This window comes from Anaerococcus tetradius ATCC 35098, assembly GCF_000159095.1.
Taxonomy (GTDB): Bacteria; Bacillota; Clostridia; order Tissierellales; family Peptoniphilaceae; genus Anaerococcus; species Anaerococcus tetradius.
The window spans coordinates 340592-390916 of sequence record NZ_GG666295.1 but is presented as its reverse complement, the minus strand read 5'-3'; the positions used below and the strand labels follow the sequence as shown (position 1 = coordinate 390916).

Annotated in this window: 45 protein-coding genes, 1 tRNA gene, 1 other RNA gene and 1 riboswitch; of the genes, 39 read left to right on the top strand and 8 right to left on the bottom strand. The window is 33.7% G+C overall.

Annotated features, from left to right (window positions below):
* Positions 1-191: 191 nt before the first annotated feature.
* From HMPREF0077_RS01970 to HMPREF0077_RS01960, 3 genes are read right to left on the bottom strand one after another with little or no spacing between them, the layout of a single operon-like run.
* Positions 192-3518: a DEAD/DEAH box helicase gene (locus HMPREF0077_RS01970; RefSeq protein WP_004836213.1), complete on the bottom strand. Its 3327-nt coding sequence runs from the start codon at positions 3516-3518 to the stop codon at positions 192-194.
* Entirely contained in the window at positions 3518-4543 is a 1026-nt protein-coding gene (locus HMPREF0077_RS01965; RefSeq protein ID WP_004836211.1) for an Eco57I restriction-modification methylase domain-containing protein, read from the bottom strand. The genes HMPREF0077_RS01970 and HMPREF0077_RS01965 overlap by 1 nt, the downstream gene beginning before the upstream one ends.
* Positions 4540-5460 carry a hypothetical protein gene (locus HMPREF0077_RS01960; RefSeq protein ID WP_004836210.1) on the bottom strand — a complete coding sequence of 307 codons (921 nt, stop codon included), beginning with the start codon at positions 5458-5460 and terminating at the stop codon, positions 4540-4542. Before HMPREF0077_RS01960 ends, HMPREF0077_RS01965 begins: the two co-directional genes overlap by 4 nt.
* A 222-nt stretch (positions 5461-5682) precedes the next feature.
* On the opposite strand from HMPREF0077_RS01960, the gene HMPREF0077_RS01955 reads away from it, so the two are divergent.
* The 3 genes from HMPREF0077_RS01955 (at position 5683) to HMPREF0077_RS01945 (ending at position 8702) form a co-directional block, all read left to right on the top strand.
* Positions 5683-6381, top strand: coding sequence for a DUF5986 family protein (locus HMPREF0077_RS01955; RefSeq protein WP_040349239.1), 699 nt, complete (start codon positions 5683-5685; stop codon positions 6379-6381).
* 14 nt (positions 6382-6395) lie between these two features.
* Complete coding sequence (locus tag HMPREF0077_RS01950; protein ID WP_004836208.1) at positions 6396-7562, top strand: helix-turn-helix domain-containing protein; 1167 nt, start codon at positions 6396-6398, stop codon at positions 7560-7562.
* A gap of 315 nt (positions 7563-7877) precedes the next feature.
* A complete protein-coding gene (locus HMPREF0077_RS01945; RefSeq protein ID WP_004836207.1) occupies positions 7878-8702 on the top strand; it encodes a hypothetical protein in 825 nt (274 codons plus the stop codon).
* A gap of 412 nt (positions 8703-9114) precedes the next feature.
* Here HMPREF0077_RS01945 and HMPREF0077_RS01940 read toward each other — a convergent pair whose 3' ends face one another.
* Positions 9115-9438 carry a hypothetical protein gene (locus HMPREF0077_RS01940; protein WP_040349237.1) on the bottom strand — a complete coding sequence of 108 codons (324 nt, stop codon included), beginning with the start codon at positions 9436-9438 and terminating at the stop codon, positions 9115-9117.
* A 29-nt stretch (positions 9439-9467) separates the two neighbouring features.
* Positions 9468-9579: riboswitch (SAM riboswitch) on the bottom strand.
* A gap of 250 nt (positions 9580-9829) precedes the next feature.
* On the opposite strand from HMPREF0077_RS01940, the gene HMPREF0077_RS01935 reads away from it, so the two are divergent.
* On the top strand, positions 9830-12076 hold the full coding sequence (locus HMPREF0077_RS01935) for a restriction endonuclease PLD domain-containing protein (RefSeq protein WP_004836203.1): 2247 nt from the start codon (positions 9830-9832) through the stop codon (positions 12074-12076).
* The gene (locus HMPREF0077_RS10620) at positions 12058-12207 is read left to right on the top strand and encodes a phosphoribosyltransferase (protein WP_004836200.1); all 150 of its coding nucleotides are present in this window, start codon (positions 12058-12060) and stop codon (positions 12205-12207) included. The genes HMPREF0077_RS01935 and HMPREF0077_RS10620 overlap by 19 nt, the downstream gene beginning before the upstream one ends.
* A 44-nt stretch (positions 12208-12251) precedes the next feature.
* Here HMPREF0077_RS10620 and rodA read toward each other — a convergent pair whose 3' ends face one another.
* Positions 12252-13406, bottom strand: coding sequence for a rod shape-determining protein RodA (rodA, locus tag HMPREF0077_RS01930; RefSeq protein WP_004836199.1), 1155 nt, complete (start codon positions 13404-13406; stop codon positions 12252-12254).
* A gap of 103 nt (positions 13407-13509) precedes the next feature.
* On the opposite strand from rodA, the gene nth reads away from it, so the two are divergent.
* The 29 genes from nth to HMPREF0077_RS01785 all read left to right on the top strand — a co-directional run bounded on the left by nth (position 13510) and on the right by HMPREF0077_RS01785 (position 43509).
* Positions 13510-14151 (top strand): endonuclease III, encoded by a 642-nt coding sequence (nth, locus tag HMPREF0077_RS01925; protein ID WP_040349234.1) that lies wholly within the window; start codon positions 13510-13512, stop codon positions 14149-14151.
* Positions 14144-14983 (top strand): Cof-type HAD-IIB family hydrolase, encoded by an 840-nt coding sequence (locus HMPREF0077_RS01920; RefSeq protein WP_004836195.1) that lies wholly within the window; start codon positions 14144-14146, stop codon positions 14981-14983. Before nth ends, HMPREF0077_RS01920 begins: the two co-directional genes overlap by 8 nt.
* Complete coding sequence (locus tag HMPREF0077_RS01915) at positions 14976-15434, top strand: tRNA (cytidine(34)-2'-O)-methyltransferase (protein WP_004836194.1); 459 nt, start codon at positions 14976-14978, stop codon at positions 15432-15434. Before HMPREF0077_RS01920 ends, HMPREF0077_RS01915 begins: the two co-directional genes overlap by 8 nt.
* A gap of 9 nt (positions 15435-15443) precedes the next feature.
* The gene (trxB, locus tag HMPREF0077_RS01910) at positions 15444-16370 is read left to right on the top strand and encodes a thioredoxin-disulfide reductase (RefSeq protein ID WP_004836193.1); all 927 of its coding nucleotides are present in this window, start codon (positions 15444-15446) and stop codon (positions 16368-16370) included.
* A gap of 66 nt (positions 16371-16436) precedes the next feature.
* Positions 16437-17444: a type I glyceraldehyde-3-phosphate dehydrogenase gene (gene gap, locus HMPREF0077_RS01905; protein ID WP_004836191.1), complete on the top strand. Its 1008-nt coding sequence runs from the start codon at positions 16437-16439 to the stop codon at positions 17442-17444.
* Between the two features lie 58 nt (positions 17445-17502).
* Complete coding sequence (locus tag HMPREF0077_RS01900) at positions 17503-18699, top strand: phosphoglycerate kinase (protein WP_004836190.1); 1197 nt, start codon at positions 17503-17505, stop codon at positions 18697-18699.
* A gap of 9 nt (positions 18700-18708) precedes the next feature.
* Positions 18709-19461 carry a triose-phosphate isomerase gene (tpiA, locus tag HMPREF0077_RS01895; RefSeq protein ID WP_004836189.1) on the top strand — a complete coding sequence of 251 codons (753 nt, stop codon included), beginning with the start codon at positions 18709-18711 and terminating at the stop codon, positions 19459-19461.
* 10 nt (positions 19462-19471) lie between these two features.
* Entirely contained in the window at positions 19472-20767 is a 1296-nt protein-coding gene (eno, locus tag HMPREF0077_RS01890; protein WP_004836187.1) for a phosphopyruvate hydratase, read from the top strand.
* Between the two features lie 101 nt (positions 20768-20868).
* On the top strand, positions 20869-22692 hold the full coding sequence (gene uidA / locus HMPREF0077_RS01885; RefSeq protein WP_004836186.1) for a beta-glucuronidase: 1824 nt from the start codon (positions 20869-20871) through the stop codon (positions 22690-22692).
* 143 nt (positions 22693-22835) lie between these two features.
* Positions 22836-23063 (top strand): preprotein translocase subunit SecG, encoded by a 228-nt coding sequence (secG, locus tag HMPREF0077_RS01880; protein WP_004836185.1) that lies wholly within the window; start codon positions 22836-22838, stop codon positions 23061-23063.
* Between the two features lie 61 nt (positions 23064-23124).
* Positions 23125-25251, top strand: a complete 2127-nt coding sequence (rnr, locus tag HMPREF0077_RS01875) for a ribonuclease R (protein ID WP_004836183.1) — start codon at positions 23125-23127, stop codon at positions 25249-25251.
* Complete coding sequence (gene smpB / locus HMPREF0077_RS01870) at positions 25229-25672, top strand: SsrA-binding protein SmpB (RefSeq protein WP_040349233.1); 444 nt, start codon at positions 25229-25231, stop codon at positions 25670-25672. The genes rnr and smpB overlap by 23 nt, the downstream gene beginning before the upstream one ends.
* Before the next feature lie 19 nt (positions 25673-25691).
* Positions 25692-26468 carry an FAD-dependent thymidylate synthase gene (thyX, locus tag HMPREF0077_RS01865; protein WP_004836181.1) on the top strand — a complete coding sequence of 259 codons (777 nt, stop codon included), beginning with the start codon at positions 25692-25694 and terminating at the stop codon, positions 26466-26468.
* A 35-nt stretch (positions 26469-26503) separates the two neighbouring features.
* Positions 26504-27205 (top strand): ABC transporter ATP-binding protein, encoded by a 702-nt coding sequence (locus HMPREF0077_RS01860; RefSeq protein WP_040349232.1) that lies wholly within the window; start codon positions 26504-26506, stop codon positions 27203-27205.
* A gap of 1 nt (position 27206) precedes the next feature.
* A complete protein-coding gene (locus tag HMPREF0077_RS01855) occupies positions 27207-30638 on the top strand; it encodes an ABC transporter permease (RefSeq protein ID WP_004836179.1) in 3432 nt (1143 codons plus the stop codon).
* A 131-nt stretch (positions 30639-30769) separates the two neighbouring features.
* Positions 30770-31342, top strand: coding sequence for a histidine phosphatase family protein (locus HMPREF0077_RS01850; RefSeq protein ID WP_004836178.1), 573 nt, complete (start codon positions 30770-30772; stop codon positions 31340-31342).
* Positions 31343-31368: 26 nt separating this feature from the next.
* Complete coding sequence (locus tag HMPREF0077_RS01845; RefSeq protein WP_231723844.1) at positions 31369-32355, top strand: metallophosphoesterase family protein; 987 nt, start codon at positions 31369-31371, stop codon at positions 32353-32355.
* Positions 32348-34201, top strand: a complete 1854-nt coding sequence (locus HMPREF0077_RS01840; RefSeq protein ID WP_004836176.1) for an ATP-binding protein — start codon at positions 32348-32350, stop codon at positions 34199-34201. The genes HMPREF0077_RS01845 and HMPREF0077_RS01840 overlap by 8 nt, the downstream gene beginning before the upstream one ends.
* Entirely contained in the window at positions 34198-34875 is a 678-nt protein-coding gene (locus HMPREF0077_RS01835) for a metallophosphoesterase (RefSeq protein ID WP_004836175.1), read from the top strand. The genes HMPREF0077_RS01840 and HMPREF0077_RS01835 overlap by 4 nt, the downstream gene beginning before the upstream one ends.
* A complete protein-coding gene (locus HMPREF0077_RS01830) occupies positions 34875-35405 on the top strand; it encodes a class IV adenylate cyclase (protein WP_004836174.1) in 531 nt (176 codons plus the stop codon). The genes HMPREF0077_RS01835 and HMPREF0077_RS01830 overlap by 1 nt, the downstream gene beginning before the upstream one ends.
* Before the next feature lie 58 nt (positions 35406-35463).
* Positions 35464-36402, top strand: coding sequence for an aspartate carbamoyltransferase (pyrB, locus tag HMPREF0077_RS01825; RefSeq protein WP_004836172.1), 939 nt, complete (start codon positions 35464-35466; stop codon positions 36400-36402).
* Entirely contained in the window at positions 36386-36814 is a 429-nt protein-coding gene (locus tag HMPREF0077_RS01820; RefSeq protein ID WP_004836170.1) for an aspartate carbamoyltransferase regulatory subunit, read from the top strand. Before pyrB ends, HMPREF0077_RS01820 begins: the two co-directional genes overlap by 17 nt.
* Entirely contained in the window at positions 36815-38008 is a 1194-nt protein-coding gene (locus HMPREF0077_RS01815) for a dihydroorotase (RefSeq protein WP_004836168.1), read from the top strand. It abuts the gene before it with no gap.
* Entirely contained in the window at positions 37992-38855 is an 864-nt protein-coding gene (pyrF, locus tag HMPREF0077_RS01810) for an orotidine-5'-phosphate decarboxylase (RefSeq protein ID WP_004836167.1), read from the top strand. Before HMPREF0077_RS01815 ends, pyrF begins: the two co-directional genes overlap by 17 nt.
* Entirely contained in the window at positions 38842-39561 is a 720-nt protein-coding gene (locus HMPREF0077_RS01805; protein ID WP_004836165.1) for a dihydroorotate dehydrogenase electron transfer subunit, read from the top strand. Before pyrF ends, HMPREF0077_RS01805 begins: the two co-directional genes overlap by 14 nt.
* Positions 39558-40457: a dihydroorotate dehydrogenase gene (locus HMPREF0077_RS01800; RefSeq protein WP_004836164.1), complete on the top strand. Its 900-nt coding sequence runs from the start codon at positions 39558-39560 to the stop codon at positions 40455-40457. Before HMPREF0077_RS01805 ends, HMPREF0077_RS01800 begins: the two co-directional genes overlap by 4 nt.
* An 8-nt stretch (positions 40458-40465) precedes the next feature.
* Complete coding sequence (gene pyrE / locus HMPREF0077_RS01795; RefSeq protein WP_004836163.1) at positions 40466-41041, top strand: orotate phosphoribosyltransferase; 576 nt, start codon at positions 40466-40468, stop codon at positions 41039-41041.
* A gap of 60 nt (positions 41042-41101) precedes the next feature.
* A complete protein-coding gene (locus tag HMPREF0077_RS01790) occupies positions 41102-41806 on the top strand; it encodes a glucosaminidase domain-containing protein (protein ID WP_004836162.1) in 705 nt (234 codons plus the stop codon).
* A gap of 47 nt (positions 41807-41853) precedes the next feature.
* Positions 41854-43509: a glycogen-branching protein gene (locus HMPREF0077_RS01785; protein ID WP_004836161.1), complete on the top strand. Its 1656-nt coding sequence runs from the start codon at positions 41854-41856 to the stop codon at positions 43507-43509.
* Between the two features lie 103 nt (positions 43510-43612).
* Here the strand turns inward: HMPREF0077_RS01785 and cbpB are convergent, their stop codons facing one another.
* From cbpB to HMPREF0077_RS01775, 3 genes are all read right to left on the bottom strand, one after another.
* A complete protein-coding gene (cbpB, locus tag HMPREF0077_RS01780; protein ID WP_004836160.1) occupies positions 43613-44092 on the bottom strand; it encodes a cyclic-di-AMP-binding protein CbpB in 480 nt (159 codons plus the stop codon).
* 123 nt (positions 44093-44215) lie between these two features.
* An RNA gene (ffs, locus tag HMPREF0077_RS10425) (signal recognition particle sRNA large type) lies at positions 44216-44482 on the bottom strand.
* Positions 44482-44574, bottom strand: a tRNA-Ser gene (locus HMPREF0077_RS01775). Before HMPREF0077_RS01775 ends, ffs begins: the two co-directional genes overlap by 1 nt.
* Before the next feature lie 119 nt (positions 44575-44693).
* Between HMPREF0077_RS01775 and dnaX the strand changes: the two genes are divergently transcribed.
* The 5 genes from dnaX to HMPREF0077_RS01750 are packed head-to-tail and all read left to right on the top strand — an operon-like array spanning position 44694 to position 49860.
* Entirely contained in the window at positions 44694-46511 is a 1818-nt protein-coding gene (gene dnaX, locus HMPREF0077_RS01770) for a DNA polymerase III subunit gamma/tau (protein ID WP_004836158.1), read from the top strand.
* Positions 46512-46526: 15 nt separating this feature from the next.
* Positions 46527-46865 carry a YbaB/EbfC family nucleoid-associated protein gene (locus HMPREF0077_RS01765; protein ID WP_004836157.1) on the top strand — a complete coding sequence of 113 codons (339 nt, stop codon included), beginning with the start codon at positions 46527-46529 and terminating at the stop codon, positions 46863-46865.
* Positions 46865-47470, top strand: a complete 606-nt coding sequence (recR, locus tag HMPREF0077_RS01760; RefSeq protein ID WP_004836156.1) for a recombination mediator RecR — start codon at positions 46865-46867, stop codon at positions 47468-47470. The genes HMPREF0077_RS01765 and recR overlap by 1 nt, the downstream gene beginning before the upstream one ends.
* Positions 47463-48446: a substrate-binding domain-containing protein gene (locus HMPREF0077_RS01755; RefSeq protein ID WP_004836155.1), complete on the top strand. Its 984-nt coding sequence runs from the start codon at positions 47463-47465 to the stop codon at positions 48444-48446. Before recR ends, HMPREF0077_RS01755 begins: the two co-directional genes overlap by 8 nt.
* A gap of 16 nt (positions 48447-48462) precedes the next feature.
* Complete coding sequence (locus HMPREF0077_RS01750; protein ID WP_004836154.1) at positions 48463-49860, top strand: glycoside hydrolase family 32 protein; 1398 nt, start codon at positions 48463-48465, stop codon at positions 49858-49860.
* Positions 49861-50325 lie beyond the last annotated feature (465 nt).

Here is a 50325-nt window from a genome sequence, read left to right as displayed (position 1 = left end):
AAAAGATTAACTCAAAAGAAAATACCAAAAATGAACTAACAAAAGAATAGCTGAGAGGGGCTATATATCCCTAGTCAGCTATTACAATAAAGTTCAAATTAAACTGTAGAACCGCCGTATACGTAACCGTACGTACAGTGGTGTGAGAGGACGGTGAATGAAATAATCATTTACAGACCCGTATTTATCAATCAATCCTTAAGTTCTGGATATAATTTTACCAAATCTTCCTCAAACCTATCTTCTTGGATGCTTGCTAGAGAATCTAAAAGTTTAAGCTTATGTTTTTCAATTTCTATTTCTTCACTAAAACCTAGGATGAAGTTTTTTGCAATCCTGTAAATTATCTCTGTTGGGGCAAGACCATAGACTTGCTTTCCAAAGATATGGTTTAGCCTTTCCTTATTATCTGGTAAGGCTTCTTTGATTTTTTCACTTCTGTATAACCTTTTCACGATTTCTGCCACATAGAGTCCTGATTTCATGTATGGGTCTATGAAGGTAAAGTCTTTGTTATCAAAACAACCAGGATTTTCCTTTTCAAGGAGGTCTAGCATTTGGTTTACAACCTTCCTTGGCGTAAAGATTTGGTTGGTTTTTTGGGCTGGAATATAATCAAAAATATCCCTTTTGACTTCTTCGTCGAAATAATTGGCAAGTTTTACTTTTTTATCCAAAAATTCCTTAACAGAGTCATCAAAGACACGTTCATTGAAAAGATGACCTTCATAGTGCTTCATTTCACCAGTTTCTTCGTCTAGATAATTATAGCCATCTCTTAGCATCTTAAACTCATCTATACTTATAGATGTCACCTCAAGGAAAACATCATTAGGAATAATCTTATCAAAATTATCTAGTCTAGTCTCATCGTCACCATAGGCCATGAGGAAAGATGGAATAGTCCTAGAAAAGCCCCTGAGCTTATCTCTCATTGTATCTTCTTCGGTCTTCTTTTCCTTTTCTCTCTTATCTGTTTCTATGGTTGCTATAGCAATACTTTTAGAATCCTCAATTATATTATAATTAGCAAGCGATTCTTGGACTTTTTTGCTAAACTCGTCGTATTTTTCCCTACTTAAATCATCGTATTTTTTCTCTATCTCACTTGATTCTTTTGATGATTTGGAAGTGGCAAGTTCTTCATTTTTATAATGCTCTATTTTGTTTTTCTCAATTTCATATCCTTCGTATTCTTTTCTTACAATAGAATCAACCTTATCTTCAATATTTTTTTGGATTTTCTTTTCTGTAGACCTAGTCATGTCTTCTTTGTAAACTTCCTTGGTAGCATTAACAATAATACTACTTATTGGTTTACTATAAGTATCTATAAAATCTTCAAGCTCTGTCTTTTGAGGAGTTTTTTTGATAATTAAGTCAGACTCAGCCTGGCTTATACTATCTTCAATTTCTTCATAGATTTTCTTTCCAAAGACTTCCTGAGCTTTTCCTATGATTTTCTCTTCTGGAATATCTACTTGGCCATTTTCATCGAGGTCTAATTCGTCAGCTGTATCGTCATCAACTTCAATAGGTCTTTTTTTGCCTTCCTTGTATGAATTTAACTTATTTAGGGTGTCTCTGATTGCTTGTGGAGCCCTAAAAATATTGGAAATATTTGCAAATAGGAAGTTTGACATAAAGCCACGGTTAACAACTTCTACAGCCTTAATCTTTCTTGGAATAGAAAGGACTTTTTCGGCGTCAAGCTCTATCATAACCCCATTTTCGTCCTCACCATAAACAGGGAAGAAGTTAAGAAGTTCTCTGACATGCTTTTTCCTAGTCTCATCATCTCCGCCACCACCACTAGTGGTAGGAGAAAGGTCGTTTGCAAATTGCTCAAAAATATCAAGAGTCCTTGCAGGATCAAAGTCGAAAACATAGGCGTTTTTCTTCCTAAAATGTTTACCACCATTAGAAAATAGGCAAGGATTTTGTGCCCTAAAGGCCGCTTGCATATAAAGAGAAGGTGATTTCATATTGGCAAGCATTAGGACTGCTGTCCACTCAGGCACAGTTATACCTGTAGTAAGCTGTCCAACAGAAAGGGTAATGGTCTTATCGTAATTTTTTATAGCATCTCTTACACGGTCCAAAGACTCTTCTGTAATTATCTCATCATCAATCTTGCCATCACCTGCAGCAAGGACAATCTTATAGTCTTTAAAAACTGGATTTAACTCAAGCTTTCTCTTAAGAGCCTTGGCAGAATCAACCCTATTTAGAATCCAAAAAGAGTGTTTTATCTCATCTCTAAGCTCTGGTGTAGAAAAAGGAAACTTAGTCCTCTTTTCATCAGTCAAGGCATCTAGGAACTTGTCCACATCATCATTATAGAGAAAGGCACCCCTCTCATCTGTTGAGAAAAACTCATTAAGGTCAAAGGCATATTCCACATTTTCTCCGTCAAGATCAATCCCGTCATCAAGCTCATCTCTGATAATATCTGAGATTTGATAGGTGAAAAGATTTAGTTTAGGCAAGCTTGCGTAAGGATTTTCTTCTAAATCTTCACCCACAAAATCTCTCTTCGCCCTTTGTTCGTCTGCATAGGTCCAATTATAAATTGCATCGTCTTCAAATTTGAAATTGGCAAGGGCCTTAAAAGGTGTTCCGGAAAGGTGAAGGGTATTAGCCCTTTTTATTTGATTAAAGGCTTGGTCGGTCTTGTAGGTATCCACACCCTCGTGGGCTTCGTCAATTATTAGTATATCCCAATTAGTGTTGGCGACTTCCTCAAGTTTTGGCATGTCACCACCAAAGTGAATTGAACCTTTAAGGTCTTGGAGACTTACAAATTCTATATAACCCTTGGTTTTATCAGGGTCCACCTTGTCCTTATACTCTTCTCTAGTCAAGACAAACTTCTTGTCCTTAAGGGCATCCACACGGCTAATAAAGAAATAACCGCTAGCAGGCCCGATAAATTTAACAAAATCATCATACCAAGAATTAGCAATGGCAGGTCTATTTGTAACAATCAAGATTTTTTCAAAACCCATCTTCATACAAAGGTCATAACAAGCAAGGGTCTTGCCAAAACGTGGCTTGGCATTCCAAAGAAATTCGCCCTTGTCATGAGACTTGAAATAATCCATGGTCATAGCAATAGCTTTTTCCTGTTCGTTTCTTAGCTTATAAAAAGCTGGCTTTTCATCGGCTTCTATAAGACCACGGTTTTTTCTAAATTTGAAAAAATTAAACTCAGCAAGGTCTGGTTCAATCTCAAACCACTCCTTACCTTCTTTTCGCTTAACACCAAGATTAATCAAATATTTATGAAAATCTGAATCACCAAAGGTTTCATTAGAACCTTCATAAACGGCATTATTTGCCCATTCCAACTTATAATCAACATCAGAAGTAGACACCTGTTCCCTAATCCTCACATCAGCATCCCTTTCGGTAAAACCAATCTTGGTCCAACCGTCATGCTTTCTAAGTTCTGGAGTAGTGTAGGCATAACAGACAGGTATAACTTCCTTGGTGGTAGAAATCTTTGCTTCAGTCATTATTCCATCTCCTGTACTTTTTCTTCAATAAAGTCAATCTCTTCAGGACTCAAGCCATATTTTTTGTATAATTGCTGGTCAATCTCAGCAATAGACTTGGTCCAGTCAATGTCGGAATTTTCTGTGAAATCTTGGTTAGGTACATTTTCCCAAACTTTAGAATTTTTATTACCCTGAGTAACTTTTTTAGAATTTAACATAGCTCTAGCAAATTTGGTTTTAATATACTTCAAACTATTATTTGCCTCGTCAAAACTACCAAAATTACCAAAAGTTACAAAAGTTTCGGTATAACCTTCTTTAGGATTTCCGACAAATGGCTCACTTAATATTTCCCCAAAATCACCACTACCATTTGAACTAGGAAGTACTAATTTGTAGAACATGAAGTTGCTAGGTGGATTCAAATAATCTTTGTTAAAAAATTTGGTTGCTCTTTTATAATTCTCCCTACCAACTATCTTCACATTATCCTCATCTAGTTTTTCATCTGTAAAGACTTCAGGAAATTTTTTAAAACAAGTTGATGATAAATATCTTTTTGAACCTCCAGATACTCTATTTTTAAAGTCAGGATTTTCCTCATAGAATAATTTATCGTATTTATAACTAGTATTAGAAAATATAATTTTATCGAAGAAAACTTTTTCAATACTTCTTACCTTTTTAACTATATCTTCAATCTCAGAGTGAGGGTAAAAAATCTTAATTGGTTCATGAACTTTAGTATTATCCCAAGAAGTAATGGCAACCCCACCCTTAATATCAGTAGTAGGAAAAACTTTGGAACCAACCGGTTCATATTCTAAAATTTTAAAATGAGGACTATTTAACATTTTTTTATTCCATTTAGATGGAGTTTTTCCAGTGTCAAATAGAAATCTAGATGGTGTAATAAAAGATACAAATTTTCCAACATTTATTGATGCATCATAAAAGAAATGATAAATAGGTGGATCTTCGCTTCGACCTTCTACGGTTTCATTATAAGGTGGATTACCCACTACAAAATCAAATTTTTTCATATATTCTCCTTCATTGATATAAAGGTCTGGGACTTGTTGGCCTTCCAGTCAAAAATCCTACAGGCCACAGGTTGGCCTTCCTCTTTTTCACTTATTTCCAAAAAACTTATCTGACTAGGCTCGCCTGCTGGTGCTCCAAAAGGCACAGTATCTGTTAGCCCATCCATTTGCCAGAGATTCCAAGAAATGATATTGGCGAGCTTTTCAAGGATTTTCTTATCCACATCCTCATCCCATCGCCTTTCATAATAGTCCACAAAGGTCAATAAGACATTTATCCTAGCTATCAAAAGGCTATCGCCTTGGTATTCATAACCATAAGAGGCTTGGACGGCACGAATGGCCCATTCTATCCAATCTTCCTTGCTTGTCGTGTTTTCATTAACTATCCTAAGCTTCCTATCGAGGATCCCTATCCTATTAATAGTGTGTCTGATAAGCTCACTAGTCGCTACATCATACCTAGAAACAAGATAAGGCCCCTCTCCGCAGGCTATCTCAAGTCTTGGAGAATCAACATAGGCCTGCCAGGTTTTGCCTTCAGGAAAGGAAATTTTTTCCCTAACAGGCTCCCAACTCTCTCCATTTTGGACATTGAAGACATCCTTTCTCCCAAACCAGACTTGGTCACAATAATTATTCATAAAATTAACCACCCAGCTAGGAGTGTAGACCTCAGCCTTCTTTCTAGTACGTTCAAGCTGGGTCTCAGCCGACTTGCTAGTCCTAGGCTCAAGGGCAAAACCATGAGCAAAAACAGCCTCAGAAATCTGAGCCCTATCATCAAAACTATCCCCAAAATCCTCATAGGTATTAGTCGCCCATATAATATTCTTTTTAGTAGCCTTATCCTTAAGTAAACGCTTTAGTGCAATTTTTAAAGGATAAGAGTTAAAATCAATCAACGGTTGTTCCATAATAACCTCAAATCTTATAAAGTAAAGAATTAAATTGTTACTATTATTATATCAGTTTTTGGTTAAATTTTAAAAATAATTACATAAATTGAATTTTGTCCTACGATTAAAGAAGAAATAAGCGTTGGACAAAATTTTAAAAAAATGAAAATATATTGACAAAAACTGAGTTCGGAATAAAATATAAGTAAATACTAAAATTAATAAAATATGGAGGTAAATTTGGAATCTTTAAAAGAGTTAATTGCAACTGGAATAGTTAGAGCGTTAGAGCAAGAATTTGTCTATAAAAAACAAAACCTTGGTTTAAAAACCGCAAACTGCTATAGGGACTTAAAATTAGATACAATATATTCAATATTAGAAGAAATGTTTACTTCTGATGATTACTTTATACACAACTTTAGGAGAAGCTATTGGAAAGGGCAGATTTTAGTAGATTTAAATTCTAAAGCTTTAGTAAGTATTACTAGCACAAAGAATTTAAAAAGATTGTCAAAAGATAAGTCTCGTAAAGTTCCCCACTATATGAAAACAATTATTAACTCTTTAAATAGTGAATTTAAACCTCACAAGCAATTGTCATTTGATTCTTCAAATACTGATGGTGATGAGATATATAATAAAGAATTTAATGATATTTTTTCTGATATAGGTATTAGTTTAAAGAGATTTACTTATTATATAGTTGCCTATGACTATAAATCTAATAAAGTGACCGACATTAACTGGTACTTATTTGGTAGAGATTTCTACATAGAAGATGAAGAATCATTGATGAAATATATTAAACCAGATGTTCTTGAATTAACAAGTTTAGAAAATGAAACAGATGATGCTAATACAAATTCGGAAGGTCATGAACCTAATGAAGGAATTAAACTTGGGTTAAAAAAGAAAAAATCGAAAAAACATAGTTAAGAGGTGTATATGATATGGGTTTTAAATTTAATGGAGAGAAACTTAAAACAGCAAGAACATATAGGAGTATGACATTAGCTGAATTAGGTAAATTAATTGATTTAAGTAAGCAAACTCTTTCGTTATATGAGAACAATAAAGGAAATCCTGATTTTGAAACTATTATAAAATTATCTAAGGTATTAAAATTTCCTACAAATTATTTCACTCAAGAATCTAATAATAATATAAAATCAGGATCAACTTATTTTAGAGCTTTAAGTACAACTACTAAGAAAAGTAGAGCTTCAGAAATTACAAGAGTTGAATTTATTGGTTCATTATATGAGGCGTTATATAATTATATTGATTTTCCTGAGTTGAATTTACCTACTATTTATCATGATAATGAGGATTTAACTGATGATTATATTGAAAAAATAGCATTGGAATTAAGAAATTGTTGGAATCTAGGATTAGAGCCTATTAAAAACCTACAACACGTTCTAGAATCAAATGGTCTAATTGTTGTAGGTGTCAATGTTCCTGATAGAAAGATTGATGCATACAGTCAAATTATTAATATAGATGATTATGAAACTTACATAATTGTTCTAGCTACTGGAAAAAAAGGCAAAGCGAGAATTAATTTTGACATGGCTCATGAATTAGGACATATTCTTTTGCACCCTTGGACAGAAGACATTGAGACGTTGTCAAATGAGGAGTTTAAAGAAAGAGAGAGACAGGCAAATAAGTTTGCCAGTTCATTTCTTTTACCAAGAGATACATTCTTAGCAGATTGCAGGAAATATCCAACAGAATTAGAATATTATAGAATGTTAAAAAATAAATGGGAAACTTCTATTCAAGCTATGTTATTTAGAGCCAACGAATTAGATGTTATAACCAATAATCAGTTTCAATATTTAATGAGACAAGTAAGTTCTAGAGGGTGGAGAAAAAAAGAACCAGGCGATTATCCATACACTCTAAATGAAAATATATTTAAAATGGCTATAAAATTACTTTTAGATAATGATTATTCGAAAGAAGATATTATTAACTTATTTAATGAATCTTCGGTGAATTTGTTTAGTGACGAAATTGAAGGGTTATTAAACTTACCAGAGGGATATTTGAAAATAGAAAATAAATGTGAAGATAATATTATAAAATTAAAGCTTAACGAGAAATCGTAAGAATTTTATTTGGTTAAGGTAATAAAACTAATAATAGACCAAGCTTGATATTTTGATGAGGCTTATGTGCTATAAAGTAATAATTAAGGGAAAATCTTGAAAACTAAGATAGTGATTGTATTGTCCATAATAAATTAGCCATGATATATATCAAAAATATATGTCCCTGGCATTTTGCTAATTTATTCAATGATAAAATAGATAAATTATTTTTTGATCATGATAGGATATAGATAAGCTAGGAATTAATAAAGAAAAATTTGTAATAAATTAATTGAAATAAAGAAAGTTTAAAAAACGGAAAATGGTGTCGTTATGAAGATTGAAGACTTTATCAAAGAGAGAAAAAAGCGAGATAATATAGACGAGTTTGATGTAAGTAAAAAAATAGATAATATTCATCAATTCATAAATTATGTATTTGAATATTTTAATTTATACATTGATATTGATGAATTAGAAAAAGAAAAAATAGAATTAAATGAAAAGGCCTTAAAATATAGGAAAGAATTATCTGATTATAGTATTGAAACTCAAGAATGGTTAGTAAAAATATTTATAGATGAAAATCTTAAATTTGTAAGGACATTAAGGAATAGACTGCATGAGGATATCGCATTTGGCCTTTATTATGATACAAAAGGCTGGCAAAAAGCGTCATTTAACTTATATGCAAAATTGATAAAAAAATATCCATTCTTAGATAGGTATATTGATGAACTAAATAGGTTTACTATAGATGAAAGTAACAGAACAAATATGAACTATTTAGATCAACTAAGTAATGAAGCTAAGGGAATACTCCCTGAAAAAGTTAAAGATTGGGTTTGTAAGACTGGAAAAAAATATCATGTTGATTTAATGGAATGGGCATTTGGATATGCCGAGTATTTTTGTGATAATTCAGAAGCCTGGCCTATATCTAGGAGAATAAAAGGCGAATATATCGACACTTACAACGTAAAACCAAAGAAAAATAGATTCGATATTGATGGACTATATAACCAGTTAGGAGATATTGAATATATTAGGGGTAAAAAGAAATATCTTGAAGTTATCATAATGTTTCAATGGGTAAATTTGATAGATGACCAATTTTTCGATTTCTACGAAGAGTTTTTGAAGGAAAAAGGATTTTAATGAGAAAATTATTTACTTTGTAGCATTAAGAAAGTTCTATTACAAAGTAAGAAAATAATTATTATTAAATCCTAGCATTTAAAGTGCTAAGGCTTTCCCATACCTTGTTTAATAAAAATGGGCGAAACCAGCCAATACCAGTAGACAAGTTCTGCTTTATTAGATAAAATATAGGGAGATAATTTCTTGTTTTAAATTAATAAAATATTTTGATGAGGCCTATGGTCTATAATAAATATGAAATTTTATAGTATTGACAAATAAGAATTATTTTATATAATATTTTTACAATGCTGGGGTGGTAATTAGGCTACCCATCACAAAAAAGCCAGGATATGTATCAGACATACATATTACTGGCTTTTTTTGGTAGTTTTGTTTTCAATCTCATAATGAATATTGGGAGTATTTACTAATCATTATAGTCAAATCTTTCTTTTTTGAAGGTGAAAAGGTCTTTGCCTTCGTATTGTTTGTATATTTTGTAGATGGTGTAGAACTCTTCTTCTCTGATGGCGTGGTCGCCTATTATGGTTCCAAATTTTACTCCGATCATGGCTCTTCCGTAGAGTTTTTGGTTGAGGTCTACAAAAATCCATGGACATATAGGGCTATAGCCTATAGGGTTATGCTCGCTGAAGCCATCTTTTTCTAAGAATTCTACTAATTTAGCGTCCCCATTTTTTAGGTCATCATCTGCTACTAAGAAACTTACTTTTACTGTTCTTTTTTCCATAATTTCCTCCTTTTTAGAGAAGAAAAAAACACCCATCGACGATGGATGCGATCTGCCCCATCATTCAAGCTTTAGCACCTTAGATTTTTCCAGGTTGCTGAAGGATCGTCGAGCTTGTCTCTAACCTTCTCTTTATGGTAGTTTCATTATATTCTTGGATGGATTTTATGCAAGTTGGCTTATCCAAAACCTATAAGTCTCCCCATATTTCTCATAGGTTGCCTCTTGGCTGCCACAGCCTTGGGCGAATTTGTAGATTGTGACTTCTCCCAGGGATTTTCTTTTTTATGCTAGCTTCTTTTATTTTCTACCCTTATATTGTATCAGTTGCTTTTAAAAACTTTTATTGGGGTATCTATTTATTAGGATATATTTTTGCTAAGGAGGGCTTATGGAGTCTAGGAATTTGAGTTTTTTGGATGATGTTAGTGATGATTTTAAAATTTCTACCCTACATATTTTAAAGGATGGCGAGGAGGTGGACCTGGCTATAGAGGAGATTTTTGATAAGGATACTTTTGATCACCTTATTGGGGTTACTTATTCAATTTCTCCTTCTTTTGTGAACAAATATTTAATTGATTTTGCTTCTTGTGAGCTGGTGATTGGGATTGACAATGATTATATCAAGGATTCGATTAATAGGCTTGCAGAGCACCTTAAGGAGAATATTCTTGACCAAATCCAAGGTGAGCCGATTAAATTTTATGATGAGTTGGCTATGAAGGCTAAGTTTAATTTGGATAGGGGAGCCCTTAAGGTCTGGGTGTCGGCTAGCCACCTTATTCATTCAAAATTTTATCTCTTGTGGAATGATAGGGGCGATAAGAGGCTTGTTCTAGGCTCTGCCAATCTTTCTCAGAGGGCCTTTGATAAGGCTTCTATGCAATTTGAAAATATTCTTATCCTTGATGATTCTTCTTATTTTGATACCTATATGGCTTATTATAGGGATAGTCTGTCTAAGGTTTTGACTGATTATATACCTAAAGACCTCAAGAAACTTAATGCCAAGACTTTTAAAAATATTTCTTCTATTGATGAGATTTCTGCCGATGAGGTCTTTATTATTTCCAATGACCAGGTGGCTAATATCAAGGAGAAGGCTGTGGTGGATATAATTGAGGATGTGAAGGATAAGATTAGCCTTGGGATTTGTGAAGATTCCCTTATCAGCCAGCTTGATAATATCGATAGCGATAGGGCAGCCCAAAAAAGGGATGAAAAAATGAAGGCTGATGCAGAAGAGGTGTCCTTTGAGCTTGCTAAGGAGCTGATTAATAAGAGAAAGAATGAGCCGGCTCTTTACTCAAAGGAGACCATTAGCAAGAAGGTTAGGAAAAAGGTTGAAAAGATTAGCGTGAGGGAAGTTGAAAATACATCTGCCATAGAAAGGGTCGAGCTTTTTAGCAAGAGGGATTTGAGAAATTCTAGAAAGGATATGACAGGTCTTTTTGTAAGGTCTAGCCTTAATTCTAACAATCTTATCCCCTTTGGCAAGAAGGCCAGCCAGGAAGACCTCGCTAGGTCTTTGAAATGCCTAAATAACTATATGAAGGGCTTTGAATCTTATGCAAATTCCTATACAGATGATTATGGCAAGAGGATTTTCGAGAGTATCCTCTGCATTTTCACCTCTCCCTTTATTTACGAGCTGAGAGATAAGATTGAAATTGTTGAAAATAGGCTAGACATACCCCAATTTATCTTTATAGGTGGTGAGGCTGGCTCTGGCAAGTCTTCCCTCCTTTCGATTATGTCCAAGCTTACAGGCATCAACGAGGGCGGTTTTTACCAATGGAAGGACCTTTTAGGCACCAGGGGCAATAGCCAAAAAAGGGATAGGATTGACAACTTACTGGACTGGATTAGAGGGGAAAATGTTAACCCTATCCTCGTAGATGAGATTGACAATGAATTTTTTACTACAGAAAAATATGGCAAGGAATTTATAGTTTCAACATCAAATCTATCAATCAGGAGGGATAATCCTTATCCAATTATGATCGGGACGACCAATACCAAGTCCTACGCCCTGCCAAAGGAGGCCAGGAGGAGGTCCTATTATTTGATAATTGATAGGATTCTTAGAAAATCCCAAGAGTCGGCTGATTTTTATAAAGATATCTACGAAAGTATTGACAATACCCTCTTTTTGGATTTTTGCTATAGGATGGCCTTAAGGCTTGAAAGCGAGGAAGACTACAAGTGGGATATCTATACAGAAGATAATAATTTTGATTTTTTATACAATTCTAGGGAGATTTTCAAAGACTATTACGAAAAGGCCGACCTGCCTCTGCCAAGATATTTCCCAGAAAAGAAGTACAACGATGACACCGAGGCCAATAAGGAAAAGTGGAAAAACCTCTACCGAGGCTCTAGGGACCTTTTCGTATATGATGAGGAAACGGGCCATCTTTTTGTCAATATTAGCCAGCTTAACGAATCCTACAGGACCTACGGGGCAAGCACTGGGCAAATTTATGCCGATGCCCTCCCTCAGGAAGTCTGTGTGGGAAGCGTGCATGGAGTGGTAAATATAGAACTTGATACGGCTAAATTTTTGGCATGGATTGAAGTTGAAAATCCATATGCTAGGAAAAAGTCCTTTATTAAGTGGATACTTGGAGAGTAGGAAGCTTTCTATATTTTGTAGATGATTTAATAACGACAGCTAATACTGTTCTAGAAATTATTAGGGAATTGAAAAAAAGAAAGGCAAGTGAAGTAGTAAGTCTTGCTATTGCATCAGAACGTGGGAACTAAAAAAGGAGCATTGATGAAAATTCAATAGCTCCTTTTTGTATGTTTTATTGACTTAATACACTTACATTGATAAGGTTTAAGTTCTCCTCATCTATTATGCCATCGTCGTATTGCTTCTTTTGCATGGAGGCTGATAGGGCAAGACCAATATTTATCAGACTTATTAACTGGAAGGTTCCTCCATATGAGAAGAAAGGAAGGGGAATTCCTGTTACCGGCATAAGACCAATGGTCATTGAGATGTTTTCGAAAATATGGATAAACAAGAGGCCAGCTATACCTGTTAGCATGTTTGTAATAAAAGTATTTTTTGAAGTCTTGGCTATTATTACAAGCCTCATTATAATAATTGCAAAAAGACTTATTACTATTATAGAACCGATAAAGCCCAATTCTTCTGCAAGGACAGAAAAAATAAAGTCTGTTTCCTTTTCTGGTATATAACCATATTGGGATTGACTTCCTCTGAGATAGCCCCTGCCTGTTAGCATACCTGATCCTATAGCTATAAGTCCTTGTTGTTGTTGCCAGTTACTTCCTGAAGTATCTCTTGAAGGGTCTAGGAAGTTTTCGATTCTATCAAGTCTATAACCGGATAGATTTGTAAGAACTACAAATCCTACTATAAGACCAAGACCTGCGAATATTCCAATCCATTTCCAAGAAATACCAGCAATGAAGATCATAGCTGCTACAAAAAATACATAAACCATAGCTGTTCCGAAGTCTGGTTGTAAAAGGATAAGACCTATTGGAAATCCAGCCATAAGTATAATCTTTGCTAAAGTTTTCCTATCGTTGATATCAAATTTATGCTTATCCAGAAAAGCAGAAAGGGAAAATATGATACCGACCTTCGCTATTTCTGAGGGTTGGAAGGAAAAAGAACCTATGTAAACCCAAGACCTAGAGCCCCATTCATCAAGACCACGCCCCAAGGCTAGGGTCATAATAAGTAGGATAATCATTAGTCCATAGACATACCAATAGGATCTTTTGATAAAATCTAAATCAACTGTGCAAAGGATTAAGATTATAATAAAACCCAGGATAGTTGCGAATAACTGAGTCAAAATAGGCTTGATATTACCACCATAAGCCGAATAAAGAACAACTAGACCTATTATGCTTAAAGCTATTGTAGAAAACAAAAGCATAAGGTCCAGTTCTTTTAAATCTTTTTTCTTTAAATTAAACATTAAATCACTCCAATTCTCTAATTATTATATAACATGGCAATCTCTTAATCAATCAAAATGTTATTTTAGAGGCTAAGAGTATAATAAAAAGCGAGGTGATAGTATTTTAGATTCAAAACAAATTAAGAAGCTTTTGGAAATTTTGGATAAGATGTATCCAGATGTTGATTATTCGATGTTAAAATTCACGACTCCCTTCGAACTTCTAGTTGCGACTATACTTTCTGCCCAATCGACTGATGTGAGGGTAAACAAGGTAACTAGTGTGATGTTTAAAGACATGAATACACCCGAACAATTTGCCAAAGCTGATATAAAAACTATTGAAAACTATATAAAGACAGTAGGAATTTACAAGAATAAGGCAAAAAATATTTCTGCTACAAGCAAGATTTTGTACAAGGACTACAATAGCAAGGTACCAAAAGATATAAAAGAATTGATGAAACTGCCAGGAGTTGGCAGGAAAACAGCTAATGTTGTAGCATCAAATGCTTTTAATATACCTGCAATAGCAGTAGATACTCATGTATTTAGGGTCTCCAACAGATTGGGGCTTGCCTGTGCAAACAACGTAGAAAAAACCGAAGAACAACTTATGGCTAACATAGATAAAAATAGGTGGAGAAAGACCCATCACCAGCTAATAACCCATGGTAGGGCCTTGTGCAAGGCAAGAAATCCCTTGTGCGAAGAGTGTGATTTGAATGTTCTATGCGAATATTACAGGAGGGAATATGATTAAATTATTTGCCCTTGATATGGACGGAACCCTCTTAGATTCTAAATCAAGATTGAGGGAGGAGACAATAGATGCCCTAAAAGATTTACAAGCAAGTGGAGTAAGGGTCCTTCTTTGTAGTGGTAGAGTTTTCTCTTCAGTCTATCATTATGCAAGAGAAATTGATGATAAGCCTTGCCTTATAGCAAACAATGGGGCAGTTATGGGTTTATCTTACAAAAAGCTTTTTTACCAAGAGGCGATTTCTTATGAAGACTTAGAAAAACTCTATGAAATTTCCCTTGCCTATAATCTTGACTTTCATTTCTATGATTTAGATACCTATTATTCAAATAAGTTTGATCAAGATAGGGTTAGGCACTTACTAGTTGATCCAGATGATAGAGACCATTATACAGTGAAATTTTCAATAAGTGATAATCCTATAAAAGAATTAAAAGATAGAAAGCACACAGCTTATAAGTTTCAAATAAATAATCTCGATATAAATCCCCTAGGAAAGGAAAAACTCAAGAATTTGTTAGCAAAAGAGTTCTCTGATAAGCTTAGCTTTACTTCGTCATTTGATAGGGTCTTGGAAATTATGGCAGGAGGAGTAAGTAAGGCTAAGACTTTGGAAGGGCTTGTTGACAAAATGGGGCTTGATAGAAATAATCTAGCTGCCATTGGAGATGGTCTTAACGATTTGGAAATGTTAAAAATTTCAAAGCTTTCCTTTGCCATGGCAAATGGAAAAGATGAAGTCAAAGAAATAGCTGATTATATTGTCTCTAATAACGACAGTGGGGGGATATTAGAAGCTTGTAAGCTTATTAAGGAATATAACCATGTATAATATAGTTTTAATTTCACCAGAACATCCAGGTAATGTTGGTAATATAGGAAGGACTTGCGTCCTTACCGAATCAAGACTTCACTTGATAAGGCCCTTTAAATTTGACTTTTCTGATAGGTTTTTGAAAAGAGCGGGTATAGATTACTGGGAGAAGGTAGATTTGGTAATCCACGACTCTTTGGAAGAATTTATGGAATTTGTTAAAGACAAAAGATACTTCTTGATAGAAACTCCCAGCGATAAAAAATATACAGATGTTTCTTTCAAAGATGGAGATTACTTGATTTTTGGTAGAGAAAAAGAAGGCATAGATGAGTCTCTACTAAAAGCCAACAAGGATAAGATTCTAACTATACCTATGACTAAAAAGATTGATAGATCACTAAATCTTGCTAATTCGGTTTCTATAGTTTTGTATGAAGCCCTAAGGCAAGCTGGCTTTAATTTTTAAGGAGGAAAAATGTACGATATAATAATAATTGGTGGAGGTCCAGCAGGACTTACTGCAGGTTTATACGCAGGAAGAAGTAAACTAAAGACATTGATTATAGAAAAAGCTGTAGCTGGTGGACAAATTTCAGGAACAGCTTTTGTAGAAAACTATCCAGGCTCCATACCTGAAGCAACAGGCATGGGACTTGCCGAGAGAGTCTTAGAACAAGCAGAAGAATTTTGTGAAATCAAATATGCTAATGTAAAAGCAGTAGAACTAGAAGGCAAAGTCAAGAAAGTCGTAACCGATGAAGGAGAATTCGAGGCAAAAGTCATAATAATTTCTACAGGGGCAAGTCATAGAAAATTGGGTGCACCTGGTGAGGAAGAATTTGCTAACAAGGGCGTATCATATTGCGCTACTTGTGATGGTCCATTTTTTACAGGCCTTGACATCTTTGTAGTAGGAGGTGGAGATTCTGCCCTAGAAGAAGCAAACTACCTTACTAAGTTTGGAAAATCAGTAACTATAATTCATAGAAGAGATGAATTTAGGGCAAGTGGGGTGGTTGTCGATAAAATAAAATCTAACCCAAAAATCAAATTAGTCCTTGATTCTGTAGTTAAAGAAATAAAGGGAAATAAGGAAGCAGAAGCTCTCCTAGTAGAAAATGTTAAAACTGGAGAAATAAAAGAATTAAAATCTGATGATAATTCTCCAATTGGGGTATTTATATTTGTAGGATACATTCCACAAACCGATATATTCGAAGGCAAGATAGAAATGAACCATGGTTATATCCTAACCGATGAAGATATGAAAACAAATGTAGAAGGAGTATTTGCCATAGGCGATACTAGAGATAAGAAGGTTAGGCAAATGGTAACAGCAGCAGGAGACGGATGCACTGCAGCAGTTCTTGCAAATAGGTACCTTGAAGGTGCCAAATGGTAAATGTTGACAAAAATCTAACAAATAAGTAAAGTAATATTTGTAGAAAGAATTAATTAGGAGGAAATAATGGCAACAAAAGTAGCAATTAATGGGTTTGGTAGAATCGGACGTCTTACACTAAGAAGAATCGCCGAAGTTGAAGATAATATTGAAGTAGTAGCAATCAATGACCTTATAGACAAAGAAGGTCTACTATATGCTTTCAAATACGATACAGCTCAAGGAAGATTCAATGGAGACGCTGAACTAACAGAAGATGGATTTAGAATTAACGGAAAAGAAATTAAAGTTTTCGCTGAAAGAAATCCAGAAGACCTACCTTGGGGAGAACTTGGAGTTGATATAGTTCTTGAATGTACAGGTTTCTTCACAGAAAAAGAAAAAGCTGAAGCTCACATCAAAGCAGGAGCTAAGAAAGTTCTAATTTCTGCACCAGGTAAAGGTGATATGAAAACTATAGTATTTGGTGTTAACCACGACATTCTTGATGGATCAGAAACAGTTGTTTCAGGCGCAAGCTGTACAACAAACTGCTTATCACCAATGGTTAACGTATTACTAAAGGAATTTGGATTTGTTTCTGGACAAATGTCTACAATCCACGCATACACAGCTACTCAAGCTATCCAAGATACACCAGCTTCTAAGAAAGATTTAAGAGGTGGTAGAGCTGCAGCACAAAACACAATTCCAGCATCAACAGGAGCTGCAAAGGCTGTAGGTAAGGTACTTCCAGAAGTAGAAGGAAAAATTGATGGATCAGCCCTAAGAGTTCCAACAATTACAGGATCAATCACAGAGCTTTACTCAGTGCTTGAGAAAAAAGTAACTGTAGAAGAAGTTAATGCAGCTATGAAGAAATACTCAAATGATGCATTTGCGTACACAGAAGATGATATAGTATCAAGCGATATAATTGGTTACCCAGCAGGTTCAATATTTGATTCTCAACTTACAAAGATAGTTGAAGGAGCAAATGGAACACAAGTTGTTAAGACTGTTGCATGGTATGACAACGAAATGGGATATGTATCTAACTTAGTTAGAACACTTGACTATCTAGCAAATCTTTAAGAGTTAATTAAGGCGGAGGATAGCTTCCGCCTTTTTTCACGAAAACACGAGGAGACTTATGAATAAAAAAACTGTAAAAGACTTAGATGTGAAGGGCAAAAAGGTACTTGTAAGAGTAGACTTTAACGTACCTCTTTCTAAAGAAAATAACGAAGAAATAGCTGACGATACAAGAATCAGAGCAGCACTTCCAACAATTGACTACCTATTAGAAAATGAAGCAAAGGTAATCCTTATGAGCCACCTTGGCAGACCAAAGGGAGAAGCAAAACCTGAATTTTCTCTAAAACCAGTAGCTAAATGGTTAGAAAATCACTACAATGGCAAATTCCATTTCTTCCCATCAGATGTAGTTGTTGATGAAAAAGTTAAAGAAGAAGTTAATGGTCTAAAAGATGGTGAACTTTGCCTAATTGAAAATACTAGATATGTAGCAGGTGAAACCAAAAATGACCCTGAATTTGCTAAACAATTAGCTTCCCTTGCTGATTTATATGTAAATGATGCTTTTGGTACAAGCCACAGAGCACACGCATCAAACGTCGGTGTTGCAAGCATACTTCCATCAGCAGTAGGATTTTTGATTGAAAAAGAAATATCAGTAATGGGTAAGGCCCTAGAAGCACCAGAACATCCATTTGTATCAATCCTTGGAGGAGCTAAGGTTTCAGATAAGATAGGTGTTATTGAAAACTTGATTACAAAAGTAGACACTATTCTAATCGGTGGTGGTATGGCTTACACCTTCCTAAAGGCTCAAGGAAAAGAAATTGGTAAATCCCTTCTTGAAGAAGACAAGATGGACCTTTCACTTGAACTAATCAAAAAAGCAGAAGCTAACAATGTAGAAATCTTACTACCAATAGATGTAGTTATTGCTGATGAGATTAAGGCAGGAGCAGAAACTGAGATAGTTGATATAGACTCTATTCCAGAAGATAAAGAGGCTTTGGACATAGGTCCAAAAACTGCTGAACTATTTGCTTCAAAGATAAAAGATGCTAAGACTGTTGTTTGGAATGGACCAATGGGAGTATTTGAAATAAAAGAATTCGCAAATGGAACAAACAAAGTAGCAGAAGCTCTAGCAGAATCTAATGCTGTAACAATAGTTGGTGGTGGTGACTCAGCTCTTGCAATAGAACTTGCTGGTCTAAAAGATAAGATAACCCACGTTTCAACAGGTGGTGGAGCAAGCTTAGAGTTCCTTGAAGGAAAAGACCTACCAGGTATCACTTCAATAGAAGACAAATAAGGAGAAACAATGCGTAAACCAGTAATAGTAGGAAACTGGAAGATGAATATGACAGTTTCTGAAGCAGAAAAGCTACTTGACGAAATTAAAAATCTAGACTTAGATGAAAATGTAGAAGCAGGTGTTTGTACACCAGCCATTGACCTAGTAGTTTGCAAGGAAAAATTAAGTGGAACAAATATTGGCTTTGGCGGACAAAATATGTATTTTGAAGAAAGTGGAGCTTTCACAGGAGAAATCTCACCACTAATGCTAACAGATGTCGGAGCAAAATATGTAATTTTAGGCCACTCTGAAAGACGTGAATACTTCAAAGAATGTGACTGTCTAATCAATAAAAAGGTAAAAGCAGCCCTAGCCCATGATTTAGTACCTATACTTTGTTGTGGAGAAACTCTTGAAGAAAGAGAAGCCAATGAACATGAAGCAAAAGTAAAAGGACAAATTGAAAAAGACCTCAAAGATGTTTCAACAGAAGATATTGAAAAAGTAATCATAGCTTATGAACCAATTTGGGCAATAGGTACAGGCAAAACAGCATCAAGTGAAGATGCAGATGCTATGTGTGGCTATATTAGAAGCTTAATAGCTGAAAAATATGGCAAAGATGCTTCTGAAAAAGTAAGAATTCAATATGGTGGTTCTGTAAAACCAAACAATGTAGTAGAATTAATGGGCAAAGATAATATTGACGGCGCCCTAGTTGGTGGAGCAAGCTTAAAGGCAGAAGACTTTGCTCTTTTAGTAAATTTCAATAAATAAGGAGAAATAAATGAGTTTAATAACAGATGTATATGCAAGACAAATTCTTGATTCAAGAGGAAATCCAACAGTAGAAGTAGAAGTTTACACAGAAGATGGCGGTTTTGGTAGAGCAAGCGTACCATCAGGTGCATCAACTGGTGAATGGGAAGCTGTAGAACTTAGAGATGGTGATAAAAATTATTACCTAGGAAAATCAGTTCTAAAGGCTGTTGAAAACGTAAATGAAATCATCGCTGAAGAACTTGAATACACTTATGATGTAACAGATCAAATTGGTGTAGATATGGCTATGATTGAACTTGATGGAACAGAAAACAAGGGCAAACTCGGTGCTAACGCAATCCTAGGTGTATCCCTAGCAGTAGCAAAAGCTGCAGCTAACGAACTAGGTATGTCCCTATATAACTACATCGGTGGAGTTAATGCAAAACTTCTACCAACACCAATGATGAACATTCTAAACGGTGGAGAACACGCTGATAACTCAGTTGATATCCAAGAATTCATGATCTTCCCACTAGGAGCAGAAAGCTTTGCTCATGCCCTACAAATTGGTGCAGAAGTATTCCACAGCCTAAAATCAGTCCTTTCATCTAAAGGCTACAACACAGCTGTAGGAGATGAAGGTGGATTTGCTCCAAACCTAAAATCAAACGAAGAAGCCCTAGAGATTATCTGTGAAGCTATTAAGGCTGCTGGATACGAACCAGGTAAAGACGTATATATAGCAATGGACTGTGCTTCAAGCGAATTCTACAACAAGGAAGATGGAAAATATCACCTTGATGGAGAAGGAACAGTAAAAACTGAAGATGAAATGATTGACTGGTTAGAAGAATTAGTAGGTAAATATCCAATCATCTCTATCGAAGATGGTCTTGATGAAAATGACTGGGAAGGTTGGGCAAAACTTACACAAAGACTTGGCAATAAAGTTCAACTTGTAGGTGATGACCTATTCGTAACAAATACAAAGAAACTTGAAAAAGGAATTAAAGAAGGTGTTGCTAACGCAATCCTAATCAAAGTTAACCAAATTGGTTCACTAACAGAAACACTTAATGCCATCGAAATGGCTAAAGAAGCAGGTTATACTGCAGTTGTTTCTCACAGATCAGGTGAAACAGAAGACGTAACAATTTCTGACTTAGTAGTAGCTGTAAATGCTGGACAAATCAAAACAGGTGCTCCATCAAGAACAGACAGAGTTGCAAAATACAACCAACTTCTAAGAATAGAAGATGAACTAGGCGATGACGCAAGATTTAAAGGAATCAAGGCCTTCTACAACATCAACAAATAATATTAGCAATTAAGGCAGCCTTGGGGCTGTCTTTTTTTTATATTTATAATTAAAATTTTATTAAATGGATATAATATTAATAAGGAAGTAAAGGAGGCGTTATGTTATTTCCAATTAATAGTAAATCAAGAAGGCTCACGAGCCTAGATGGAAGCTGGGAGTTTAAGTTAGGAGATGGAAAGAAGGAATTTGATGAAAGTTTTAAAAATCATATCCTAAAAGATACGAGACCTATGCCTGTTCCATCATCATTTAACGATATATATGAAGATGTTAGGGATTATTTTGGTTGGGTATTTTATCAAAAGGTATTTGATTATCCAAAGTCAGATAAAAAGGATTTGATTTTAAGATTTGACTCTGTAACCCATTTCGCTAAGGTCTTTTTGAATGACGAACTTATAGGGGAGCACAAGGGTGGCTTTTTGCCATTTGAAATTGATATTACAGGAAAGTTAAAGGAAGAAGGTAATATCTTAACTCTTGCTGTAAGCAATGTAATTAATTATTCGACCTTGCCAGTGGGAGGCCTTAATAATATGATGCAAGGCTTTATGGGCATAGGAGAAAAACCTGATGTAAATCAAGAGCAAAAAGAAAACAATCCTAACTTCGATTTCTTCAATTATGCAGGTATACAAAGACACGTTTGGCTTATGGAAGTAGAGAAAAATCGTATAGATGACATAAGCATAGTTAGTGAAATTGAGGGAAGTTTAGCCAAAGTTTCTTATAAATTAGCAACAATAGGTGAGGGTGAGGCTAGCCTTAAAGTATATGATGAAGATAAAAATTTAATTACAACTTGTGTAGGCAAAGAAAATACTTTTGAAATTAAAGATGTAAAACTTTGGGATGTCTTAAAAGCCTACCATTATGAATTTAGATTTACTTTTGCAGATGATGAGTATATCTTAGACCAGGGTATTAGAAAAATTGAAGTTAAGGGTGGTCAGTTCCTTCTTAATGATAAGCCAGTTTATTTTAAGGGTTATGGCAAACACGAAGATTATTTCCCAAATGGTAGAGGTTTCAATGAAGTACTTAGCCACAAAGACTTTTCTCTAATGAAAAAACAAGGCGCTAATTCATTTAGAACTAGCCACTACCCTTATGCTGAAGAGACGATAAGACTTGCAGATAGGTTGGGCTTTCTTGTAATTGATGAGACTACAGCAGTAGGCCTTAATGGTAGTTTTGGTGGAGGAGCAAACTTTAATGGTCAAGCCCTTTCAACCTTTGACAAACATGGTATAGCTGATACTTGTGGTGACCATCACAGGGATGTTATTAGAGATTTAATCGCTAGAGATAAAAACTATGCATGTGTAGTCATCTGGTCAATAGCCAATGAACCAGACTCAACTAGTGATGGAGCTTACGAATATTTTAAGGATAAGTTTGACCTAGCTAGAAAAAGTGATCCACAAAAGAGACCTTGCACACTAGTTTCTGTTCAAGCCCAAGACCCGCTCAAAGACGTTAGTGCTAAACTATCTGATGTAATTTGTCTAAATAGATATTATGGTTGGTATTTTGGAGGTCCAGACTTAGTTAAACCTATGGACTTATTTAGAAAAGAACTCGATTATTGGAATGGATTAAATAAGCCTATAATCATAACAGAATATGGAGCAGACACTATAGCTGGCTTCCATGATTACTCAGACTATCCTGGTATGTACACAGAAGAATTCCAAGTAGCATATTACAAGGCAAGCAATGCTGTAATGGATGAGCATGAAAATATTGTTGGCGAGCATCCTTGGAACTTCGCAGACTTTGCAACAGCTCAAGGTTTGTTAAGGATAAATGGTAACAAGAAGGGAATCTTTACAAGAGATAGAAAACCAAAACTTGCCGCCTTCTATTTCCAAGAAAGGTGGAATAAAATAGACAATAATTTTGATAAGAAAAATAAATAGCAAATTTGTTAAGCTTGCAGGTGTAATATCTGCAAGCTTTTTAAATTAAATAACAGGTATCTTTATTTTTGTCAAGGACTTATTTTATTGAAATTTCATAGGAATTATGGTATTATAACATAGTATGAATCGGAGGTGTCTATATGGTAAATTTCTTAGCGATTGTGTTAGTTATTGCATCCCTTATTATTATAGTAGCAGTAACCTTACAAGATCCTAAAACTGAAGGTCTTGGAGCTCTCTCAGGAACACAAACTAACGTGTTTGGTAGAAGCGCTCACAGATCTAAGAATGAAATGTTAGATAAAGTTGCTATTGCTGGTGGAGTAATTTTGTTCCTAGCAAGCTTAATTATGATAGCAATTAACTAAGAAGGGGTAAGCTATATATATAGCTTAGCCTTTTTTTTTAATATAGGCATAAGGAGAAGTTATGAATTTAAAAGATGTAATATTAAATATAGTCTATGATCCATCCTACATAGCAATGACTAAAAAAGACCTTGATAAATATTTGAGAGTTGACAAGTACACCCAAAAAGCGGTTAGAGATATATTAAAAGAACTTGAGAAAGAAAATAAAATTCGAATTTCAAAAAGGAATCGAATAATGCCTATAACAGAAGATGAATTAAATTTGATAGGAAATATTTCTATGGCTCAGGGAGGCTATGGTTTTTTTGTTTCTGATAATGAAGATTACGAAGATGTCTTTATTAAAAAAGATCAGTTGAAGGGTGCTCATAATAAGGATAGGGTTAGGATAGAACTTATTAAAGAAAGGCAAAAGGGCAGAAATGCCGAAGGTAAGGTTGTTGAAATATTAGAAAGAGCCAAGGAAGAGATAGTTGGAACTTATCAAAAAAACAAGGGTTTTGGCTTTGTTATTCCAGATGATAGGTCCTTTGGTGATGATATTTTTATAGGAGAAAAAAATTCTCTTAGGGCTAAGAATAAGGACAAGGTAGTAGTAGAAATAATTGACTATCCTAAAAATGGCAAGCCAGAGGGAAAAATTATAGAGATAATAGGGGGAAGGAAGGATAAGAATATTGATATTCTTTCACTTATTCGTGCTCACAATTTGCCATATGAGTTTTCTAAGGAAACTAAGAAAGAAAGCCTATATATAGAAGAAAAAATTAGCAAAAATGAAATAGAAGCAAGGACAGATTTTAGAAAGCTCTTTACAGTTACCATTGATGGACGAGATTCCAAAGATTTTGATGATGCAATTTCTATAGAAAGAAACGGGGAAAACTATGACCTATATGTCCATATAGCAGATGTTGCTCATTATGTTAAGAAATCAACTGCCATTGATGATGATGCTTACGAGAGGGGAAACTCTACCTACTTATTTAATATTGTCCTTCCTATGTTGCCAGAAGCCTTGTCTAATGGCATATGTTCACTTAATCCTAATGAAGATAGGCTTGCCCTTACATGTAAGATGACTATAAATGATAAGGGTAAGGTAATAGCTGATGATTTTTATGAGTCGATCATAAATTCTGATTATAGATTGGTCTACGACGATGTCAACGCCTTTCTTGATGATGGGGATGAAAATATCTATGATGATGAAATTATTAAAGAAAAGCTTCTTGATTTCGATAAACTTAGAGAGATTCTAAGGAATATGAGAGAAAAGAGAGGATCTATAGATTTTAATTTCTCTGAAAGCCAAATAGATGTTGCAGAAGATGGTAGGGTATTGAGCATATCCAAGATGCAAAGAGGCTCAGGCAATAAGATGATAGAGGAATTTATGCTAGCAGCCAATGAGTGCGTAGCAAGTCTTTTTGCCTACATGGATTTTCCCTTCATTTACAGAATCCACGAAAAGCCAAAGGATGAGAAGGTAGAAACTTTCAAGAAAGCCCTAGCTGCAATGGGATATACTATCAGAGGAAATGACCTACATCCAAAAGATTTCCAAAAAATTCTAGAAAAAGTTTGCGGAAAAGACATAGAATCTGTAATAAATCTCTTGATGCTTAGAACTATGCAAAAGGCAAAATATTCTAATCACAGAGACATCCACTTTGGTCTTTCCACATCATTTTATACTCATTTTACTTCGCCTATTAGGAGGTATCCTGACTTAATAGTTCATAGATTATTAAAAAAATACATCAACAACAAGTTAGGATCCATAAATCAGACCAGCCTAGAAAAATCCTTGGCTAATAATGCTGACCATCTTTCTATGACTGAAAGAAGAAGTGAAGAATGTGAAAGAGATGTAGAAGATTTATTAAAGTGTAAGTATATGATTCGCTATATTGGAGATGTTTTCCATGGAAATATATCTTCTATTACTGAATTTGGAATTTTCATTGAACTTGACAATACAGTCGAAGGACTTTTTATGTATAAGTTTTCCGATGACAGATACGAATATTTAGAAGATCAGATGAAAGCTTACAATACAGACAGCAAAAGCTTTTATTCTATTGGCGACAGGGTTAAAATAAGGGTAATGGATGTGGATATTTATCAAAGAAATATCGACTTTGATATGGAGGTAGATGATGAAATTATTAGCCAACAATAAGAAGGCTTATCATGATTATTTTATAGAAGAAAAATATGAGGCAGGCATTTCTTTATCAGGTAGTGAAGTAAAAAGCATGAAGCAGGGTAAAGTATCTATAAAGGAATCCTTTATAGGAGATAGAAACGGAGAAATGTTTATATATGGCATGCACGTTACACCCTATGATCATGCCTATGATAAGGACATCGATCCAACAAGGACTAGAAAGCTTCTGCTTCATAAAAAAGAAATAAATAAATTAATTGGCCAAAAAACTCAAGCAGGTTATACAATTGTCCCTCTAAGAGTCTACGAATCAGAAGGTCTAGTTAAGATTGAAATAGCCTTAGCCAAGGGTAAGAAGCAATATGATAAAAGAGACAGTCTAAAGGCAAAAGACGACAAGAGAAAAATCGACAGAGCCCTCAAGAACTATTAAAGTAAAGGATAGCCCATATATGACAAATCAAAGTAAATTAAAAGTAAAACTATTAAATTATACAGCTGATGCAGAGCTGACTATAGCTCAAGCAGGCAAGCTTTGCTACTCTCCAGTTGGAGTCGATGAAATATCAGAAAAACAAGATCAAGTATCTATAGCTAAATATGTAAAGATGCTTTCAGATCTTGGCCATCTCTCACCGATTGAGCATGTTTCTTTCACCTTTGCTGCCGAAGGAGTATCGAGAGTATTGACCCATCAATTAGTCCGTCACAGACTTGCATCCTACTCTCAACAGTCTCAAAGATATGTAAAGTTAGATCAATTTGAGTATATAATTCCTCCAGAAATAGACAAGAATGAGAAGGCTAGGGATATTTTCATAAAACAAATGGAAGATTCACAAAAAGCCTACGATACTTTGACTGATATCCTTTTTGAAAAATCCTACAAGGAGTTAATAAAAGAAGGAATGGATGAAAAGAAAGCAAAAAGGACGGCAGAAAAGAAAGCCATTGAGGATGCCCGCTATGTTTTTCCAAATGCTTGTGAGACTAAAATAGTATTTACGATGAATGCTAGAAATCTCCTACATTTCTTTAATATGCGTTCTTGCCTAAGAGCCCAGTGGGAGATAAGGGAACTTTCTGATCAAATGGTCAAACTAGTTAAGCAAATATATCCAAATCTTTTCTTAAAGGCAGGCCCATCTTGTATTGGTGCTGCCTGTCCAGAAGGAAAAATGACTTGTGGAAAAATTAAAGAAGTAAGGGATAGGTTTTATAATTTGTGATAGATTTATAAAAAAATTACAAAAGGATGGAAATTATGTCCTACATACAATTAAAAAATTTAACTAAAGAATTCAAATCCGGAGATAGTAAAATAATCGCTAATGACAATATCAACTTCTCCCTTGATAAGGGCAAACTCCTAATAATTGTTGGAGCAAGTGGTGCAGGCAAAACCACCCTACTTAACCTCTTGGGAGGAATGGATTCAGCAACTAGGGGTGAGATTTTAATAGATGGAAAAAATCTGACTTCATTAAATGATAGAGAACTTACTGAATATAGGAGAAATGATGTAGGTTTCGTCTTTCAACATTACAATCTCATACCAAACCTAACAGCTCTAGAAAATGTAGAAATGGCATCAGAAATTTCTGATAATCCACTAGACCCAGAAACTATTTTAGGAGAAGTTGGTCTTTCTCATAGATTAGCAAATTTCCCATCTCAACTATCAGGTGGTGAACAACAAAGAGTTGCCATAGCAAGAGCACTAGCTAAAAATCCGAAACTCTTATTATGTGATGAACCAACAGGAGCCCTTGACTATGAAACAGGTAAGCACATCTTAAAGCTTTTACAAGACGCTTCTAGAAAAATGGGAGCAACTGTTGTAATAATAACCCACAACTCTTTAATCAAAGCCATGGCAGATCAAGTAATAGAAATAAGGGATGGGAGAATCTACAAAGATTTTATTAATGAAAATCCCCTTTCTGTAGAAAAGTTAGAGTGGTAATATGAACAAGGCATATTTAAAAAGCATTATTGCTGATATGAAAAAAACCAAGGGTAAACTTATATCAATAATGGTCATGGTCGCTCTTGCAAGCCTTGTTGTAGTGGGTCTGCTTCTATCTGGGCCTTCAATGAGAAAGAGCCTAGATAATAGTCTAAGAATCTACCAACACCCAGACCTTATTGTAAATTCTAGCTATGGCCTTGATTTTGAGGATAAGACTATAATAGAAAATCAAGATAATATTTCAAAAATAGATTTCATAAAGGCGACTGATCTTATAGATAGAGATATGCTAATAAGAGTTAAAGAATATGACCGCCAAATTCCTAAAGCAGTAATATCTTCTGGAAGAATGATTAAGAAGCCTGATGAAATTGTGCTTGAAGAAAAATTAAAGGATAAGTACAAAATCGGTGATGAGATTAGCTTTTCTTATATAAATAATGATCAGAAAAAAAATAATGAGATGGCTAGGCTTAAATATAAGCTTGTAGGTTTTTATAAATCTTCTGATTATTTTTTGGAAGATATGAAGGAAATCTCACCCCTAGGCAAAAGCGAAATTAATGGCTACGCCTATGTCCTTTCCGAAAATTTTAAAGCTGATAAATACAATGAAGCAAATATTGTCTTTAGTGATTTGGAGGGAATGGATAAAACTAGTAAGGCCTACATAAAAAGTATCAAGAGCAAAAAAGGTGACCTGGAATACTTGATGAAAAATAGGCCAGAAGAAGTATTAAGAAACATAAAAAGAGATGCCAATAAGGAAATTTCTGATGCTCAAGATGACCTAAATAAGGCAGAAAGAGATATAAGTAATAACGAGAAGAAACTTATTGAAAGTAAAAAAGATTTAGATGCTGGTTTTGTCAAATACGAAAAAAACAAAGAAGATTTCAATAAGAAGATAAAAAAAGCTAATGATGACCTAGCAAAGGCTCATGCAAAACTTGTTGATGGCAAAAGTAAAGTTAAGGCTGGTAAGGAAGAATATCGAGCCAATCTTGATAAATATAATAAAGATATAGCTAATGGTCAAAAAGAACTTGATAAGAAGCAAAAAGAGCTTAATTTAGGCTTTGCTCAAATAGATGGGCCAAAAAAAGAAATGGATAAAGCCTATGATAATCTTAATAAGATGTATGAAGCATCCTTTAATCAATTAAAAGAAGCAGAAGCTAGTCTTATAATTGAAAAAAATTATATAAAGACTAAAAAACAAGACCTGGATGAGCTTAATAAAAGTGATAAAAAAGCTAATCCAAATATTGAAGGACAAATCCTAAGTCTAAAAGAAGAAATTAAGCAAAGAGAAGAGGCTCTATTTATTAATAGGGCAATCTATGAATCTGATAAAAAAGATTTAGCTAGTAAATATCAAGCGAGCAAATACGAGCTCGATCAAAAGTTGGGTGGAGTAAGACAGAAAGAGGATGAACTCAAAAAGGCTAAGAAGCAAATTGATAAGGCCTATGCTGAATTTAATCAAAAAAAAGAATATGGCAAGCTTGAACTAGATAAGGCAAAAAATAAGATAATAACAAGCGAAAAAGAGCTTAGCGATGGTCAAAAAGCCTATGAAAAAGGCCAAGTTCACCTTAGGGAAAATAAAATTGAAGGTGAAAGAAAACTAAGCGATGCCTATCAAAAGCTCCTAAAGGGCGAAAAAGACTACCGAGAAGGAAAAAAGAAGTTTGAAGAAGAAAAGGCAAAGGCTGATAAGGACATTAGCAAGGCGAAAAAAGATATAGGTGATTCGAAACAAGCCCTCCTAAGCTTACAAGATCCTGAGTATAAAATAGAGAGCATTTTTGATAATAGGGGAATAAATACTTATTATCAAAACTCTCTTAATATGGATAGGCTATCTAAAGTATTTCCAGCCTTCTTCTATCTAGTGGCAATGCTAGTAACCCTTACAACTATGAAAAGATATATAGCAGAGCAAAGGATGATAAATGGCTGTTTCAAATCTTTGGGTTATAGCAACAAAGACATAGCTAAAAGATTTTATATATATGGTATAATCCCAACCATATTTGCTTCTTTACTAGGGGCAATTTTGGGAAGATTTGTAATAGTCAAGGTTATCTTTGATGCCTATTCTACAGGCTTTAAAGTCCTAGCTATGGACGTAGTAAATAGTCTATTTGCTATAATAATAGCTGTTAGTGTCTCAACTTTCTTAATAGCCCTTACGATTTTTATAAGCTCTAAGGAAACTGTAAAAGAAGTGCCAGCAAATTTACTAAAGGCCAAGGCTCCAGAATCCGGAACTAAGATATTCTTGGAAAGAATCAAATTCTTGTGGAAGCGACTTAGCTTTATGAGAAAAATAACAGCCAGGAACTTATTTAGATATAAGTCTAGGATGTTTATGACAGTCTTTGGTGTAGGTGGCTGTACAGCCCTACTATTCTTTGGCTTTGCTATGATGGATGCTATAAAAGATACATCAGCTATCCAACAAAAGGAGATTCTCCACTATCAAGCAGTTTCTATGATTAACACCAAGGCTAAGAAAGAAGACCTTGACTCCTATGAGAAACTTATTGGAGCCTATGATAATCTATCAATCTATAACAAGGAAGCAAGTCTAGAAAGTGATGGAAAAGATTTGAAGCTTTCCATAATCATCCCAGAAAATGACAAAAAATTATCCGATTTTGTAAGTTTAAGAGATTTGAAGAGGAAAAAGCTTAATCTAGCAGATAATCAAGTTATAATTACAGAAAATATAGCTAGGAAATTAGGGCTTAAAGTTTCAGATACTATAAAAGTAAACATTGATGATAAGGATCTAGACCTAAAAATTTCTGCAATAAATGAAAATTATGTAAATGATTATATTTATATATCGAAAGATTATTACGAGAAAAATATAGGAAAACTTCCTAGCTTTAATTCTAATTTGATTAAGGGAGATCCACTTGAGATTAAAGACAAGCTAGATAAGAATAAGGCAGTAAATGCAGTAGTTAATAAAACTGGCGTCTATGAATCCATAGATGCCCTACTTGATAACCTAATGCTTGTTATTCTTGTAATAACTCTCATATCCTCAGCCCTAGCAATTGTTGTTTTATACAATATTACTAGTATAAATGTTGGGGAGAGAAAAAGAGAACTTGCTACCATCAAGGTCTTAGGCTTCTATCCTAGAGAAGTCACCTCTTATATTTACAGGGAAATATTTATTTTGACCCTAATGGGAATACTAGTTGGATTTTTCCTCGGCTATCTTATGTTTAGATACATTTTAATAATAGTTGCCCCAGAAAATATTATGATATCCTACAGGACACATATTTTAAGTTATGTAATCTCATCGGCTATCACTCTAGTAATTTCCTTGCTTATATTAATCTTTGTTCATAGGGATTTAAAGAAAATTGACATGGCAGAGGCCATGAGCTCTGGTGAATAAAAACTTCAAATATAAGCTTTGAAGGTAAGTATTTAATAGGCTAGAAAAGTCGAGTATAATAAGTAAATAAGATTAAAGAAAAGTCGAGTTATGCTCGTCTTTTCTATTGGAAAAATTGATTCGAGGTATATATGAAAATAATATTTGTAAGACATGGTCTAACTGATGCAAATATCAATTGGAGATATTCTAAGGAGGATACTGTTCTTGCCAAGGAAGGTCTTTATATATTAGATAAAACAAAAAAATTATTAGACCCTTATAGAATTGATAAGGTCTACACATCAAATTTAATAAGAAGCCAAGAAACTGCAAAGATTTTAGGCTATGATGATTATGTAATTGATTCTAGAATAAATGAGATGAACTTTGGAGACTTTAGAGGTAGGGGAATTGATGAAGTTAGGGAAAGTGAAAAGGAATTTTTCAAAAGAGAAAAAAATGATTATTTTTCAATGAAATATCCAAATGGCGAATCAAGAAAGGATGTCATAAGAAGAACCTCTAATTTCCTTGACGAGATGTCCAAAGCTGATGAAGAAACAATCCTTTGTATCTCTCATGGTATAGCAATTAGATCAACACTCTTTTGGATTTTAAGTGATTTAAATAACTGGTCCAATTTTTGGATAGATAATGGTTCACTTACTATCTACAAAATTGAAAATGGGAAAAAACTTATAGAAAGTGTAAATAAAATATGAAATTCATCCATCTGGCGGATGCTCATTTGGCCGATTCTTTTAATTTTGACAATAAACTCTCAAAAACCATAAGAGAAGCTTCATGGAAGAGCCTTACTAATATTTTATCAGCCAACAAGGATGTAGACTTTGCTTTAATTGCAGGAGATTTGTTTGAGAGATCGTATTTTACAGCTAAGGACTTCAAAAGACTCTTTGAAATCTTTGAAGATTTTTCTAAAGATATCTACTATGTAGCAGGCAATCATGATTATATTGATAATTATAGCAAGATATTTTTGAGAAATTCTCCCTTAAATTTTCATGTATTTGGGTCGGATGCCTTAGAAATGTTTGAAAAAAACGATTTAAGAGTTTATGGTATTTCCTATGATGATAGGTCTTTTTCTAAAAAAATCGACTTAAATATTAAGCTTGATAGTAATTATTTCAATATACTCTTAATTCATGGAGATCTGGATAGAAAAGCTTCATCCTACTTTAACTTAGATTCTAAACTTATTAAAAAAACAGCCTTTGACTATGTTGCTATGGGCCATATCCACAAGAGAGCGAAAAATTCCAATATTTATTATCCAGGAAGTCTTGAACCGCATGATTTTTCTGATATTTACGATTATGGTTATATATATTATGAAGATTCTAAAGTAGACTTTGTGGACTCTTCTATCCTAAAATTTTATGATTTTAAGCTTAATTATGAAGATTTCGCAAATGAAAATGACCTGCTAACTTTTGTCAATAATAAACTTAATCCTGATAAGACTAATATACTTAGACTTAGAATTACGGCTGAAAGAGCATTGGATGATAAATATATAGAAAAAAATTTAGATGCCTACTACAAAGAGCTAAGTATAAGGGATGATTTGAGTTTTGCTGATATAGTCAAACTATACCCTAATTCACTCCTATCTATGTATATTGACAAGTTTAGCAATAGTGATGGTGAAATAGAAAATTTGGCAAGGAAGCTTGGTATAGATGCTATTTTGAGGAGTAAGGATGACTGAAATTTTTATCAAAGAACTTTATCTATTATCCTTCGGGAAATTTGAAGATAAGAAAATAATTTTTGATCGAGATTTTAATCTCTTTTATGGGAAAAATGAGTCAGGCAAGTCTACTATTACTGCCTTCATTGAGGGTCTCCTTTATGGTTTTGATGAAGGGAAAAATAGAAAGAGTTTTTCCAAGAAAAAAGAAATATACAAGCCAAAATTATCTTATAAGTATGCTGGATATGGGATTTTTTCCAAAGACGGAAGAGATATAAAAGTTACTAGGAATTTTGAAGATGGGTCTTATACGATGATAGATCTTTCTACCAATAAAGAAATTCAAGGAAAAAAATCTAACATAAATTTTCCTGGAGAATACTTATTAGGGATAAACTATTCACTCTACAAGAATTACCTTTCAAGCTTTCAAAGTCAAAAAGATGACCCCAAGGCTAGGGAAAATCTTTTGGAAAGACTAGTTAATGAGGATATTGATTATAACTTCTCTGCCAATAAGGCTTTAGAAATATTAGATGATAGAGAAAATAAGATTGGTAGCGATAGGGCCTACACGAAAGTTTTCTACAAGACAAGACTGGAAATAGAAGAGTTAGAAAATAAACTTTATGAAATAAGCGGACTAAAAAAAACATATAGGTCTGACTTTGAGAAATTAAATAAAAATAAAGATGAGCTTACTAATTGCAAATTAAGATATGATAAACTAAAAAAAGCCTGCGATGCCTATAAAAATAATAGGGCCAGTGAAAATTATAGGGACTATAGCAAGTGGACTCAACACTTATATGATATTAATACAAAAATTTCTGACTACCAGGATGTCTATGGACTTGATGAAAAATATCTAGAGAATTTAGAAAACGAAGCAAAACAAGCCAAGAATAAAAGCTATTTTACTAATAAATGGGAATTTTTTTCTCTTATAATGATTTGTCTAGGTCTTGGATTTTTTGTAAATAAGTATTTTTATATCCTAGCTATGGCCTTGGTATTTACTTATTTTATTCTGCTTAGCAAAGATAAGTCCGTTAATAATGGAGAAGATTTATATGATAAGTATAATAAGACAAGGGCAAGATTTTTAAGATATAAAAGCCTAAGGCAAGAAAAAGATAAGGTTGAAGAAGTAATTAAGATTTTAGAAAAGCAAGATATAAAGGATTCTAGCCTTACAAATTTCGACCTTGATTTAGATGATTTTGATATAGTAAAATCTGAAGAAGACCTAGATAGGATGCTAGAAGAAATATCTAGTTTAAATAAGGAAATAGCTAGTCAAGAGAAGGACTTATTGAGGATAGAAGATAAAATAAAAGACGAGCTAGACCTAGTTGAGAGATTAAATTTCCTAAAAAAGAAATTTTCGGACCTCGAAAAAACTAAAAAGGCTATTGCTCTATCTAAAAATATTATTAGGCAAATCGTAAAAGAAAATCCTAGTGATTTTAGGAGGCTTAATAATAGGATTAACTCTATAATCAAAGAGATTAGCAAAAATGCTTATGAGTCGATAGTTTTTGATGAAAAATTAAGGGCGAAAATCAGGACAAGGGAGGGCTATTATATGGCCATAGATCAGTTGTCTACTGGTTTTTTTGATCAACTTAATTTTGCCCTAAAGCTTTCCTTGAACGAAGAAGTTTTTGCTGATATTTTCATGATTTATGATGATGCCTTTATCAATTATGACAGGCAAAGGCTTAGAAATGCCCTTTTCTTCCTTTTGGACTCTTCATCAAAAAGGCAAGTTATTTATTTTTCTTGCCATGAGAGGGAAAAAGAAATATTCGATGCGGAAGAAATTAAAATTAATTATATAGATGTGGAGGATGTATGATATATGCAATAGCTGATTTACATCTTGATTATACAGGAGAGAAGTCCATGGAGGTATTTGGTGATGGTTGGGCCAATTACCAAGAGAGAATTTTTGCTAATTGGGAAAAAATTATCGAAGAAAATGATACGGTTTTAATTCCTGGTGATATCTCCTGGGCAATGGATACTGACCAGGCGAAAAATGACCTTAGAAGAATTGATGAGATGAAGGGCAAAAAAATTCTCATGAAGGGTAATCACGATTTTTGGTGGTCGTCCCTAAAAAAACTTGAAGATTTGGGCTTTAGGTCTATAAGTTTTCTACAAAACAATCATTTTGAGGTTGAAGGCTACGATATATGTGGTAGCCGTGGTTGGATAGCCAAGGATAGTAAAGATTTTGGCGAACACGATTTAAAGATTTTTAATAGGGAACTTATCAGACTTGAAAATTCTTTTAAAGAGAGTAAGAGTATTAAGAAAATAGCCCTTCTCCATTATCCACCTTTGAATGTGGATGGATCATTTAATGAGTTTTTTGACTTATGCAAGGCCTATAATGTTAGTAAACTAATTTATGGTCATCTTCATGGAGTTGGACACAAATTAATAAAAGAAGGGAATATAGAAGGCATAGATGTCTTTTGCGTTGCAGGAGACTATATAGATTTCATGCCAGTAAGGATTATATAATGCAAAGAGAAATTGAAGTAAAAGTATTAGATATAGATATAGATAAGATGAAAGAGAAGTTAGAAAGCCTAGGTGGTAAGTTAATTAATCACGAGTTTCAGACAAACTACACCTTTATTCCAAAGGGAGAGGGAGAATTTTCTGATGGCTATTTAAGAATCAGGGAAACTATTTATACAAATGGCGAGAACAAGGATATAGAACTTACCTTCAAGGAAGTAAAAACTGTTGATGATGTTAGGATTAACAACGAATATACTACCCATATTGATTCGGTAACTATGATGATTAAAATTCTTGAGCATATGGGTATAGAGCTTGAATATCAAGGTAAGAAAGAGAGAATATCCTACACATACAAGAACCAAAGATTTGATATTGATATATGGGATAAGGAAACTTATCCAAAGCCATATATGGAAATTGAATTTACTAACCAATCCATGATTGATGAAATAATTGATGACCTAGATATAGATAGGGCTAGTGTTACAAATAAGTCTATTACTGAGCTTAGAGAAGAATTGTAAAAAAATTTTGACTTTCGTTTATTTCGTGATATAATATGAAAAACTTAAGGAGTAAACGATGATTTCTATTAAAAATTTATTAAATTCGTATGATTTGACAAAAAAAGACCTATTAGAGATAATTGACCTAGGAAATGAAATTTATAAGAGTCCTGATAAATTTTCCCATTGTGCAGATGGAAAGATTTTAGGGACTCTTTTTTTTGAGCCATCAACTAGGACTAGATTATCATTTGAATCTGCTATGCTAAGACTTGGAGGATCTGTAGTAGGATTTTCTGATGCAGGTGTATCATCTTCAACCAAGGGAGAAAGCCTAGCTGATACTGTAAGAACTGTTAGCCAATATGCTGATATTATTGCTATGCGTCACCCTCAAGAAGGTGCTGCATTTCTTGCAAGCAAGACTGCTGACTGTCCAATAATTAATGCAGGAGATGGTGGCCACCAACATCCAACTCAAACCCTAACTGATATTCTTACTATATCAAATTACAAAAAAGACTTATCTGGTCATGTGATTGGACTTTGTGGCGATCTTAAGTATGGTAGGACAGTTCATTCTCTACTAAAGGTTATGAGCTTGTTTCCAAATAATAAATTTATCTTAATCTCACCAGATGAGCTAAAACTTCCAGAGTATGTAAAAAAAGAAGTTTTTGCTGATGGAAATAACAACTATGAGGAAGTTAGAAGCCTAGATGATGTAATGGATAAGCTAGATATTCTTTATATGACAAGAATACAAAAAGAAAGATTTTTCTCTCAAGCCCAATATACAAGGCTTAAAGATTCATACTTACTTGATAAGGAAAAACTAAAAATGGCAAAGAAAGACTGTATAGTTCTTCATCCCCTACCAAGGGTAACTGAGATTGCTACAGAAGTAGATTCAGACCCAAGGGCAGTTTATTTCAAACAAGTAAAATTTGGAATGTATGTAAGAATGGCACTTATTTTAAAACTTTTGGAGGCAAACAATGATAGAAATAACTAGTATAAAAGAGGGAATAGTAATAGATCATATCAAGGCTGGTTTGGGTATGGAAATATTTGATAAGCTAAACCTTAGACAGTTAGATGATGAAGTAGCTATTATATTAAATGCTAACTCAACCCAACACGGAAAAAAAGATATATTGAAAATTGCAAACAATGTCGACATAAACCTAGATGTGGTATCAATAATTGATCCTTCTGCTACAATTAATATCATTAAAGGTGAAAAGGTAGTGGATAAATTGGCTCTCAAATTGCCAAAACATGTAAAGGGTCTACTTCATTGTCAAAATCCAAAGTGTGTATCAACTAGTGAAAGAGCAGTTGAAAGTGAATTTAGCCTAATAGATGAAGAAGAAAAAACTTATAAATGTGATTATTGCGGTCATATTTACGATGTGGAAGAATAAATGAAGCAAATTTTCAAAAATCTATACGCTTTCGATGATAAGCTAATTTCAAAAAAACCGATTTATGTAGAGGATGGAATAATTGTAGATGAATTTGAAAAGGATGATGAAACTGAAATAATTGATTGCGACAATCTAGCTGTACTTCCTGCCTTTACAGATCTTCATGTACATTTTAGAGATCCAGGTTTTACCTATAAGGAAGACTTAAAGACAGGGTCTTTGGCAGCTATTAAGGGGGGATATACATCCCTCCTTCTTATGGGTAACACCAATCCACCAGTTTCTTCTCCAGAAGTCTACGAAGATATAATAAAAAGGTCAAAAGACTTAGACTTAATTGATATCGAGCAAGTTTATACAATTACAGAAAATCTTGCAGGTAAAAGCCTATCTCATCTAGACACTATGCCAAAGTCCGTTAAGTTCATCTCTGACGATGGTCGTGGGGTAAATGATGATAACATAATGTATGAGGCTATAATCAAGGCAAAAGAACTAGGTGTAAAGATGGCCCTTCATGAGGAAGTTGCCAAAGTATCTGCTAAGGATTATGAAATAGCAGAAGATGCTATGACTCTTAGGGATTGCTATTATGCCTATAAGCTTGACTATCCCCTACATTTTTGCCATGTTTCAACCAAGGGAGCGATGACAGCTATTAAGTATTTTAAGGACTTGGGCGCACCAATCACTTGCGAAGTAACTCCACATCACTTATATTTTTCTGACAAGAAAAGAGAAGAGATGAAGGTAAATCCGCCAATAAGAAAAGAAGTTGACAGGCAATTTCTTATAGAGATGATAAAAGAAGGCTATGTTGATGCTATCTCAACTGATCATGCTCCTCACACAAAGGAAGAAAAAGAAAAGGGGGCACCAGGTTTCATTGGAATCGAAACAGCTTTTTCAACCTGCTATGAAGTCTTAGTTGAAAGCGGGATAATATCTCTTAATCAATTGATTAGGATTATGTCAACAAGGCCTGCTGAGATTTTAGGACTTAATAAGGGAAGGATAAAAAAGGGATACGAAGCAGACTTTGTCCTAATTGATTTGGACCAATCCTATATTTATAGGGAAGATGAAATCAGGTCTAAGTCCAAGAACTCTTTGATGATTGATAAGAAGCTTGATGGAAGAATTAAGCGAGTTTACAAGAAAGGAAGATTAAAATATGAAGATAATAGATAGATTATACGAAAAAGTTTCACAAAACGGTTTTGTATGTGTAGGACTCGATACCTCCATGGATTATATTCCTAATAAGATTAAGGAAAACAAGACTATAGCTGAAGCTATTTTTGCCTATAACAAGGAAATAATTGATAATACTTATGATGTTTGTGCTATATATAAACTTCAAATAGCCTACTATGAATCATATGGTCTTGAGGGCATGCTCGCTTACAAAAATACCTTGGCTTATCTAAGACAAAGAGGTCTTCTTTCAATTGGAGACGTTAAAAGAAGCGATATAGCAGCAAGTGCTCAAATGTATGCAAAGGCCCACTTTGAAGGCGATTTTGAAACGGATTTTATAACCCTAAATCCTTATATGGGTATGGATTCTATTTCTCCTTACGAAAAATACATAGAAAGTGGAGATAAGGGAGTTTTTGTCCTTCTCAGAACTTCAAATCCAGGGGCCAAGGACTTCGAGATCCTCCCAGTCGAAGGTGAAGAATTTTTCTACAAGGTTGGAGATAAGATGAAAGAATTAAACGACAAGTATTTGGGAGAAAATTCTTATGGGCCAATAGGACTTGTAGTAGGTGCAACCCACAGCGAAGAAGTAGAAAAGATTAGGAATAGATATGACAAGATGTTTTTCCTAATTCCAGGCTTTGGAGCACAAAAAGCTGATAGTATGAATGTATATAAATTACTTCAAAATCTAAATGGGGGAGTAGTTAATTCATCAAGAGCAATTCTTAAAAACTGGCAAAATTTTGAAGATGGAGCTTGTAGGGTAGGTTTTTATGCAAGGAAAAAGGCAATAGAAACCTTTGAGGAAATAAAAGCAAATGAAGTCCTATAAGAAAGCAAAAATAATAGAAAACAAGAAGATAGCAGAAAATGTGTATCTGATGAAACTAGCCTGCGACTTTAAAGCCTTGCCAGGTCAGTTTTTTATGTTTAGGTCAGAAGCTTTTAGGCACGATCCACTATTATCAAGACCTTTTGGTGTATGTGATGAAGAAGATGGAGAGCTTTCTTTTCTGTATCAAGTCGTAGGAAAGGGAACTGAAATAATGGCAGGTCTAAAAAAGGATGCTGAAGTAAAACTTTTGGGCCCTCTAGGTAAGGGCTTTAGTAAAAAAGATGTCGGAAAAATTGCTGTAGTAGGCGGGGGAATAGGTATTGCTCCCCTCCTATATTTAGTAAAAAAACTTGATGTTAAATGCGATTTCTATGCAGGTTTTGCCAAAGAGCCTTATTATATGGATGAATTTAAAGACCATGTAAATAAATTAGTTACTACAAGTGACTACTACGATAAGAAATTCATTACAGAAGAAATAAATCCTGATGAATATGATATGATTTATGCTTGTGGCCCTAATCCCATGCTAAAGGCCTTGTATAATAAAGCAGCAAATACACCTATGGAAGTATCAATGGAAGCCCACATGGCTTGCGGTATTGGAGCATGTCTTGGTTGTACGGTAGAAAAATCCAATGGAGACTTCCTAAGAGTATGCAAGGACGGACCAGTTTTTGATGCTAAGGAGGTATTTGGATGAATACTAAAGTAAGAATTGCTGGAGTAGACTTTAAAAACCCAGTAATAGCTGCAAGTGGAACTTTTGGTTTCGGCAAGGAGTTTTCAGAATATATTGACCTCAACAAGCTTGGGGGTATATGCTCCAAGGGTCTAACCCTTAATAGAAATTTGGGTAATAAGGGAATAAGGATATACGAAACTCCTTCTGGCATAATGAATTCTATAGGTCTACAAAATCCAGGCATAGAATATTTTGTAAAAGAAGAACTTCCTTTTTTAAAAAAATTTGATACAGTTGCAATCGCCAATCTCGGTGGTCATAGTGTTGATGATTATGTAAGGGGAGCGGAAATTATAGACTCAACCTCATCAGATATGATTGAGCTAAATATTTCTTGTCCCAATGTTAAAGAAGGGGGAATGGCCTTTGGAACGGATCCATCTAAGGCTTGCCAAGTTATAAAGAAGGTTCGTTCAAAGACAAAAAAGCCTCTAATAGTCAAACTTTCACCAAATGTTTCAAACATTGGCGATTTTGCAAAAATTGCCCAAGACCAAGGAGCTGACGTAATTTCACTTATAAACACTATTAATGCTATGGCAATAGATATAAGGCAAAGAAAGCCTGTGTTTGCAAATAAAACAGCTGGCCTATCTGGCCCTGCTGTTAAACCAATTGCAGTAAGAATGGTTTATGAAGTAAGTAAGGCAGTTGACCTTCCAATTATTGGTATGGGTGGAATTATGACCTATGAAGATGCTATAGAATTTATTATGGCAGGAGCTTGGGCTATCCAAGTAGGTACTGCGAATTTCATCGACTATAAAACAATGGAAAATATAATAGCAGGCCTTGAAAAATTCATGCAAGAAGAAAATATTAAATCATTAGAAGAAATAAGGGGAATAATTTAGGAGATATTATGGATAAAACATTAGAATTACTTAAAAAATCAGATGCACTACTAGAAGGACACTTTATCCTATCTAGCGGAAAACACTCTAATAGATATATACAATGTGCCAAACTCATCGAAAATCCAGTTTACTGCGAAGAGGTGGCAAAAATTATAGCAGACAAACTTAAAGAAGAGGTTATAGAAGTAGACCTATGCGTTGGACCTGCTATGGGTGGAGTTATTATTTCATATGAATTGGCAAGAGCCCTGGGAGTAAAAGCAATTTTTACTGAAAGAGAAAATGGTCAAATGACTCTAAGAAGGGGCTTTCATATAGAAAAAGGAATGAAGGTCATAATTGTAGAAGATGTAATAACAACAGGTAAATCATCCTTCGAAACTGTAGATGTTATTAAGGGATGCGGAGCTGAGGTCTTAGCCTTAACTTCAATAGTTAATAGGTCTAATAAAGATGAAATTAATAATCTTCCTATAATTTCTGCTACAAAAATTGATGTAGAAACATGGGATGAAGACCAACTTCCAGAAGAAATAAAGAAAATACCAGCAACTAAGCCAGGTTCAAGATCTCTAAAGTAGCTTTATCCTTGCATTATCTATAATTTAATATATAATTAAATAATAGGTAAGGGGAGAGATATGAAATTAAGAAAATTTATCAACAAAATATTTGCTGGTAGTTTTGCTATGGTATTGACTATTAGCTTTGCTAAAAATAATGCACATGCAGCGGCTAATAATAAGCTTGATCTCATGTATTATGGCTTAAAAAAGATAAATGCCGAAACTTACAATTTAAAAGATATGAAAAAAAGAAGGTTTGATAAGCTAGAAAAGGACCTAGAAGAAGCATTAAATATTGGCTGTGATAATGTCAACAATGATAGCGACTTTTATCTACTCAATAATCTTAATTTTAGTGCAAAAGAGCTAGATTATGGACTAGCTGATACAGGCTTGGCCGGTTTGGGTAAAGATTTTAAAGCAGTAGCTGATAAGTATGGAATAAATCCGCTTCTCCTTATGGCTATGGCTAAGCATGAAACTGGTAATGGTACAAGCGAATTATTTAGAGAAAAAAATAATTTGTTTGGCTTCAATGCCATTGACCACGATCCATACAATATGGCAACAAAATTTAAAAGACCAAAGGATTCAATAGACACAGTTGCAAAACATCTAAAGGAAGAATATCTGGATAAAAACGGAACTTATTTTAATGGAGTTTCAGCTGAAGGAATTGGTTCTTCCTATGCATCCGATCCAGACTGGTCAAAAAAAGTTAATTCCATGATGATGGAAATAGCTGACAAGATGATAGAAACAAACAAAGCAGGTGATTAGACCTGCTTTTTTTTCTTGTAATAGTATAATGTGCTAAAGGAGTGTATATGAATACTAGAGATTACTTAGAAGGTTTATCTTTCGATGGCTATAAGTTTTTTGGAGCTCATAAGAAAGATAAGGGATATATATTTAGATTATTAGCAAAAGAGGCGAGTGAAGTATATATAATTGGGGATTTCAACAATTGGCAAAGACAAGCCATAAGGAAATATCCGACAGGAGTATTTTCTATAAGTATTGAAGATGCGAAAGAAGGGCAAAAGTATCAATACATTATTAAAGATTCTGATAAGGAATTTACAAAAATTGATCCTTATTCAAAAATGATTGATTATAAGGAAAAGTCATCAGTTCTTGTAGATGATGATTATAAATTTAAGTCAAAGAGGAAAAAAGCAACAAATAAAAATATTCTCCAGGTTCATCTTGCTACTTTATTTAAAGATAAAGACAAGACGAGTCATGAAATTTTCGATTCAATTATCGAGCATTGCCACGCTAACAATTACACATCTGTATTGTTAATGCCCGTAAATGAGTATCAAAACTATAAGTCCATGGGATATTCTGCCATGAACTTATTTTCCTATTCTGAAAGGTATGCAAGTGGACTTGACTTTAAGAAGTTTGTAGATAAGGCTCACAAAAATAATATAGAGCTTTTCCTAGAAGTCGACATTGGAGGATTTGATCCTGATGAAAATGGTCTTCTTCGATTTGATGGATCTAGTATGTACAATTACGATTATGAGGATATTATCTATAATTATTATGGGTCTATTAACTATGATTTAAGCAAGAATTTTACAAAATCTTATATACAAAGTGCTATTGCCTATTGGGTAAATGAGTATAAGTTAGATGGAATCTTACTTCCATCAGTTGAAAACTCTTTATATTGGCAGGGTGATAAGACTAGGGGAATCAACAAGAATAACATAGCTTTTATAGAAAATCTTATTTCCTATCTAAAGGCTAAGGATCTTTTGATTTTGGCTTCATTTAACGGGATTTATGATTTGGACCTATCTTTTGATATGGTTTTTGACAATAGAAGCAAGACACTGATTAATATGCTAAAAGACCAAGCTATAAAAAGAGATTATTATAAGAACTTTATTAATGATATTATAGTAAATGATAGAAAAGATAGGATATTAGGTTTTTCTTATGTGGATTCCTATCAAAATGAAGCAAATCTTGCCATGAAGATGCATACTGATGATAAAAAGTTTGAGCAAGAGAAAGTTCTCTTTACCTTCCTCTTTAGCTTAAAAAGTCCTAAATTGCTCTTTATGGGAGATGATTGTGGAGATTTAAGAACTTATAGTATATATAATAAATTTGCTTTTGATTCTTACGAGAATAATCTTAAAGATATTAACAAATATTTTAGAGATATTAGCAAAGTTTTCATGAAAGAAAAGGCTCTTAATAGTAAGGACAGCTCGACTCAATACCTAGATATTGGCGGGTTTAGTCTTTATGCATACAAGAGAATTTATAAAGATGAACAGCTTCTAGTAATAATTAATTTTACTGATATTGATTACGAAATAAGAAGTGATTATTCTTTAGAAGAAATAATAAATACAGAAAGTCTTGAATATAAAGGCTCAGCTAATGTTAATGGCCTAGTTAATATTGGAGAGAATATAAATATTAAAGGATTTTCTGCAGCGATATTTAGAATTAAGTAAAGAAAAGGAGCTGTTGCAAAATTATGAATAATCATCGTTCCATCATTAGAAGGTTCTTCTATTGATATTAGGACGATCTATTCATTCTGCAACAGCCCCTTTTTTAGATGTATTCTTTTTCTATTTCTTTTAGCTCATATTCATTTTCTATATTATGGGCTATATGGGTAAATCTTTCCAAAGCAATTTTTCTTGGAATTATACCAAGAAAATATCCGTTCTTTAAGGTTATACATACAAAGTTGTTATTAATCAAAAGCCTTAGAACATCTTCGAGATCGTAATTATCAAATAACATTGGCACTACTTGGTTCATTACTTCTTTAACTTTAATAGAAGCTAGTTTGTCTTCATCAAAAAGTGAAAGATTATCAAAGCTGGTGACTATACAAGATATGGAAATTAAACCTCTTACATGATTATCATCGTCTACTACTGGAATTATTTGATAACCAGAATTAGATAAGACGAGAACGGCATGGAGCAAGGAATCTTCCTCATGACATATTGCAACCTCAGAAGCAGGTATCATTAGATTTTCTGTTGGTCTATAAAACATATCTTTAAATTTTTTACTAATCATTTTACACCTCTCAAGGTAATTCTATCATATTCAACTTTATCTAATTATATTATAATATAGTTATTTGTATTTTTAATGTAGAAAAAGTCGTCAGACGAAAAATTATCTGACGACTTGATATGTAAGCACACCCAAAATCGAAGCTAAGACTTTAAGAAGTGTCCTATGAGTCCGACTCATGTTAGGTGACCTTACGGCACACAGAAAGGACTGCTTAATGCTGCTACGTTCCCGTCCTGACATGATTCACAGCTTCCTGTTGCGTAAGACCTAACAATCAACACCATTCTCATAAGTCTTAGATAAAGAATTAGTCCCTCAATTGGGATTTAAACCCTGCTATAGCGGATTGCAGGTTACAAGGCACCGCTAACTCCCCGTCTAGTGCATGGCGGAGAGCATGGGATTTGAACCCATGATACGCTTATATTACGTATACACGATTTCCAATCGTGCTCCTTCAACCACTCGGACAGCTCTCCTTACTACATTATTAGACTATACTTTTAATAAATGAAATATCAAATAAATTTATGATATGATCTTTACTTATTATTAGTTCCTAGTTATGGTATAATAAATCTGATAGAAAGGAAAAATTATGGCAAAAGCTTTGTATAGACAATACAGGCCCAAAACTTTTGACCAAGTCTTAGGTCAAGACAGGGTTGTCAATGTTCTTAAAAATCAAGTAAAAAATAAGAACTTTTCTCATGCTTATATTTTTGCAGGAGAAAGAGGTTGTGGCAAGACTACTTGTGCCAAAATCTTTGCTAAGGCTATTAATTGCCTTCATCCTGTCGATGGATCACCATGTCTTGAATGTGAAAATTGTAAGGCTATTGATGAAGAATCCACAATAGATATTATTGAGATGGATGCCGCAAGCAATAGAAGGATTGATGATATTAGAAATTTGAAAGATAATGTAATCTATCCACCAAACAAGCTAAGGTATAAGGTCTATATTATAGATGAGGCTCACATGATTACTAGGGAGGCTTTTAATGCCCTTCTTAAAATTATGGAAGAACCACCAAGTCATCTGGTTTTTATACTTGCGACAACTGAAATAGATAAAATTCCAAATACTATTTTATCCAGGGCTCAAAATTTTGAATTTAATAAAATTGAAGCAAAAAAAATTAAAGAGCAGATAAATCTAATCTTAGAAGATAAAAATATAGTAATGGAAAATGAAGCTATTGATCTTATAATTAGAAAAGCAAGCGGGGCTATGCGTGATGCTCTAAGTATCCTCGACCAAGTTCTATCATTTGATAAAGCTAAGTTTACTTTGGCAGAAGTTGAAAATTTATTGGGAGTAGTTGACTTTTTTGAAATAGATAAGCTGACTTCTTCTATTATTTCCTATAACCAAAGTGAGTCCTTATCCTATGTCTTTTCATTAAGGGAGAATAATAAATCCAACAAGGATATCCTAGACTCCCTAACTTTTTATCTTAGGGATATAATGATTTATAAAATGACGGGGGATGATAGGCTTTTTGAAAATGAAGAAAGAGCTGATTTTATCAAAAAAAGAGCGGCTGAGCTTGAGATAGATAGATTATTAGATATGCTTGATATACTCAGTGATTATTCTAACAAGTTAAGGTCTGCTGATAATACAGATTTGATAATAGAGCTAATGCTTGTTAGACTTATAACGAGTAAGGATATTAAATCAATAGATTCAAGACTTAGGGCTTTGGAAGAAAGTAAAGATGATGATATAGTAAGTATTATTAATAAGCTAGTTGATGATAAGTTAGCTAAGATTGATCTTGATGAAATAAAGAGCGTAGAAGCTAGGGATACAATAGGCAAGTTTAATATAAACAAAGTCGATGAAGATAATAAAGCTATCGATAAAAATTATGAAATAATAAATAATGAGAAGCTAAATGAAGTTATAGAATCCAATGATTCGGCTAAAGAAGAAAAGCATTCTCCTATAGATAATGAAAGCTCGGATTTTTCTAGCTCCATAGAGCTTGCCCCAAGAGTTATTGATGACATAAGAGCAATGATTATAAAGACTGCTGGTAGGATGCTAAAAGCTATGTTTGAATCAGATGGTTTTAACTATATTTACAAAAAGGGAAACTTTACTTTGTATCTAAAGGACGATTTTTACGGGATTTTCATCCAAACCAAGACAGAAGATATTAGAAGTCAATTAAATGAAATCCTAGATGAGGACCTTGTATTTTCTATTGATAATTATTCAAATATAGAAAAAAATAAAGAAAAAAAAACTAGCTCTTTAGCAAATGACCATAAGAATAATAAGGATATTGAAGTAAGAGCTAATGACTTAGAAAATAAGATTAATCATAAGAAAGAAACTAATAAAGAGCCTTCAAATATAGACAGATTGAAGGAAATATTTAAGGAAGAATTAATAATTAAGTAAGAAAAGGAGAAAATTATGGCAAGAGGCGGATTTAGACCAGGTGCACCAAATATGAACAATATGATGAAACAAGTTAAGAAGATGCAAGAGCAAATGGAAAAGGCTCAAGCAGAGATAGAAGAAAAAGAATTCTCTTCAACTGCTGGAGGTGGAGTAATAGAAGCTACTGTTAATGGCAAAAAAGAAGTTTTAGCTATTAAGATTAATCCAGATGTTGTTGATCCAGAAGATGTCGAAATGTTAGAAGATCTTATAATGGTTGCAATTAACGATGCTATGGCAAAGGCAGCAAGTTATAATGAAGAAACTATGGGTAGATTAACAGGTGGAATTAATATTCCTGGTTTAATGTAATGGCCCTTTATCCGGAATCTCTAGTAAATTTAATTGACGAGTTCCAAAAATTACCAACCATAGGTCGCAAGAGTGCAGAAAGACTAGCCATGTCTATTGTAGATAGGGATAAGGATTCTGTTGATGAATTTGCAAAAAGTTTATTAGAAGTAAAATCGAGGATTCATTCTTGTGAAATATGTGGAAATTTAACAGAAGAAGACATTTGTGATATTTGTAAGGATATAACTAGAAACGAAGAATGTTTGTGTATAGTTGAAGATGTGAAAAATCTTATAGCAATAGAAAAATCCCACGCCTACAGGGGACGCTACCATGTCCTAGGTGGGCTGATTTCGCCTTCTGATGATATAGGTCCTGATAAGTTAAATGTCGATAAATTACTGGAGAGAATTGACAAAGAAGATATAAAAGAAGTTATATTGGCTATTTCATCTACAATAGAAGGGGAGACAACAAGTCTGTTTTTGACAGGCCTTCTATCGAATAAGAATGTGAAAATCACAAAGCTTGCTCAAGGTATCCCTGTTGGATCTAATCTTGAGTACTTTGACCAATTAACTTTAGAGAGAGCACTAGAAGATAGGAGAGAAATAGTTGATTAAAATAAAAAAAATCATCTTTATTATCCTTGGGATTTTTGTCTTAACTTCTTGTTCGTCATTTAAGAAAGCTACTAAAAAAGAAGCCTTAGAAGGTTCCCATGCCGAGTATTCTAAGCCAGTATCCAACAAAATTAGAATTAAGACGACAAGCTTTTCGTCAGCAATCTTGCTTGATTGCATGAAGGATGATAACGATACTTATGATGTCGAGCATTGCAAGTCTTTTTCGGAAGTCCAAAATGGAGATTTTGATATAGCCCTAGTACCGGCAATATTAGCTCCAAGTATCTATAATTCAAGTAAGCAATCTGTTGAAATTTCGGCAATAACCCTTCTTAACAACCTCTATGCAGTCAGTAAATCTGAGATATTGACTCCTAAGGCTTTGATTGGAAAGGTTATTTATATACCAGATTTAGGAGATAGCTACCAAAACATGATAGATGCTAAGCTTGGTATATTAAAGAAACTATTTGGTGTAAAAATCGAAAGATATAAGGATTCACAAGAACTCAAAGAAATTCTAGACAAAGATGATTTTGCAATAGCTATTGTTTCAGAACCGAATTTGTCTAAAGTAGCAGGCCGTGTCGATAATATTTATAGGATTTCTGATATGCTATCTTTTTTTCCAATTAAAAGCAATGGAAAACTAGATGATTTTATTTCGGAAGTAATCCTTGTAAATAAAAATTTTCTTAAAGACAACAAAGAAGCCTTTGATAAATTCCTAGATGATTACAAGGCAAGCCAAGCGAAAATCAAAAATGATTCAAAAATTTCAACAGATGTAATAAATAAGTATGATATAAACAATCAAGACGCTATTAACATATATCAAAATATGAATAATGTCTACATAGAAGGTGATACTATGGTGGGAATGTATAATCTTTTCTTAGATTATCTAGAAAAAGCTAAGTTAAATTTCTATCAAGGTGATAGACCATCGGATGATTTTTATTATAGAAAATAGTAAGGATATAGACTAGATGTTTAATGAAGAAATGTACTTGAAAAACAAAGATAAATTTCAAGATATGTGCAAAAAAGTAAAAGAAGATCCTTTACTTCAAAGCTTTCATATATATCCCCAAGCAGGCTGGTTAAATGACCCTAATGGCTTGTGCTATTTCAATGGTAAATACCATATTTACTTTCAATATTCACCTTTAGATGAAAAAAAGTCTGATGTTTTGTGGGGACATGTGAGTAGCCCTGATTTTATAAACTACAAAAGAGAAGACCCCTTCATTTTTCCTGATACGAGGCTTGATTATGATGGAGCTTACTCAGGATCTGCCTTTGTAAAAGATAATAAAATCAATTTCTTCTATACTGGAAATGTCAAGCACAAGGGAGATTTTGACTATATTAGGCAGGGTAGGGAACACAATACAATAAAAATTATATCGGATGGATATAATTTTGATGAGAAAAAATTGATATTGTCGAATGATGACTACCCATCCGATATGACCAAACATGTAAGAGATCCCAAAATATACCAAAAAGACGGGACTTATTATATGTTCTTGGGTGCAAGATCAGTAGAAGATAAGGGCCTAGTATTAGTTTTTAAATCAACAGATTCAGAAAACTTTACCTATCATATGAGAATTGAAAGTCAAAGTAAATTTGGCTATATGTGGGAATGCCCTGACTTTTTTAGCATAGATGATAGAGATTTTCTTATACTTTGTCCTCAAGGTTTAGAAAGTGAAGAATACAAGTATGAAAATATATACCAGGCTGGCTACTTTCCAATAAAAATTGATTTATTAAGCAAGAAATACGAATTGGCGAACTTCGAAGAATTAGACTATGGTTTTGATTTCTATGCTCCTCAAAGCTTTGAGGATTCTAAAGGAAGGCGAATCCTTATAGGATGGATGGGTATGCCAGATGCTAGCTATACAAATCCAAGTGTAGCATACAAATGGCAACATTGCTTGACAATTCCTAGGCAACTTACAGTCATAGATGGTAAAATTTATCAAAATCCAATAAAGGAACTTGAGAAGCTTAGAAAAGAAAAATTGCAAATACTACCAACCAATCATTATGATGAACTTGTTTTTGAAGCGATAGCAGAAGATATATCAGAAGATTTTTCTATACATCTAAGAAAAGATGTAAGCTTAAAATATGAAAAAGGAATTCTGGAACTTGCTATGGGCAAATCTTCCGCAGGGAGAACAAGAAGAAAAGTTAAAGTGGAAAAAATAAATAGTTTAAGAATATACTCAGACAGATCTTCTATAGAAATATTTATAAACAAAGGAGAATATGTTCTTTCCACAAGAGTCTACTCTAAAGAAGCAGACTTTTACTCAGAAAACTTAGAATTTAGCTTATATAGGTTAAACTCTTTTAGCTTTATAGAATAAAACTTAGTTAAGTTTACCAAAAATTAGCTATAAAAAAACTAACGAACTTCCATGGATAGAAAACTAATCCATGGATTTTTTAATACTAACTAATCAAGATTAGCAAATCACTTTAAGCTAAACAATAATTTAAAACTTAAAAAACTGCTTTATATATAGTTTGAATAAGAGGAAATTAGACATGTCGAGAGCTAGGTATTTTTCTATGCATGCAATTATTAAGCTATAGGTGTTTTTATATCGCAAAGATTTAAAAATATAAATTATACAGTTCATATATGTTAATACTTCGAATAAAAAAGGGCCTTAATCGGCCTCTATAACTTCTATTATACTTTTTTGTTTTTAGCTACAAACATATGATTTTATACGCCTTAGTCTGCCTTTAAACACTGAATAGTGTATAAATTTTTATTTATACGTTGATATTCCATTAAATATCTTCATGTGGCTATATGATTATTG

Bases quoted from the DNA above. Each gene is read 5' to 3' on its own strand.
- pyrF (WP_004836167.1), top strand. From the start codon at position 37,992: ATGAAGATAATAGATAGATTATACGAAAAAGTTTCACAAAACGGTTTT.
- recR (WP_004836156.1), top strand. From the start codon at position 46,865: ATGGCCCTTTATCCGGAATCTCTAGTAAATTTAATTGACGAGTTCCAA.
- HMPREF0077_RS01820 (WP_004836170.1), top strand. From the start codon at position 36,386: ATGATAGAAATAACTAGTATAAAAGAGGGAATAGTAATAGATCATATC.
- eno (WP_004836187.1), top strand. From the start codon at position 19,472: ATGAGTTTAATAACAGATGTATATGCAAGACAAATTCTTGATTCAAGA.
- HMPREF0077_RS01970 (WP_004836213.1), bottom strand. From the start codon at position 3,518: ATGACTGAAGCAAAGATTTCTACCACCAAGGAAGTTATACCTGTCTGT.
- uidA (WP_004836186.1), top strand. From the start codon at position 20,869: ATGTTATTTCCAATTAATAGTAAATCAAGAAGGCTCACGAGCCTAGAT.
- HMPREF0077_RS01815 (WP_004836168.1), top strand. From the start codon at position 36,815: ATGAAGCAAATTTTCAAAAATCTATACGCTTTCGATGATAAGCTAATT.
- pyrE (WP_004836163.1), top strand. From the start codon at position 40,466: ATGGATAAAACATTAGAATTACTTAAAAAATCAGATGCACTACTAGAA.
- rodA (WP_004836199.1), bottom strand. From the start codon at position 13,406: ATGTTTAATTTAAAGAAAAAAGATTTAAAAGAACTGGACCTTATGCTT.
- gap (WP_004836191.1), top strand. From the start codon at position 16,437: ATGGCAACAAAAGTAGCAATTAATGGGTTTGGTAGAATCGGACGTCTT.
- HMPREF0077_RS01765 (WP_004836157.1), top strand. From the start codon at position 46,527: ATGGCAAGAGGCGGATTTAGACCAGGTGCACCAAATATGAACAATATG.
- HMPREF0077_RS01840 (WP_004836176.1), top strand. From the start codon at position 32,348: ATGACTGAAATTTTTATCAAAGAACTTTATCTATTATCCTTCGGGAAA.
- HMPREF0077_RS01950 (WP_004836208.1), top strand. From the start codon at position 6,396: ATGGGTTTTAAATTTAATGGAGAGAAACTTAAAACAGCAAGAACATAT.
- secG (WP_004836185.1), top strand. From the start codon at position 22,836: ATGGTAAATTTCTTAGCGATTGTGTTAGTTATTGCATCCCTTATTATT.
- HMPREF0077_RS01830 (WP_004836174.1), top strand. From the start codon at position 34,875: ATGCAAAGAGAAATTGAAGTAAAAGTATTAGATATAGATATAGATAAG.
- HMPREF0077_RS01945 (WP_004836207.1), top strand. From the start codon at position 7,878: ATGAAGATTGAAGACTTTATCAAAGAGAGAAAAAAGCGAGATAATATA.
- HMPREF0077_RS01785 (WP_004836161.1), top strand. From the start codon at position 41,854: ATGAATACTAGAGATTACTTAGAAGGTTTATCTTTCGATGGCTATAAG.
- HMPREF0077_RS01915 (WP_004836194.1), top strand. From the start codon at position 14,976: ATGTATAATATAGTTTTAATTTCACCAGAACATCCAGGTAATGTTGGT.
- HMPREF0077_RS01935 (WP_004836203.1), top strand. From the start codon at position 9,830: ATGGAGTCTAGGAATTTGAGTTTTTTGGATGATGTTAGTGATGATTTT.
- cbpB (WP_004836160.1), bottom strand. From the start codon at position 44,092: ATGATTAGTAAAAAATTTAAAGATATGTTTTATAGACCAACAGAAAAT.
- HMPREF0077_RS01900 (WP_004836190.1), top strand. From the start codon at position 17,503: ATGAATAAAAAAACTGTAAAAGACTTAGATGTGAAGGGCAAAAAGGTA.
- HMPREF0077_RS01850 (WP_004836178.1), top strand. From the start codon at position 30,770: ATGAAAATAATATTTGTAAGACATGGTCTAACTGATGCAAATATCAAT.
- thyX (WP_004836181.1), top strand. From the start codon at position 25,692: ATGACAAATCAAAGTAAATTAAAAGTAAAACTATTAAATTATACAGCT.
- pyrB (WP_004836172.1), top strand. From the start codon at position 35,464: ATGATTTCTATTAAAAATTTATTAAATTCGTATGATTTGACAAAAAAA.
- HMPREF0077_RS01920 (WP_004836195.1), top strand. From the start codon at position 14,144: ATGATTAAATTATTTGCCCTTGATATGGACGGAACCCTCTTAGATTCT.
- HMPREF0077_RS01790 (WP_004836162.1), top strand. From the start codon at position 41,102: ATGAAATTAAGAAAATTTATCAACAAAATATTTGCTGGTAGTTTTGCT.
- HMPREF0077_RS01835 (WP_004836175.1), top strand. From the start codon at position 34,198: ATGATATATGCAATAGCTGATTTACATCTTGATTATACAGGAGAGAAG.
- HMPREF0077_RS01940 (WP_040349237.1), bottom strand. From the start codon at position 9,438: ATGGAAAAAAGAACAGTAAAAGTAAGTTTCTTAGTAGCAGATGATGAC.
- dnaX (WP_004836158.1), top strand. From the start codon at position 44,694: ATGGCAAAAGCTTTGTATAGACAATACAGGCCCAAAACTTTTGACCAA.
- HMPREF0077_RS01855 (WP_004836179.1), top strand. From the start codon at position 27,207: ATGAACAAGGCATATTTAAAAAGCATTATTGCTGATATGAAAAAAACC.
- smpB (WP_040349233.1), top strand. From the start codon at position 25,229: ATGAAATTATTAGCCAACAATAAGAAGGCTTATCATGATTATTTTATA.
- HMPREF0077_RS01965 (WP_004836211.1), bottom strand. From the start codon at position 4,543: ATGAAAAAATTTGATTTTGTAGTGGGTAATCCACCTTATAATGAAACC.
- HMPREF0077_RS01800 (WP_004836164.1), top strand. From the start codon at position 39,558: ATGAATACTAAAGTAAGAATTGCTGGAGTAGACTTTAAAAACCCAGTA.
- tpiA (WP_004836189.1), top strand. From the start codon at position 18,709: ATGCGTAAACCAGTAATAGTAGGAAACTGGAAGATGAATATGACAGTT.
- HMPREF0077_RS01860 (WP_040349232.1), top strand. From the start codon at position 26,504: ATGTCCTACATACAATTAAAAAATTTAACTAAAGAATTCAAATCCGGA.
- rnr (WP_004836183.1), top strand. From the start codon at position 23,125: ATGAATTTAAAAGATGTAATATTAAATATAGTCTATGATCCATCCTAC.
- HMPREF0077_RS01960 (WP_004836210.1), bottom strand. From the start codon at position 5,460: ATGGAACAACCGTTGATTGATTTTAACTCTTATCCTTTAAAAATTGCA.
- HMPREF0077_RS01805 (WP_004836165.1), top strand. From the start codon at position 38,842: ATGAAGTCCTATAAGAAAGCAAAAATAATAGAAAACAAGAAGATAGCA.
- trxB (WP_004836193.1), top strand. From the start codon at position 15,444: ATGTACGATATAATAATAATTGGTGGAGGTCCAGCAGGACTTACTGCA.
- HMPREF0077_RS01750 (WP_004836154.1), top strand. From the start codon at position 48,463: ATGTTTAATGAAGAAATGTACTTGAAAAACAAAGATAAATTTCAAGAT.